The sequence below is a fragment of the Candidatus Roizmanbacteria bacterium genome, assembly GCA_016700135.1.
Lineage (GTDB): Bacteria > Patescibacteriota > Microgenomatia > UBA1406 > GWC2-37-13 > UBA1450.
The window spans coordinates 1,089,395-1,145,801 of record CP065004.1 but is presented as its reverse complement, the minus strand read 5'-3'; the positions used below and the strand labels follow the sequence as shown (position 1 = coordinate 1,145,801).

The following is a 56,407-nucleotide window of genomic DNA, read 5'->3' as shown; positions in this document are numbered from 1 at the left end:
GAGACTTGGAGCATGGGAAGCAAAAGTACAAAAAGATTCACGCGCATATGATTTTTATAAGAAATACGGCGGACCCATCAGTGAAGACGGAATCACAAGTGAACGCCATCGTCATCGTTATGAGTTCAATGACGATTACACAGACCAGTTTGAAAAGAACGGTATGAAGATTTCAGCACGATCAGTTGTGGAGCAACTGGCCGAAATCGTCGAACTTCCGGAAGATTCGCATCCTTTCTATATCGGGACACAGGGACATCCTGAGTATAAAAGCCGCCCTCTTACCCCGCATCCGTTATTCGTTGCATTCATTGAAGCAGCAAAGGAACACAACAAGTAATCTTCTTTGCAATTTCCTTTGATTTTTTCTGCAATCTCTCGTATAATACTCTATCTATGGCAAACGCAATACAATACAAAGACAATAGCCTCTCAATCGGAGACACTGTTGCTGTTGACTACAAAATCAAGGAAACAGACGATAAAGAACGTATTCAGCAGTTTTCCGGTATTGTCATCAAAATCCGCGGTGCATCTGAAGCAACACGCATGATCACGGTCCGCAAAATTTCAAAAAGCGGTATCGGTGTCGAGAGAATTTTTCCTTTGTCATCTCCTTTTATCGACGATATCAAAGTCGAGAAAAAGTCTGAATTCAAAAAAGCACGGGCATACTTCATCCGTGATCTTTCAGGCAAAAAGATGCGACAGAAACTCTACAGACAGAAATAATATTTTTTCTTCTCAATTGTATTTTCATACGGATAATAGTACTATGGTGTAATTACACATCATATGTCCTACGATAATAAGAAGACCGGTTCATACGGAGAATCAATTGCCATAGCTTTCCTGAAATCAAAAGGATACGCTATTTATGCCAAGAACAGCACATCACGATGGGGAGAGATTGATATCATCGCTGAAAAGAATAACGTAATACATTTTGTCGAAGTAAAGACCAGGAAGTCTACAAAACAGGGGTTACCGGTCGAAGCAGTTACGTATCATAAAATAACAAAACTTCTTCGTACTGTACAGTTTTATATTCACTCCAACGCACTGTACAACAAGAAATTTCAGATAGATGTCATTGGTATACGACTTTCCGAAGATAATACTATGCTTGAAATGAAGTACTATCCGAACCTCTCCACTGACTTATTTCTTTAGCGGAGTAAAGTTCGGGATTTTCGCGTTTTTGAATATATACTGAAGCCAGCTCAACAAATCGGGAAATCTTCGTCCGTCAGTCCGTCGTGAGTATTTTTTTACGAACTCTACAACCTTTGCAAACTCTTCATCCTGTTTATGCGACTGTGTCACTTCCTTTGCGAATGCGTACAGGGTATCCTCATCAACATCGAGTTCATAGTTGTTGTAGCGGAGGAATACACCGGTTGCGACAATTGATATGCGCTTATTTCCGTTGTTGAAGGGATGCAACTTGTTAATAAAATACAGATAGCAGGCAGCTTTATGAAAAAGGGTAGGGTATAGGTCTTGTTTATCAAAGGTCCTTCTGGGTATTGAAATGATGCTGTCCAGCTTCTCAAAATACGTATGACTGTAATTCGGGGGCGGATCTTTTACCTTCTTGAAAAAATCCGATAGAACCTTGCAGATTATCTGAAAATCATCATGATCAAGATAATGCATAGAAGATGACCGTTACTCATAGGAAAGACGCCGCAATGTCTTTTGATACTTTTGCGTTACTTCTTTTGCAAACTGTTTGGTTTTGGCTTCCCGTTTTGTCTCCGTTTTGTCACGGTTCCACATTTTGTCAAAAAATCGTACGACGAATTTCATATTGATATATTGTACTATATAATCACGACGTTCACATTATAATAACGATTTGTAGAAGGGAAATAAATGTTTGTGAAGAGATCTGTAATAAATCACAAAACGCATTGAGTTGGAAAAATCGGATCGGATTTGTTAAAATAAAGGTTCAGTTTTAGACGGCCCCATCGTCTAGCGGCCTAGGACACATGGTTTTCATCCATGGAATCTGGGGTTCGAATCCCCATGGGGTCACTCTGAAAAAAGACTCGGTTTATCCGGGTCTTTTTTTATGTATTTAACTGGATGAGAAGTTTATGTCCGAGGCAACATTTATACTTTGAAAACTGCATCTACTGTCCTATAATATAGAAATGCCGGAAACACAAGAAAATGAACAACGTAATCGCTTAGTTGAGATGGCTCGGTCACTGGATCGACAGGTATGGTCTAAAGGCGGCTTTCCAGCAGAAGAGCGGCCTGATTTGGATTTTCTTTTACCAAGACTTCAAATTAACTCCAATCCCTCTTTATCCCTATTATCTCATCCGGAAATACAGCAACTCAAAGGGACTCCCATATGGGCACAAATGGTTGAAGAGGGAACTGCTGAAAGCAAGGAACAACACGAACTCTCGGAAGAAAAGAAAATCGCTCAATATGATTCTCTCACAAGAACAATTTCAATAGCTGAAAGTGCCTTAATTGTTCCGGATAGGAACCTTAAGCGATATCTCGCACATGAGTTGGCAACCGATAATTATTCTCGGGCACAAACTACTTCACTTGAACAATTGCCAGAGGATAGACAAACACAAATCAATCAATTCTTGCAGCAATTTAGACAAATGGGTTTAAAGCTTGAAGGACCGGTACAAGTTTTGAAAAATGGAGCAACTGAGCATCTGTTAGTTGATGGATATCTGGTTGCCACTGTAAGCGGTCAATTGGCCGGAATTTACGATGAGATTTATCCGACAATATTTGAATTGGTGACCTCAGAAATTGATCAAAGAAACGGAAATATCGGTAGATTTGAAAGAGATATTAGACAACAAAAATTACAAATTGCCAGAAATGAACAGCATCCTCATTTTACAGAATCAGTATTCAAAGCAATGGAACTCGTAGACTGGAGAATACTTCTGAAAGCATTCAGACATACGGATTTTGATTATGTGTTAGATCTTCTACGAAAAGAGTCTGAATACGGAGAGGGGATATTTGCACGATTTGTAGCGGATATGGAAAAAGACGAACACGAAATAGAAAACGTATTACGGGCTTATATGCAGCGTGGATATAAGAACCGTTAATACTAATTAAATGAATATACCACTAGGTATTGAATAATAACCTATAGTATTGACTTTCCTTTCTTTATCCGCTATAATTCATGCTAATTATGAATAACGAAGGAAAATCATTAAACGACCAAAGAAATGAAGCGGAATTAGATCGTCTCCTAAGAGGAGACTATCCTGTCGAATATGTAAAATACCGCTGGCTTTATGCTAAATACAACTCAAGTCCTGCACCAAGTATAAAACATCTATCACCTACAGAACTGGAAGAACTAAGAGCTTTTAGAAAACAAAGAAGTGAAATTGATATACCCAAAGGATATTCTGAAGGATTTTACGAGAGATTTTGGGGAGAATATGAAGTATATAATCAACAGAATGAAACAAGAATTTCACCTAAAGCATATTGGACAATGATTGGATCTCAATGTGGATTGAATTTTATGTTTTTAGAACAAGCTATGGATACTGATATTATTGATGAAATCGCCCGTGAACTACTATTCATTCAAACATTTTCTACTAAGGAATCTTCATAAATCCACACATTTAGGGATCCGGTATTCGCAGGTACTACTGAGCTATAATATCATTATGAAGAAATTTCTCATAATTTTTGCTGTCCTTGCTGCATCAGCTTTTGTTTTATATATCTCATTACTCATCTACATCGACAGTAGGGCAGAACATGAAACAAAAGTCAAATCCGATGTAATTATAGTGTTGGGCGGAACTATCAAATCTGATAATTCATGCTACGGACCTATCTGTAATCAAAAAGGATTTGTAAAGAAGCCCCGTTATAATCCGTGTGTTATTGCCCGTGTAGATCATGCAGTTGAACTTTATAAAGAAGGTTTTGCACCAAAAATTCTCATGTCGGGAGGGAATGATGAAGGTACAAACATAAACGAAGCTGAGAATATGAAAAAATTTGCCATTGCAGCTGGCGTACCTACTGAGGATATTCTTATTGAGAACAAATCAACATCGACCTATGAAAATTTTGCATTCTCAAAGGAAATACTTACAGATGCAAAATTAGATTCAGTCATTATAGTGACTGATCCGTATCATATTGCCCGAGCAAAACTGGTTGCTTCAAAACTGCATTACGACTACTCTTTGTCACCTGCTGTTGAAAGCGTCTGCTGGGACCAGGACAAAAATAAACCCTTCACTAATCGCGATTCGCGTCGGGAAGCTTTCGCCTTGATACTCTATAAACTTCTGAATCAGATATAACAATATACAATGGACTGAATTCCAAAGTTTACATCTTCTCTATATGACCTATAGTTTGATTTTAATGATCTACTATGATATAATTTGAACGTCAAAAACTTGGCGTGTAACGTGCAGAGGGAACAGCTCCCGATGTCCAGTCATCCGAGTTGACACGGAGAGCAAAACGTGGAAGGCGGTTTGCTCTACACGCACCTTTTATTTCAGAAGTACCCTAAGAGGAGAGTATCATGCTTCAGCGCTTTATGACCTTGGTCATCGCAGCAATTATGATGACGATGGTCAGTTTTGTCAGTGCGCCAGCTGAGGCGCATGCCGCGGATTCTGATGAAATTTCTCAGCAGGGCTGTGTGACCTATTACGACCAAAACGGGAATGTGACTTCCATCTCGTGCGGCGAGCCGTATATCGGCGGCGTCGCGAGCGATGTCTACTCCCGGATCCGGGACTCCCAGGAATGGGCCGGCGTCAAGGGACACGAGATCCAGGGACAACTTTTCGGAGAACAAGCTGCAGAAGCTTCTTGCTAACGAAGAACTAACGGCTCACTGGAAGCAGTACCAGCGCGATCCGTTCATCGACGAGCGTGATCACAAATAAGCATACCTGCTTGTGCAGAAGTTACAACAGAATACACCTGCTTAACGAATAAAATCGTTGGGCAATATCACAATGCAGATAACCATCTGCACTGACATCTGCGGACAATCCGCACGAGTAAGCTACAAGCTTACGTACAAGAGAAACGCCGCCTCATGGCATGATGAAGTTTCATCAGATCATCAGGCGGTTTTTCTTTGGAATAAATAAAACAGTTAAAAGGTGTATATCTGCACCCTGCCCGAAGGCAGGATGCAGTATACGACTTGTACTATGTCTCCGCGTGGAACACACGGCCCGGCCGCCATGGTGTCCCGAGAATCGGGAGAAGGAAACGGTCAATGCCGTACCACCCTGCCACACGCCACGCAAGCACCAGCAGCACCGAGAACGCAAAGAGCATCGGATTTGAGCTGGCACTTCCAGACATCATGAACGACCAGTTCATGAACCCACCGCCGAAAGCGGCAATGCCCGTGAAAAGGCCGATGATCAACGCAATGCCGACCAATACTTCCGAGTACATGATCAACGGCCCGAACCACCTGTGCCATTCAGCATCGATCATGAACTGCAGGAACGACCGCCACCAGTCAAACGAGACGAGCGGACGGCCTTCTGCCGGAATAGACGCGGCACGTGTCCAAAAACCGAGGATCGCCTCACCGTTGTGCCAGGCGGGGTCTTCCAACTTGTGAAAACCGGCTTCAAGCCATTCGTAGCCCACCAGAATGGGGAGTGCGAGCCAAAGAGGGGCGGAACCGGTACTTTCAAAGAGAAAGCGTGAAAGGGGAGGTTCCTCAACGACCACGGGCGTGGCAGCCCGCGCAAAGAAAAAGACACCGACTGCTGCAGCGGCTCCTCCGATCAGCAGCCCGCGCATTCCCATGAGCATCCATCCGAACAAAGCTGCAAGTACCACAACTCCGAGCTTACCGAACATGTGTGTTTCTCCTTTATAGACTAAACGGTCCGATACAATCTACCAAAGTAAGGTTTTACACCTCAGGCCCCATTCTCCTTTCTTCAGGTGACCAGATTAATTTTGGCATACAAAGGTCAATAAAACCTCTCTATACCAAAGTTAATAAAGTAAGTACAAATCGTATTGTTAAAGAACAGTCCCGGTAGAATACAGCTTTTGTATTTACAGAGAAGAAATATTATATCATTCATTATGGTATTTATAGAATCTTATTATCGGTCAACCGCGTGTCTGATTTCGATTCTGAGTCCCGGAAACATGATATCTCCGAATTATGTCCGTTCCTGTGATACAATAGTTCATTATTTCATTCAGATTTGAAATACTGACACCATCTATGACTGAGCTTCCTCAACCTTCACCAATCACCGAAACTCTCGCAAGAAAAGATTACGGGATAAACACGGAAGAAATATTAAACGGAAGACTTGCCAGAATGGTATCAAACGGCCTGCAGGTTGTGACCATCTGCAATCACGGAAGCGGCAGAAGCTACAATGTTGCAAAGGAATTAACCCTTCAGGGAATCGGAGCGGTATGTCTTCAGGGAGGATTTGACGGTCTCAACGAGCGCACTGATCCATTATTACTTTCACCGATTTATTATGAACTGAACCAGGTACCGAATGTGGGAATTATACTCACGAGAGAGGAGCAGTTGTATTATCTTTCTCAAATCAATCAGTTGCGGGCGTTCCGGTACGGTTCTTCCGAATCGGCAATTCGCAGTCTTTTTGCTTTAGTAAACGGAGTGTAAAAAAATACTTCTCTTTAATCTTCTGATAACCTATAGCATAATATACATATATCATTATCTGCTTTTGAGTATGTATAAAAGCTAACATACAAAGGGTGCGGATAAATGATATGCACATTGACAGATCGGGCTAATTTGAACTGACTACTATTGGTGAGAAGCAATTCTCGTCAATACGGTCAGTTCAACCTATAACTTAAGAGAGGATTTTACAATGAAAACGCGTTTCAGTGGTTTGGTAGTATTGGTTCTGCTTGCAGCATTGCTTGCAGGCTGTATGGCAGACCGCGCGCCACAGCCGAGCAGTGACAGCCCGCAAGCTTTCCTCGCGAATCCTGATGGCATGCCCGTCGATGATGGTGTATACCTCATCGCGGGTGTCGTGATCGGAGATGTCGAGAGTCTTGTTCGCCAAACCGCACCCGCACGGGGGTCAATGGCAGGGAGTGCCTACGGCGCATACGGCAGCTATTTCGGACCGGAATTCGGCGGCAAGGGATTCGTCCGCTTGCATGTCCAGTCATCGGATTCCGAACTTGCTCCCGTTGGCAGCATTGTCATTCTCAAGGTCACGGATTCGAAGGCATCTGTGTTGCTCCCTGGTGACTCTGTGGAGTTCAAATGCCGTCACCAGTTTGAGGCTGTCGCCGCCGTGCGTGACAGCGAGACCTTCAATGCCGACAAACTGGAAACGTGGGAAATCGACTACTGTCGGTTGACCACTCCCGTTATCGGCCAATAGCCCGGTCATCTTTGTTCAAGGCTCCCGGTGCGCATGCACCGGGAGCCAAATCTCATATTTGATACAATACGACATGCAAAACACCCTCATCAATATTCTGAAAGCAGCATTTTATTTTATGCTTTTTATTGCCGTTATGGCATTCATTTCGGGTGTTGTGATGCTCACATGGAAACCTCAATTTGTCATCGATCAAATTCAGAAGTACTTGGTCAAACCTACACCCATCGAGCAAGTTCCTTTGAAAGGGATCGGTATACTGGGAGACAGCCAGTCAGACGAATACCGTGCTGATGACAAACGCGGGACGAATTATCCGACCTCTACGTATAATTGGGTTGAGATTTTGGCAAATAAAAGAAATGTCAACTTCGGAACATGGAATTATTATGAAGAACCCAGAAGACAGGGGTATGAATACAATTTTGCCCGGTCAGGTGCCACTGCTGCGTCCATGATTTCATCTGACCAGCATGCCGGACTGGCCCAGTATGTTAAAAGCGGAGAAGTAAACGTAGTAGTAATCTATATCGGAGCGAATGATTTTGCCCCGTATCTGTATGACAATGCATATAGTGCAATTTATAACGAAGAAATGAGTCGGGAAGACATTATTCAAAAGGAGAATCTCATAGTCGCGGATATTCAAACAGCAGTTGAAACGCTTCAGGCTGCAGGCGACCCCGAAATTTTTATCGTAACAATCCCTGATTGGGGAAATCACACAGCGGTTAAAATCGGTTTCCCGCTTCCTTATAAACGGTATCTCGTCACGCAAGTCATCAATGAAACTAACGCTAAAATTGCAGATGTAGCTGAAAAATATGGGGCACATATTATTGAGACAAATGACTTTTTCCAGGGCTTGCGGGGAAGTGAGACTGATTATCAGGTAAAAGTCGGAGATATCATTCTTGACCAGTATATCGGGCAGAATAATCCTCAAAATTTGTTTCTATCGGACGGAATCCACTCAGGTACCGTTCTCAACGGTTTATTTGCAAATTACCTTATAGAACACATAAATCCGTACCTTACATCCCCGATTGAGTCGCTTACGACTGATGAGTTATTAGACATTGCCGGATTACACTAATATGGAACGCATATCCAGAAGAGCGTTTTTAGGGAAAACCGTACGGGCCGTCGTAGGAGCAGGACTTATTTTTCACGGAGTACGCCTGACACAGGATGAAGGTACACCAAACTATATATGTGATGCAACTCAACAACTTTATGACACGGCTCCTGAAGAAGCGCAGCAACTATATGATCGGACAACCCAATCACTGTTAGGAAAAGATTTTGTCCCAGCATATTGTGATGTCGCGGCAAAAGCGGAAATTACGACGGGAGTGACCTTCGGTACGGGAATCGGCATCTTCCGAATGATGGGTTTTGCAGGTCATTCAATCGCCCGATATCTTAATGCACAGCAGAACTGCGCTGAACCTACTGCCGATAAATATCATCACGGGCAAAACGAACCGATGTTCCCAGATGAGGGATCGGAACGTCCAGAGGATTGAAATCGAGAGGATTTGGCTGTTTGAGTACGTCCTGCATCTCTCTGTATCTTTCAAACGGCAGGCTGAACGGAAGGACAATACCTGAAGTATAACCCATTGCCTCCATCCGCAGCGAAATGTATCCTCCACGGCAATATACCCGTACACCGTCAATGACCGCTTGTTCATCTTCTTTCAATGCCGTTTGAAGTGACTTGATACTTTTATTTTCGTTCAAATCATAGACCTCAACGCAATGTTGTCCTGAAGCTGCTCGTTCGACAGTGCAGCCAAAAAAAATATGAGCACCCCGAACGACGGTTGATAATAAACGCGGAGAAAATACCGACTCAGCTAATATCTGCTCTCTTTCCCAATCATGTGCCTGTATCGAAAAATCTGCTGCGATTTCGTCTCCTCCGTTTTCATACACTGATACACTCGCTGTTCCCGCAGGTAAATGAATGTCATACGAAGCAAGAACCTCACCTGAAGGAAGAACTCCCAGCCGGTACGAAGCCATTCGAGCAGCTTCACCGTCTGGTTTTTCGTGCTTTTGGGCCGTATGTGAAATAAATCCGCTGTCGGGATGAAACACAATTCCTGATCCCGTTGATGAATCCGCGGAAATAATAGTCGGTTTCGGAAGCTCAAATATCGGCATGGGTTTATTATAAAACACTTATGGCTGATCTCAATATGGCCTTCCGACAATATGCTTACTTTTGAGGCTAAAAGTATACTCTCTGATATGTAAATTACTGTAAAACCTACTGGACGAATACCATGAACTCTCTATAATAAAATTATTGATGCTTACACTCGAATCGCCTCGAGCACTGCAGTTTATTGAAGACTTTGAAGCAGCATACAGTGCTGGCCTTCCGTATCAGTCGTTTGATCCGCACATCCTTGAAACCGCATATGCTACAAACGGTTTTATCAACCGAAGACGCGCGGCACTAGAAGATTATATTGCATCAAACGGAACTGATGAAAGAAATGATTCTCATGCTTTTATGGCTGAATGGGCTTCATACATCAGCCTAATCTCGCCGCTTGAAAGTGCCGGATACACGGTAAGTCTCGCATCACCCCAACTCGAACATGGAAGACCCGGGAGACACGGGATTGACCTTGTAGTAGGCCGGCAAATTGACGATGCGCCTGATCCTGTCCTCGGTATAAATATTAAGCTTCAAAGACTGAGAGAGACCACTGCATCCGATAGCCATAGGTATGACCCTGCGATCCGTGGACCTTCACTGAATCTTTCGCTGGGGAACTGGGCCGTCAAAACCCGGGAACAGGAAGAAATCGATATCAGAAGGTGGATTGCGTCACTTGCGGTACCCAATGCCATTCAGACAGGAAAGATTCCATATATTCCCGCGCTCCGTCAATACATAGTAGGGGGAATATTTGCAACACTGAATATCTATACTTGGAAATGGGAGCAATACTGTGCCGGTAACTATGAATTGAATGAACACCAGCAGTGTCTGGTCCCCGACGGAGAGGAAGAAGAAGACATCTTTGAAGAAAAACTTTTTACTGCTCATCAATTATTTCAGGAGCTAAACGAGCAAAAAGATATATAATGATTTCATATGAAACAATATTTACTGTATATCCTGCTAATCGGTATCGGGGTAGTGCTCGGTCTGATGATTGCAAAACTGGATACAAATCCGGTAAAAAATATCATTCCTTTGTCATGTACCTACAAAGGCATTACTTACAAAGACGGAGAAGGCTTTCAGGATGAGTGTAATTCCTGTTCGTGTCAGAACGGAGAAGTCATGTGTACGGCAATGGCTTGTGATGTAGAGTTCCCTGAAGCTAACTGATTTTGAGGATTGTATAGATCACCGTACCCACAGGTGTTGTTATCGAAACCTTATCCCCTGTCTTTTTCCTCAGCAATGCTTGTCCAAGAGGGGACTGATAGGAAAGAAGCCCTTTTGAGGGATCCGATTCATTACCTCCGACAATACGGTATGCGCACTCTTTTGTACCGTTATGCATAATAACTGATGAACCGATTTCAATATATTCATGCTGAGTCGCTTCGACGACTTTTGCCCGGTCCAGTGTTTTTTCCAGATAACGAAGTCTGCTGTCTGTTTGTCTTAGTTTCTGTTTGGCATATTTATAGGCTGCGTTTTCGCTGCGGTCTCCGAGCTCTGCAGCTTTTGTAAGTTCCTGCACATATTCAGGTCTCTTTGATTTGAGAGTAGTAAGTTCCTTTTGCAGTGTTTCGTATCCTTCCTTTGTGAAAAGAATCGGCGTCGGTTTCGGCATAGAACAATTATACTGGATTATGGTATTTTCCCGGAGCGTTCGATTATATCAATATTGACAAATGCAAATCAGTTGCATATACTAGATTTATGAAAAAAATATTATTTCTTCTTTTTCTGGGTATCATTTTGGCATTAGTTATTGTTTTGGGATATAACAGACAGGGGAAGGAGACTGACTTAGACCGTCAAAAGGTTGCTACTACCATTTTTCCTTTATACGATATTACAAAGAACATTGCCGGAAACAATGTTGAAATAGTACTATTATTGCCGGCAGGTGCAAGCCCTCATTCATACGAACCTTCACCAGAAACAGTAAAAACCCTCCAAGGCGCTGATACTTTGTTTATGATTGGACACGGGATAGACAACTGGAGTACTTCCGTTGCAGAATCAGCTGGAGTTAAGAATCAGGTCGTGGTAGATGAAAAAATTAAATTATTACCATATACAGGAGCCAACCACTCACATGACGAGAAAACAGGAGAAGAAGTAGCAGAGAACAATTACTCAGAACAAACTGACCCGCATTACTGGCTCAGTATTGAGAACGGAAAAGCCATAGCCGCACAGATACGAGATGAACTTAGTAAGTTGTATCCTGAACACAAGGAATCCTTTGAACAAAATTACAATGAGTATGAAGCTGTATTGGCAGCACTTGATCAGGACAATCGGTCAAAGCTGCAAGCGATTGAGAACAAACGTATTGCAACATTTCACAATGCGTTCGGATACCTTGCTGAAGAGTATGATATTGAAGTTGTGACTACTTTTGAAGAATTTCCCGGGGAAGAGCCTTCGCCGGAATATGTGCAGGAATTTATCGATCATATCGAGGAGGATGATATTCGTGTAGTATTTGCTGAGCCTCAATTCTCAACAACTTCTCTGGAGCCGATTGCAGCTGATCTTGAAATTTCAATATCACAGCTTGATCCGATCGGAGGAGTTCCTGACAAAGATTCATTTGTTTCTCTTATGCGCTATAATGTTAATCAGATTACCCAAGCCCTACAATAAATGTCACCAATACTTGAAGTAAAAAATGTAACGGTCAGATATCCGCATGCATCTCACAACGCTATTGAGGATATTTCATTTGAACTGAAGCCAGAGTCCATCACGGCATTAATCGGTCCCAACGGCTCAGGGAAATCAACTCTTCTTAAGGCAATACTCGGTTTTGTACCCTTTAAAGGCAAGATTCGTCTAAACGATAGGGATGTCCGTGAACAACTGAACCGAATCGGATATGTTCCTCAGCGCTTCAGTTTTGATACTTCTTTTCCTATCACCGTGCATGAATTTTTGCATTTATCCTGCGCCCAGAAAAGTTTTGATGATGAGATCAGCACCCTCATGGAGGAAGTGAACATGAAAGGGAAAGATAGGAAACTTCTTTCTGCACTCTCCGGAGGCCAGCTTCAACGAATTCTTTTAGTACGATCTCTCCTTCAAAACCCTCAGCTTCTGATTCTAGATGAACCGGAAGCCGGAGTCGATGTCGGAGGAGAACAATCATTTTACACGCTCCTGCAGAAGCTTGTTACGGAAAAACATTTGACAGTCCTTATTGCAACGCACGAACTTGATATCGTTCATACATTTGCAGACAATGTTCTCTGCATCAATCAAAAACTTGTTTGTACCGGAACGCAAAATGTACTTACCCAGGAAATGTTTCAGAATTTGTACGGACATCATTTGAAGTTCTACGGTCACCATCACGACAAAACCTAATGGACATTTCAATACTTACACTACCTTTCATGCAGCGTGCATTTATCGGAGGCATAATTATTGCCTTGCTGCTTGCATACTTCGGGATTTTTGCCATGCTTCGCCGCTCATCATTTTTCGGTGATGCCATAGCTCATTCTTCCCTAACAGGCGTGGCTTTGGGAATACTGTTCGGGGTGAATCCGCTGCTTCTTTCTCTGCTGTATGCCGTTCTTGTCGCCTTTATCCTCCCTGTTTTGAGGAAAAAGTCCGATCTCCATACTGACAGTCTGCTCGGTATTATCCTACCTGTATCTATGGCAATCGGAGTGATCCTGCTTTCCGTAACTCCAGGCTACCAACCGGAGCTCATGAGCTTTCTATTCGGAAGCATTCTCGGGATAAGTTGGGAGTATATTATTTTCACAGGAGTTACAGCGATAGTACTCTTTTTCGTAGCCAGGGTATACCACAAAAAACTTCTGAATATTGCCTTTGATGCAGAATATTCACAACTTCTCGGAATCCGCGTCGGTATGATTGACATGATCTATCATGTAGCACTCGCAATCTCAATCGTAATCGGTATTCAGCTGGTCGGAATAGTTTTGGTAAATGCACTTCTTATCATTCCTGCAGCAACATCACGATTGTTTGCCGGATCTTTGAAAAGCATGTTTGTTCTTGCACCGATATTTTCGACGATCTCCGTCATAATCGGATTGACGGGTTCATATCTGTTTAACGTTCCGTCAGGTCCAATGATAGCCGTCGTCTCCGGACTTATCTTTTTGACTGCTCTTATTTGGAAAAATCTTTGAGATATCTTCTTCTCTTGACCTCATGACGAACAGGTCGTATAGTATAAGGACACCTATGATGAAAGTAACCTTAGTGTGCGGCGGTCCATCTTCTGAACATGAAGTATCGATAAACAGCACAAAATCTCTCTTTGAAGCGATCGATAAAACAAAATATGATGTATCTGTTTTTTATATTACGAAAGACTTAAAATGCACGTATTTCAAGCCTGAAAAAGAATTGCAGATTCCTGAGGATACTTCAACTTATCTTCCTTTTATGGAGGGAGTCGAGAAGTATCTCACCAAAACTGATCTGGCATTCCTTGCCGGGATTCACGGTGAATTCGTGGAAGACGGTAAACTGCAAACAATACTTGAATTTTTCAAAATCAGATATACGGGTTCAGGACCGACTGCAAGTGCAATCTGCATGGATAAATTCCGCACTGCACTTATAGTCAATACGCTTGAAGAAATCACGCTTCCCAATACTTCGCTTATTGATCTTTACGGCAACATTCCTGTTGAAGATTTACAGTATCCGCTTATTTTCAAACCCAATAATATGGGTTCAAGTGTCGGCCTTCATATCATTAATTCTGAGGAAGAATTGAAGAAACAGGTACAAAAATCACGAAATGAAAAACTGTATCGACATGTGCTTCTGCAGGAGTATATCAGAGATGCAATGGAAATTACCTGCGGATGTCTGGAAGACCGTGAAGGGAATATGACCTTCATACCCCCTGTAGAAATTATCCCGAATAAATCAGCATTTTTTGATTATGCTTCCAAATACGAAGACGGTGGAGCAATCGAAGTTTCCCCTCCGAAAAACCTGGACAAACGTGTCTCGGACATTGTCTCCGAGCTTGCCGCCAATATCCATACATTACTTGGCTGCAAAACGTACTCACGTTCTGATTTTCTGTATAAGGACGGAACACTTTACTATATGGAAACTAATACACTTCCGGGTATGACCAAAAATTCACTGTTTCCCAAGGAGACCAAAGCAATCGGAATGAGCTTTCCTCAACTGGTGGACTTCCTTATAGAAAATGCATAATAAAGATAAGTAATTACATATATCTCTTGTAATCTTACTGATCAGAGTATACAATGTTCAGATGGCAACTAAAGATTCAAAACTAACCAACTGTCCGAAATGCGGATCACCTTTGTCTCCAGTAGAAGAAACACCGACCGGTAAAAAACTTCAACGATGTTCTACCGGATCATGGAATCCCGAAACCAGACAGGTGGAAGGCTGTGATTATGTCAAGTGGTTTACTCCTGAACCTGAAGAACTAGATGAAAAATGTCCCAAATGCGGCGCACCTCTTGTCATGGCAACCACAAGAACAGGCAAAAAAATGAAGAAATGCAGCAAAGGAGGATGGGACCGTGAAGCCAGGAAAGCGACAGGTTGTGATTTCGTCGAATGGTTCAACGGTACAAAAGAAGAATTGGATGAAAAATGTCCGACATGCGGAGAGAATCTCGTCCTTGTGACTACAGCAAACGGGAAAAGAATGAAGAAATGCAGTACTTCAGGTTGGGATCGTGAAACAAGAAAAGCAACAGGTTGTACATACATTGAATGGCTTAACAATAATTCGAGACCTGCAGATACCGAAGCTAAATTTAACGGAGACGAAAACTTTCCTGAATACGAACAGTAATCGGACGGGGATCTGTCAGGAAAAAATAAGCGTTATTTCACCGCGGTATTCTTTGCCTTTTAATTCTGCCGCCTTCCCGCGAAAGATCTCCTCAAATTTCTTGGTAAGCTCACGCGCTATCACAATTTCAGCATCAGGAAAAACTTTTTCCATGACTGCAAGTGTCTGATTGATCCTGTGAGGAGACTCAAAAGCAATAAATGCAGTGTGATTTGCAATCTGACGGATATCTCTGATGTTGATGAGCAGTCTTTCAAACTCCAGTTCTTTTTTCGGCAAAAATCCCAGAAACATAAATCTGCTGAATTTGATACCTGAATGAAGCAGTGCCGTCGTTACTGCTGACGGGCCGGGTATGACTTCATACGGTAATCCTTTCTTAATCACGGTCGAAATAAGCAAAAATCCGGGATCGGAGATCACCGGCATTCCCGCTTCTGAAATCAGACTGACCGTTTTTCCGGCCTCAAGATCATCAATAATACCGGGAAGTTTTTCAAATTCTTTCTCTTTGTAATAGGAAATAATTTTCTGTCCTTCTTTCGGTTTCATGCCGAACAGATGCTCGATCGCATGAAGGAGTGTTTGCGCCGAACGCGTATCCTCTGCTAGAATGATATCGGAATCAGTAAGTGTCCTGGCTTGTCTGTATGAGACATCCTCAAGATTGCCGATCGGGGTTCCTACTACGGTTAGCATATATCTATTATAACTCATTATAAATTTGTATTACTTATGAAGACAACCCATTTTGACACATCACTGCTTCAGGAGAGCAATCAGGAATTAGCAGTCGACCGTACGGTTTTTGCATTTGAACGTACCGCTCTTGCATATTTCCGAACGGGAAGTACCTTTTTAATAGCAGCACTTACCCTTATCAAGCTGTTTGAGGAAGCATATATGAACATTTTCGGGCTGATACTTCTTCCCGCTGCGGCATATATGTATATTCTGGGAATCCAGAAATTTAACGAACTGAATGTGTTTGTCAGGAACAAATAATCAGTGAGATTGCCATCTCGAATAGATTCCTGTAGACAGAAGACGCTTACCGAAGCTCTCTCTGAGTGCAAGTTCTCCGTATTCGGTTTTCCCTTTGTGCTGAATCATCAAATCCTGCATTATATTTCCGAGCATGATGGCAGAAGAAGAGATTGCATAAGCATTGATCAGGAAAAAGAGAGGATGCGGTGAAAGAATTTTTGCGCAATGTTCAAGAAGAACGGGCATATGCTTGTAAAAATCCCATGCTTCTTTTTTCGGACCGTGACCGTAGACCGGGGGATCCATAATAATCCCGTCATAAAAATTCCCTCTGTGTACTTCCCGTTTCGTAAATTTGAGAGCGTCATCCAGTATCCATCGAATAGCATCGTTTGGTAATCCCGAAGCCTTCATGTTCTCATTGGCCCATGTGATCGAGGGTTTGGAAGCATCAACATGAGTGACCTGTGCACCGGCTTTTGCCGCCGCGACAGAAGCTATCCCCGTATACCCGAACAAATTTAATACTTTAATTTTGCGATGAGATTTCCGAATCAAATTGGTTGTCCAGTCCCACATTATAGCCTGTTCGGGGAAAATACCTGTATGTTTAAAAGGAGTAAGCCGTGCGTGGAAATGGAGGTCATTGTACCGGATTTGCCAGTGATCGGGAAGTTTATTTAAGACCTTCCATTGGCCCCGCTCTGTGGATTTATCAAAAAGAGCATCTACCCGTTTCCACATATGCTCAGGAGCGTGCTTTTTCCAAAGTACCTGCGGATCAGGCCGTGCAATACGATACGGACCAAAGCGTTCAAGTCTCATGCCGTCTCCGGAATCTATTAGTTCGTAATCAGGAAAGCCTTCCTGCACCAGTACTTGCATATTTGTATTATAGCTTATGGGAAGAAGAGATAGATGGCAGGAGTTAATAAAGTTCTTGATAAGAGAATATAATAGCTACGGCATGAGACATCTATTCTGATATCTCCCTCTATAAGCCATAAGCTACTATCTTTTACCTATCAGCTATAATATACCCATGGCTTTTGATTTATCCTCTGAATACAATCCGACAGGCGATCAACCTCAGGCAATCGCAAAACTGACAGCTGGTGTGAAATCCGGCATAAAAAATCAAGTGCTTCTCGGCGTGACCGGGTCCGGCAAAACCTTTACTATGGCCAATATGATCCGCGATCTGAACATGCCTGCATTGATCATATCTCACAACAAAACTTTGGCAGGACAGCTATATCAGGAATTCAGGGATTTTTTTCCGACAAATGCCGTGTCTTACTTTGTGTCATACTACGACTACTATCAGCCTGAGGCTTACATCCCGACAACTGACACTTACATTGAGAAAGAAGCGGATATCAATGAACTTATTGACAAGCTCCGCCTCCAATCAACGACAAACATCCTAACCCGAAAAGATGTCATTGTCGTCGCCTCTGTATCGTGTATTTACAATATCGGTTCTCCTACTGAGTACGGGAAATATATGGTCGATATTAAGATTGGTGATTTTGTCGACTGGAAACAGCTTTCGGTACGCCTGACTGAACTTTTGTATGAACGGTCTGAATTTGATTTTAATCGCGGCACGTTTAGAGTACGCGGCAGCCATATGGATATTTATCTGCCTTATCAGGACTATGCTATCAGAATTATCGAAGAATACGGAAGAGTGAAGGAAATTGAGTTTATCGAACCGCTATCAGGACAGAAAATCAGATCGGAAAGTACCGGTGTAACTATTTATCCTGCAAAATTGTATCTCACAGATCCCGTTGTTTTTGAAAAAGCGGAATCGCAAATCAGAGCGGATCTTGCAAAAGAACATCAAATGCTGAAAAAGCAGGGGAAAAACCTGGAAGCAGAGCGGCTGCTCAGGAAAGTAAATTACGATCTGGAGATGATCAAAGAAGTCGGATATGTGAACGGTATTGAAAATTATTCACGGTATTTTGACGGCAGAAAACCGGGTGACGCTCCTTACAGTCTTCTTGATTATTTTAAAGTGGCTTACGGCAATGACTTTCTCGTTTTTATTGATGAGTCTCACATGACCGTGCCACAAATCAGAGGGATGTACAACGGCGATCATGCCAGAAAAAGAACGCTGATAGATTTCGGTTTCCGTTTAAACTCTGCCTACGACAATAGGCCACTGAAATTTGAAGAGTTCTATCGTATACCCTCAAAAATCGTATATGTCTCCGCAACTCCCGACGAATGGGAAGTGGATCAGGCTCACGGAGAAACAAAGGCTCTCGAAAGAGAGAAAAATGAAGTACCCCACAACGGAGTTGTCGAGCAGCTTATCAGACCGACCGGTATTGTGGATCCAGAGATTGAAATCCGTCCTGCAACAACGGAGATACCTGACCTTATCAAAGAAGTAGAGGATCGGGCAAAAAAAGGCGAAAAAGTGCTGGTTACAACACTCACAAAGAAAACAGCAGAAGATTTGACCGAGTTTTTGACTGAGAAGAAAATCAGAGCTGCATATCTTCACTCAGACATTCACACTCTTGAACGGTCTGACGTGCTTGACAATCTCCGCAAAAATGAGTTTGACGTATTGATCGGAGTGAACTTACTGAGAGAGGGTCTCGATCTGCCCGAAGTCACACTTGTGGCGATACTTGATGCCGATAAGGAAGGATTCTTAAGATCCAGAACATCTCTGATTCAAACAATGGGACGCGCTGCCCGAAATGTTCAAGGCAAAGTCATATTGTATGCAGATAAAATGACTGACTCTATCAAGAAATCGACGGAAGAGATTAAACGACGCCGTGAGCAGCAGCTTGCGTACAATAAAAAGCATAATATTAATCCGAAAACTATTTATAAACCGCTTCGTGAGAAGATTGTCGAACACCTTGAAGAAGATTATATGTCATTCGACAAACTCCAGAAAGACTTTACAATGAAAGCAGTCGAGGAACTGGATATTGATTCGATGACTCCGCTGGACAAGAAGAAGACAATAAAGAAGTTTGAAAGAGAAATGAAAAAATATGCGGAAGAGATGAATTTTGAAGCTGCTATAATGCTCCGTGATAAGATCCGAGAACTGAAGGAGTAATTGCAAAGGCTCTAGACTAGCAGAGTAGTGCTAAACTAGAGGTATGGTTTGTAACAATAGGCCGATATCAAAATACAAGAGAAAAAAGATACTATGGTGTTTTGCACACGATCTGAGTGCTACACAGACCTCTGGTATTTTGGGTCTCAACCGCAATACAGTCAACAAATATTACAATAATATTCGTCAACTCATATATCATCACCAAGTGCACCAGATGCAACGATATGTTGGTGGTGAGATAGAAATTGATGAATCATACTTTGGACCTCGAAGGATGAGAGGCAAGTCAAGTAAAAGAGGTCGTGGGACGTCATTTAAGCAGGTAGTATTTGGGATATATGAGCGTCAAGGACGTGTATTTACTCGTATCATTCCAAACTGTAAAAGAAGAACGCTACATGCTGTTATGAAGGGAAAGATTGACTTGAACAGTACTGTATATTCAGATTCGTGGAGCGGATACAACGGACTTGTTGATGTCGGGTATGACAAACATTTGAGAATCAATCACAAGAAAAATGAGTTCTCAAATACAAAAGGGGTCCATATCAATGGCATAGAGTCATTCTGGTCCTTTTGTAAAAGACGTCTCGTTAAGTTCAATGGTGTAAAGAAAAACTTTCCATTACACTTGAAAGAGTGTGAATGGAGATGGAGCAAATCCCCATCGATCCTTTACAATGAACTATTACAAATTGTTAATGTGCTAGTCTAGAGCCTTGCAAATTACTGTGAATGAAGTCAAAGGAGATGATTATTGTATTTCAGAATACAGTTCAAGAGCTAATTCGCTGGGATTATTTCGAAAACGAAGATATCTATTTGGTGAAGTTGATCTGAACGCCTGTTCATACAAAATAAGTTGTGAATCATCAAGCTCAGGACGCAAAATGAACGGTTTGACAATACAGATGTCATCCCTCTCAACCTTTTCGTATTGCGGAAAATCAGTCCAGTAGATCACGATGCTGGCAATACCTTCATTTGATATTTGTGAAATCCCGAACTCTTTTCCGTATGCAAGGTATTGTCTGAACCGTTCGATATCCCCTCCAAACGTAATTACTTGATTAAGACACACAGCATATTGCTCCCCGCGTGCAAGATATGCCAGTGATCGGGATGTAATATCTTTTCGAAGGTCATTCTATCAGAAAAAGTCGGCTCAAATCGTAGGCTTTGTTGTAATTTTTCCATAGTATCGGGGTAATAGTATACTATACAATCACTTACTGAATAAGTTACGAAAGATATGGCACTCATAGGGAACTAACATCTATGAGTAAATGGGGAGGAGATCAGCTTCGAGTAATTAGGAGTTATGACTGGCAGTACAATAGAGATCTTATGAAAAAGATACGATCTCTATCAGACTACAATCAGTCAGATGTAGCACAAATCAGAAACGATGTTCTGACATTTGCAGAGAAGTACGGGATACAAGCTGCAGTTGATGCATATGGGATATCACGAAGGACATTGTTTCGATGGAGGAAGAGACGGCGAGATTCAGAAGGGCAGTTGGATAGCCTGATACCAGAGACAACCAAGCCAAAGACACCCCGACGTATGGAGACTCACCCGAAGGTCATATCCTTTATCAAAGAGATTCGAGAACAATACTTTTGTTTGGGAAAGGAGAAGATCAAGCCCTTACTTGATGAGTATTGCCTACAGGAAGGAATTTCAACTATATCTGAGTCAACCATTGGAAAAGTGATCAAAAGACACAACCTGCAGCGCAAGACCTACCGGATCTATCACAATCCAGCAAGTGGCTTTGCAAAACGGAAAGTAAAGTACCGACAGAAGGTCAAGCGGTCTCCCAAGGTGGAAGATACCGGATACATTGAGATTGATACCATCACGAAGTTTGTACACGGAATCAAGCTGTATGTCTTCAATGCAGTGGACATCAAACTCAAATTCCAGTTCTCCTACGGATACTCAAAACTCAACAGCCGAAACGGTGCTGATTTTATGAGAAGACTGGAACTAGTATACCCAATACAAGATGGTATAAAAACCATACAAACAGATAACGGCCTCGAGTATCTGGGAAACTTCCATGACTATCTGGAAGAAAACAATATCCCACACCTCTTTATCTACCCCAGATGTCCCAAGATCAATGCCTTTATTGAGCGAGCAAACAGAACACTCCAGGAAGAATTTATGAACCCCTACATCTATACCAAGTGGACCGGTATCGGATCATTCAATCGTCACCTTATTGAATACCTCGTCTGGTACAATACAAAGCGAGTTCACAAAAGCCTGAACAATATTTCACCTATGGATTACCTATTATCTATTTTACCTAAAGAGTGCCATATGTATGGAACTCATACACTTACTTGATCTTTCTGCTAAAACCGTGTAAACTAATAGGTTCTTCTATGCTAAATTCCATTGTCGTCAAAGGCGCTCGTGAGCACAATCTCAAGAACGTCGATGTCGAAATTCCGAAAAATAAGTTTGTCGTTTTTACCGGAGTATCAGGTTCCGGTAAATCTTCTTTGGCTTTTGACACCATTTATGCTGAAGGCCAGCGACGATATGTCGAATCACTTTCCGCATATGCCAGGCAGTTTCTTGGCATCATGAATAAGCCTGATGTTGATATGATCGAAGGCCTTTCACCGTCAATCTCTATTGATCAGAAAACAGCATCACACAATCCGCGATCGACGGTCGGAACAATTACCGAAATTTATGATTATCTTCGTGTCCTTTTTGCACGGGTAGGACATCCCCACTGTCCGAATTGTAATATCGAGATCCGTAAACTGTCCGTTGATGAGATTGTGACACGGATGATTGAGATGATTAAAAAAGAGCTCTCAACCGATAAAATAAAACCGCACATAATTCATATTCTTTCACCGGTTGTCAGGAACAGAAAAGGGGAATTCAAAGATCTTTTTGAAAATCTGCAGAGTAAAGGATTCCGACAGGCAAGAGTTGACGGAAAAGATTTTACGTTTGACAGTGATATTGATCTGATCAAAGCAAACAAACACACTATCGAAGCATATATTGATACCTTATCACTGCAGTATAAAGATTTGAGTAATGATGTTTTTATGTCAAATCTGCGCTCACGGCTGACAACGGCAGTCGAGCAAAGCACCAATCTCTCGGACGGTCTGGCCGTCTTGGCATTGGGAAGCGAAGAACATCTTTTTTCCGAAAAATTTTCCTGTCCGAATTGTAATTTGTCGCTTCCCGAAATCGAACCGCGCATGTTTTCATTCAACTCACCGCTTGGTGCCTGTCCTGAATGTAAGGGAATCGGCACGGTATACCGCATCGATCCTGACTTGTTACTCAACCCGAACTTAAGCATTAATGAAGGCGGTATCCAGCCGTATCCGAAATTCTTTTATCAGGGCACCTGGTACCTGAGACTTATAAAAACGGTAGCAGAACATGAAGGAGTTGATTTAAATATACCGATAAAGAAATTGTCACAGGAGTCCAAGGACATACTTTTGAAAGGTACCGGCACGACATACCTCGTCGAAGGAACGAACCGATTCGGCAGACCGACAACAATTCATGAGACATGGCACGGACTGGTCAAAGACATGGAACGACGATACTTTGACAGCGAAGGCGGAAACGGAGAAGTTGAAAAATATATGCGTGAAGAAACCTGTCCCGTCTGTGAAGGTGCACGATTGAAAAAGGAAGTCCTGTCGATCACAATCGACGGTCACAATATCTCTGATGTCACGGACTGGGCTATCAAGAAAATGATCGAATTCAGCAATGTCAGAATTAAAGAAATATTAAATGAGTACGAGATACAGATAGCTACTCCGATTTTACGGGAAATAATTACCAGACTGACTTTTTTGGACAATGTCGGACTGTCTTATCTGACGATTTCACGCGCAGCAAAAACCCTTTCGGGAGGGGAATTGCAAAGAATCAGACTGGCATCTCAAATCGGAACAGGATTAACCGGTGTTTTATATGTCCTTGATGAACCGTCTATAGGACTCCATCCCCGTGATGTCTCAGCATTGATTCAAACGCTGCACAACCTGAAAGATCTCGGCAACACGCTTGTTGTCGTGGAGCACGACCAGGAAACAATGGAATCGGCTGATTATCTGGTCGAACTCGGCCCCAAAGCCGGAAAAAACGGCGGAAAAATCACATTCACGGGAACAATTGATGAGATCAAAAAAGACGAGCAGACAGTAACGGGAAAATATCTTTCAGGACGTAAGCAAATCGCTATCTCAGAACGTGAACTTGAGGAAAAGAAAGGAAAAATTATTCTTCACAACGCATCACAATACAACCTGAAAGATGTCACGGTCCGTTTTCCGCTGCAGAATCTTATCGCCATCACCGGCGTCTCAGGATCAGGGAAGTCCACTCTAATAACAGAAACACTGTATCCCGCACTCAAACTGCAAATTAACAATCAGTGGAATGAGTCTGTCGGTGATTACAGCCGGCTCGAGGGATTTCAGGATCTGACACGGGTATACCTTGTCGATCAATCTCCTATCGGACGGACACCGAGATCCAATCCCGCGACATATGTCGGCATGTTTGACGAAGTCCGTGACATTTTTGCCGAAACGGTAGAGGCCAGAGCACGAGGATACAAAAGGGGGAGATTTTCTTTCAATGTCAAAGGCGGACGATGTGAAAAATGCCAGGGAGCCGGAGTTATTAAAATAGAAATGCAGTTTTTATCTGATGTATATGTCAAATGCGATGTATGCGAAGGACAGCGTTACAACAGAGAAACACTTGAAGTGAAATATAAAGACAAAACGATTTTCGACGTTTTGAATATGACCGTCGATGAAGCGGCTGATTTTTTCAGAAATCACATAAAGATCTTCAATAAACTTCAGTTTTTACAGAAAGTCGGACTTGGATATATATCACTCGGACAGCCGGCACCGACCTTTTCAGGAGGTGAAGCACAGAGAATTAAACTAGCTGATGAACTTTCACGTGCGAGCCGCGGTCACACTCTATACATTCTCGATGAACCGACTACAGGTCTGCACTTTGCTGATGTGGAAAAACTGTTAGCAGCACTTCAGGAACTGGTTGAACAGGGAAATACCGTAGTTGTAATTGAACACAATCTTGATGTAGTAAAGAACGCTCAGTGGATCATTGATTTGGGCCCTGAAGGCGGTGACAAAGGCGGTGAAATAGTGTACCAAGGTGCTCTTCGCGGGATTCTAGACATCAACAATTCCCATACCGGTCGGTATTTGAAAAAGTATTTATAATATACGGTATGTTCGAAACCAAGGATCTCCCCACTACTAATGGTATCTATATCTTCAAACTTAAAGGCAAACCGATCTATATCGGCAAGTCAGTCAATATCAGAGCCCGAGTTAAGTCTCATATTGAAAATGCCAAAAATGATGCAAAAGAACGGGCAATAGTGGAAGGCGCCGACAGTATAGAGCACATCGTCACGGATTCGGAATTTAAAGCGCTTCTTCTTGAGTCAAAACTGATCCAAAAGCATAAACCGAGATACAACGTCAGATGGAGAGATGACAAAAGCTATCTGTATATCAAAGTCACAAAACAGGACCAATATCCGAAATTTTTTATCACGAGAAAAGAAGACGAAAAGGGAGCAATCTATTTCGGACCGTTTTCTTCTGTCCGTGTTGCTGCCGATATTCTCCGAGAAATAAGAAAGGTTTTTCCGTTTTGTACACAAAAAAGTATTACTAACAGAAGGTGTTTTTATGCAAAGATAAAACTCTGTGACCCCTGTCCGAATGAAATAGAAAAAACGGATTCTCCCGAATTGAAGAAAGAATTGCAAAAGCAATATAAAGACAATATCCGCAATGCCGTACGGGTTCTAGACGGGAAAACGGAGATAGTCATTGAGAAGCTGTATAAAAAAATCAGTGTACTGACGAAAGAGGATAAGTATGAAGACGCAATACCGTATCGTAACCGATTGTTCAGATTGGAAGGAGTACTTCTTCGACGAAAGTTTGATACGAATAATCTTGAAGAGTACAACAAATCAGAAAAACGGGTAAAGTCTCTGCAGCAGCTTCTGCGACCATATTATGATCTGCCGAAACTTGAAAGGATCGAATGCTACGACATGAGTACTATGTCGTTTGAAAACAGCACCGCATCAATGGTGGTTTTTACTGAAGGATTGAGTGACAAAAAAGAATACAAACGATTCAAAATTAAAGGAGAGAACGTCCAGTCCGATTTTGACATGTTTAAGGAGATTATGACAAGGAGATTCAGAAATAAATGGCCTGAGCCTGAGTTGGTGATTTTAGACGGAGGAAAGCCTCAGATCCGTGCAGCGAAAGAAGTTCTGGATGCGATGCAGGTGACAATTCCTCTTATCGGAATCGCAAAACGGCCGGACAGGATTGTGATCGGAGATGACACCCTTCTCACTATCAAGCCACCTCGTCATCATCCCGGTTTCAGACTAGTACAGTCAATGAGAGACGAGTCTCACCGCTTTGCCAAAAAGTATCACGTTCATCTTCGAAGTAAAAAGATGCTATAATAAAACAACTATGAAAGATATTTTGCTTATTGTAAACATCGTTTTATCTATTGCAATTGTCGTGTTGATTCTGCTTCAGGGAAAAGGCGCAGGTCTGGGCAGTGCCTGGGGCGGTGGAGGAGAGATGTACCAATCGCGTCGAGGTGTCGAAAAATTTACTATGAACCTTACATACATCTGTATTTTCCTCTTTTTCGTACTGTCTGTCGCGAATTTTTTTGTTCATTAAAACATGCGTTTCAGCTTTGATACCAAGCGTATCCGGTATGCGTACTGGGTAACAATGGCCTTCGTAAAAAAGAATATGCAGTCTCTTCTCTTGAGTTTTTTGCTCAGTCTGTTAGGTGTTATTACCGTGGTCTCTTTTGCCCCATATGTCATTGATATGATGACAACCGAAAAACAGGTAATCGGCATTTCGGGAACGTATACCATAGATACTCTCCCTGATGATATTGTTTCGAATTTTTCAAACGGACTTCTTCATGTAAATGATAAAGGTGAACTTATCCCGCTTCTTGCGGACAGTTGGGAACCGGTAGACGGCGGCCGGGAATACCGCTTTCATATCAAAAAAGACCTTACATGGAACGACGGATCCTCCTTTACTGCGCGCGACATCCAATATCAGTTTAAAGATGTCGAAACCATAGCAGAGAGTGACTACATGCTCAGGTTTAAGCTGAAAAAACCCTTGGCCATTTTTCCCAATTTCCTGACCAAACCGATCATCAAATATCCGGTAGTGGGCGTTGCAGGATTGTACAAAGTGGGCCGCATCAGGCTTGAAGCAGGAAATGTCAAAATGCTTCAACTGACCCCGAATCAGGAAGGTCTGCCTATACTGATATACAAGTTTTACGACACTGATTCCAAACTTGTCCAGGCATATAAACTCGGAGAAATTACCCAAATGACTACCACAAAAGCGAGCGTCGCAGAAGTATTTGAAGACTGGAAAAATACGGAAATTGAAAAGAGTGTAGATTATACAAAAGTTATGACACTGTTTTTCAACTTCAATGATCCGCTTCTCAAGGAAGAGAAGGATCTGAGGCATGCTGTAGCAGAGGCAATTGATAAATCGGCATTTTCACCATACGGAGAACCGGCATTCAGTCCGCTGCCTCCAACCTCGTGGGCGTATGAAAGTAATGTTAAGCAATATCCGTACAATCCGAACGTCGCATCAAAGATAATTAAAAAATATGTCGAGGCATCAGATGCTGCCCAACTTAAAATAAGTACGTATTACGATCATCTTGCCGTGGTTGACGAGATAAAGGAAGATTTGCGGGAAATGGGGTATGATCCGAAAATTGAAGTACTCGCCGGCAGTCTGCCGCGTGATTATCAGATATTTCTGGCTCAACTAACTCTGGGAAAAGATCCTGACCAGTACTTTTTCTGGCATTCCACACAAACATCCGGCAATATCACAGCGTATAAAAATGTCCGTATTGATAAACTTCTTGAGGACGGACGAAATACGTATGCGATCGCAAAGCGAAAAGAATTTTACTCGGATTTTCAACGGATCCTGGTCGAGGATATGCCTGCTCATTTTTTGTATTATCCGTATTCATATACAATAAAAAGAAAGTAGTGAAAAGGGGAAATATTTGATATAATCTAGGTCAGTAAGGTGCGCTTCCTCGTGCACTTTACTCTTAATCGAGCCCGGGTGGCGGAACTGGCAGACGCGCAGTCTTGAGGGGGCTGTATCGCAAGATGTGGAGGTTCAAGTCCTCTCCCGGGCACTTTCTTTTTTGCGAATATCTTCAACAACTTCAAGTACCCGTCTGGCACCGTTGGTTATTTTCTCAGGTATTTCTTCCTCAATATCAATCAAGACAAACTCGTGAGCTTTATCATTGTCAACATGAGCATGTTCAATACCGGCAGCGATATTGTTGGCCATTTCATGGTACTGAGTTTCATCAAGAACTGTTTTGTATATAAGAGTGGGATTTGTCTTTCCCGCACCTGTCAGGTAAGCAAGCGGTTCGATGCTAGTCACATCCGTGTATAAGCCCATTTCTTCGACAAGCTCCTGCTGTGCCAGTAGAACCGGATCCGGCAAATGTATTCTGTCAGATTTTTGCTGATAACTACCTCCCGGCATTTGTGCTGCACCCTGAGGCGCATACTCAGTCGGTGCACTTTTTGTAAGGACAATTTTTCTGTCTCCGTTGTCAAACTGCACCTCAACAAGGATTGATACAGCCAGTCCGGCCCGAGCTGTTATACCACGCTCAGTAAGCCCTCTGTGAATTGCTTCCGAGTCACGTAAAGCAACATGCCGAAAATATCCTTCTGATGAGTAATTCGATCCCTCAATAAGAAATTGTCCTGTCTCGTCTTTTCGAATAACATGCGGAAAAAAAGCAGGTCCGTTATAAAATGCGGTGCCTTCAGGCAAGCTTCTTTTTTTTGCAGCGATAATCTTTTCCATTTCCTCAGATATGAGCTGCTCCGTCTCTTCATCAAATTGAGCTGATATATTATTCAGAATCTGTATAGGATGCCCTTCAAGAAGAACATAGTTGCTTTCTTCAGAGCTTACAGCTTCCAGAGTAGCTGATTTCAGTGACTCCCGAATATGAAGATCAGCATTTTTGGCCCGCTCAGTACGTTGTCTGATTACCTCATAAGGATCTTTATCTTCATGTCGTATGCGCTCAGCCACTTCTATTCCAAGCGTCTGTAATCCCCCTGCCCGCTGTGCGTAAAAATGAGGATTTACGGCAAGGCATAAAACACCGTCTGCGTTCTTAACTGCACCTACGGAGTATGTCGGACTACGAAAGATTTTCAAATCAGAAGATAAAGCATCACTATCCGATTTTACAACTCTTCCGGATGCTTTGATAAGAAAATTTGCCAGATTGCCGTCTGTGATAAATTGACTGTTTTCTATTGCACGGACGATATCCGCCTGTTCACGGGGATCGTACGGGAGGGACCATTTGCTGTCACGAACCGCATCATAATTTGAGAAAAATATTCGCATAACCTCATCATGAAAGCCATAATAAGTAGTATGTATCAATGACATGGCATCAGCAAAATGAGCCGTTCGCAACGGCCCTGGTTGAGTATCGGTACTTGAGTATACAATCCCGCCTACGTTTACATATGGATCAAGTACACTGTTTTTCTCACGAGACTCAACGGTTCTGAAGCCCTCAAGAGTTACGCCATTTTGATCAAGAAATTGCTTGAAAGCTGAAGCTATAAACTGCGGAAAAGGTTCTCTGATTGATCGGTATATTCCTTTGGACTTAGGCAGTTGCAGATCTTTTCTGACGTCAATGTAGTTATGTAGATGGAAAGCCTGAATGCTTGTACCGAGTGCTTTTCGTGTCTGCCCGGTAATACCTCTCGGATCTTCACTTATGCCGTAAGTCACGGCAGAGTCCGGATACACATCAAGGATTCCTAAAGCATACTCTGACAGCGACCACATATCATCATGTGATACGTCTTCAAGTCCGATCGGATTTTCAGGATCCATTTCTTTCGGCCATACAAGAATATTTGTGGATGAACCCTCTTCCGGAGTTGTGGGATAGAGAGATGCAGCGGCGTAGAAATGCGGCCCGACATCACCGAGGATGAGCGGTTTATTATTTTCCGCTAATTGTTCGGGATTTAGATATCGCCCTACGTCTGATGAAGGAACAAGATGCGTATGTTTTTTTATGCCGTACATTCCTTCTCGGTCCATATTGGTGAGTTAACTGGTATATGTTAGGCTCTAGACTAGCAGAGTAGTGCTAAACTAGAGGTATGGTTTGTAACAATAGGCCGATATCAAAATACAAGAGAAAAAAGATACTATGGTGTTTTGCACACGATCTGAGTGCTACACAGACCTCTGGTATTTTGGGTCTCAACCGCAATACAGTCAACAAATATTACAATAATATTCGTCAACTCATATATCATCACCAAGTGCACCAGATGCAACGATATGTTGGTGGTGAGATAGAAATTGATGAATCATACTTTGGACCTCGAAGGATGAGAGGCAAGTCAAGTAAAAGAGGTCGTGGGACGTCATTTAAGCAGGTAGTATTTGGGATATATGAGCGTCAAGGACGTGTATTTACTCGTATCATTCCAAACTGTAAAAGAAGAACGCTACATGCTGTTATGAAGGGAAAGATTGACTTGAACAGTACTGTATATTCAGATTCGTGGAGCGGATACAACGGACTTGTTGATGTCGGGTATGACAAACATTTGAGAATCAATCACAAGAAAAATGAGTTCTCAAATACAAAAGGGGTCCATATCAATGGCATAGAGTCATTCTGGTCCTTTTGTAAAAGACGTCTCGTTAAGTTCAATGGTGTAAAGAAAAACTTTCCATTACACTTGAAAGAGTGTGAATGGAGATGGAGCAAATCCCCATCGATCCTTTACAATGAACTATTACAAATTGTTAATGTGCTAGTCTAGAGCCTATGTTATTGTACATGCGATACAGTTATGGAACAATCATGATAGATCTGTGTTGTTTACACTAGTTTTTGGACTATCTCGACACATCCCTCGAAGATGGGGAATTGGGAGTAGTCAATCTCAGATTTCTCAAACCAGCGATACTCTGAAGCCTCTTCATTCAGATAAATCTCCGCGTCCGGGTTTTCAAGGTGACAGTGAAATGAGATAAATACTCCCTGCCAGTCATTTCTGACGCGGGTATCTACAAACGGAATTATCTTCACATCAGTAACTTCAACTCCAAGCTCTTCTCTGAGTTCCCGACGAAGACCTTCAACAGGATTTTCTCCGAATTCAAGGCCGCCGCCCGAAAGCTGCCATTTGCCGTGGTAATCAGGAAAATCATCAATTCGTTTAGTAAAGAGATATTTACCGTCCTGTTCAATAACAGCAAGTATGACCGGTTGGAATGTATGTGGCATATGCGACCCTGGCGAGAATCGAACTCACAACCTACTCCTTAGAAGGGAGTTGCTCTATCCAATTGAGCTACAGGGTCTGAATTGCTCGTAGGCGATAGGTCGTAGGTTGTAATTATAGTGTAGAAAGATATTCACCTATATTGAAATTTCTATTCTACTATCTACAGCCTACAGCCTTATGCTTTCTTGAGCCGACTGTCGGATTTGAACCGACGACCCCCAATTTACAAAATTGGTGCTACTACCACTGAGCTAAGTCGGCTAAGTAAGTATTATAACAATTGTGTGAAGAAGATTCTACTGCTGTGCCGCGGGAGAGGGTCGAACTCTCACGCCTTATTCAGGCACTGGATTTTAAGTCCAGCGTGTATGCCATTTCACCACCGCGGCAAAAATATTCCAAAAGTAACAGGTTCTATTATAACAAAAGTTGATAGACTAATCCCGCTGCTTATCGCTTATGAGTTCCTGCATTGTCTCATAGGTTATTACTCCTTCAGGGATTGAAGATTGACCATTCGTGATTATTACATTACCTGTTGATCCTTGTGCTCCAAGGTGTACCGTAAACATGCGAGTAAGAACAGATCCGGGCTGTTTCTTTGTACTCTCAATGATGTCTTTCACTGATGCAACAACTTTATATGAACCTTCTATTGTCTCTGCTTCAGTATCCCTGTTCAAAGCAAAGCTGACAATCGTATCTCCATCTTCTGTTATTGCGACAGTCATCCAAGTAACATCGATCGGTTGAGTGAGATCATCAGCGAGACTTTTTTGAAGAGTATCTAATGCATGCTTTTTTTCTTCTTCGGACGAGTACATTGCATCATTGATTAGTTCCAGTTCTTCATCTGAGTATTCAAAGGTATAAGCAATCTGCGTGACAGTGCCATCGTACGGGGGATTTTCTAGTATATCCGTAAGTTGCGCTCCTTTCAAAATTCTGGCAGTACCATTTCCTATATACAAAAACTGTGGAGGATAATCCGCACTATCAAGGTGCCCGACATATTCGTGATGAATCGTGACAGAGCCATTTTGAATCGAATAAATACCCGTTGCAGCTTGTGCATCATTGTTGGGATCAATTCTTCCGTAATATTGCGTGGTTTTCTCTGCTTCAACCTTGTCTGCATAACGATAGAGTGGGCTGACCTCATGCCAACCTGCACCAAAAACGACGGTTTGATTACTCGGAAATGTAAGCTCAATAGTAGCACCGTTAGAGTGTGCTAAGTACGGATTTGATCCTAGAGTATATGTATTGTCACTCCGAGAAAGGGGATTCGGATCGGCCAGGTAGATATTCGGTGCTGTTAGCGTGCCGGTTCGCTGCCAGGGTATCAAATGGTGAGGTTTAGCATCTTTTAAGTTAAATGTTAGGGTATCAATGTGATCGCCGTTTGCAGCTTCATATGACTGGATATCAAACCTTTCGGTATCAAGCCACTTAGGCAACACTGGGCTTTCTGATTCTTGTACCGCTTCAGAAAACTCCGCTGAACTAGGCAAACCCGATGTATATCTATCGCCCAAAAACTCTTTTAAATAATGCGGAATGTTCCCGCTGTGCCACAAGCGGGGGGCAAGGTGTACAAGGTCATAGATACCGCCTTTTGGATTTCCGGTTTTCTCCGTATGATCTTGTTGAAGTTCAGCTGTTTTTTCCAGTAATTTTGTACCGATTGCTGACTCTGATCTATTCGGTCCTCCCAAAATAGGATTATATGGTGCAGTGACATGATCGACGGTCAATCCGACAGTGGCTGAAAGCGCCAAAGCAGCAAGTCCTAGCGCAGATCTTTTCAGAAGCGGCTTCTTTAAGTCAGGTTTGAATTGCGGTTCTCCATCCATACTCCAATATAACATTATTCAATTATTGTTTGCTGCTCAGATGAATCAATCACAATATTGAGATGTTTACATCCTTTCGGTGTCACCACCCGACCGCGCGGAGTTTTTTTAATAAACCCGATTCTCAATAAGTACGGTTCAATAAACTCTTCAATCGTTCTTCTGTCTTCCGCAAGGGAAGAGGCTATTGTTTCAATCCCTACCGGGCTGTTTTGGAAACGCTCTGCAATGACGCGGAGATACTGGATATCAATATCCGACAAACCCATTTCATCAATTTCCAAAAGTGAAAACAACTTTAAAGCTACATCTTCGTCGATCATCTCATGTCCGTCGACTTCTACAATATCTCGGGCACGTTTTAATATGCGATTAGCTACACGAGGGGTTTTTCGTGAACGCTTGGCAATCTGAGAGGCTGCGCCTTTGGTAATTTTGATATGCATAAGTTCAGCCGATCTCATAATGATATCAACCATATCCTGATCGGTATAATAATCAAGGCGAAGCAACAATCCGAAACGGTCACGCATCGGGGCTGAGATGAGAGCAAGTTTTGTCGTTGCCCCTACCACCGTAATCTTCGGAACAGGCAAACGCACCGTTCGCGCAGACGGTCCTTTCCCGATCACAATATCGAGAAAATAATCTTCAATCACCGGATACAGCATTTCCTCAACAGGTTTCGGAAGTCTGTGGATTTCATCTACAAACAAAACATCATTATCTTTCAGATTGGTCAAAATTGCAGCCAAATCACCGGTTTTTGTGATTGCAGCCCCTGAAGTGACACGGATTGTGCCTTTGAGTTCACGAGCAATAATATGAGAGAGTGTTGTTTTTCCGATACCCGGTGGCCCATAAAAAAGGATATGCTCTGCAGGGGTACCACGGTTTTTTACCGCATCCAGAAATAATCGGAGTGTTTTGACAACATTTTGCTGACCAACATAGTCTCTTAGACTTTCAGGTCGCAAACTCACTAAATCATTCAATTTCGCCATAGTAGTATCATTATACAGGATGTATCCACTAGCTTAAGGTCGCCAGGATTAGTTCGGATTGCTAAGTAATCGTATTGCTTCTTTAATTTGTTCTTCAACAGACAGTTCATCAGACAGTTTTGGAAGAATTTCTTTCGCTTCAGTCGCACCGAAACCGAGAGAAGTCAGAGCATCTACAATCGTCTGATCCTCTTTTGAAACGTAATTATTCTCCAAAACAAACTCAGACTTAAATTTCTGCGATAGTTCCAACATGATTTTCAAGGCTGTTTTTTTTCCAAGTCCCGGAATGCGGGTAAAGTACTTCGCATCATTTGATCGGACCGCTGCTACTATCTCGTCCACTTTACTGTTTGAGATGATGGAATATGCTGATTTAGGGCCTACTCCGGAGACATTTATCAGAAGAAGAAACAACTTGTATTCCTGTTTATTTTGAAATCCAAAAAGAGACTGGACATCTTCACGAATATGGTGATACGTATAAACTTCCATCTTATCACCGGACATGCATTCAGAAAGAAGAGCATTTGTCAAAAATACATTGTAGAAAAGTCCAGAAGCAGTCTCTACCAATGCAATATTACCATCAATTTCAGAGACGATACCTTTTATCTTTCCGATCATGATGTAAGTATACCTCAACCCCTGCGGTTGTTAAAGATTAAGAGTATGTCTATCACTTACCATGAATTTTCTTTTCGATGTCATGTATCAATACTCTCGTACGATGAACAGCGTCAGGATTAACTGAGACTGATGTGATACCTTTTCTTACAAGAGACTCAACAATCTCAGGATAGTCAGATGCGGCCTGCCCGCAGATTGAACAGGTAATCCCGGCATCAACACAGGTCTCAACAATGTGTTCAAGAATTGAAATGACAGCCGGATGACGTTCATCATAAATGTTTGAGACTTCCGCACTGTCGCGATCTACACCAAGAAGCATCATTGTCAGATCATTTGTACCGATCGATACTCCGTCTATCCCGAGATCAATAAATTCCTGAAGCATGATTGCCGCGGCAGGAACCTCGACCATCATCCAAAGTTTGAATCCTTTATAATTCAAAAGTCCGTGATCACGAATAATTTCACGGATGCGAACCATCTCCCACGGCACACGCACAAACGGTATCATAAGGTGAATATTGGTATATCCTTTGTCCCAAATTGCCTGGAGCGCATCAAGTTCCATTGAGAAGACTTCAGGATCGGCAATATATCTGGAAGCGCCGCGGTATCCAATCATAGGATTTTCTTCATGCGGTTCATACAACGATCCTCCTTTCAGATGACGGTACTCGTTTGTTTTGAAATCAGTCGCACGATAGACAATCGGTCGGGGACTGAATGCTTTTGCAAATTTCTCAAGTCCTGAGGTCAGTTTGCGTACAAAAAGCTTTTGCTGTTTTTGCTTGATAAATTCTCTCGGATGAGTCCCGATCTCAGCAATCATAAACTCTGCCCGCAAAAGTCCCACACCATCCACGTCAAGTTTCGCCGTTTCATCTGCAATCTCAGGCTCTGCAAGATTGGTATACACTTTTGTAATCGTTTTTATTTTCTTTTCATCAGCATGCTTTTTTGCTTCGAGCTTCTCAAGCTGTGATTTGGTCACGATACTTCCTTTGAAGATATCTCCCGTCGTCCCGTTTACAGAAATGACCATATCATCCTTAATCTTTTTAGTAGCTCCTTCCGCCCCAACAACAGCCGGAATTCCTAATTCGCGTGAAACGATTGCGGCATGGGATGTTCTGCCGCCCTTTTCGGTGACAATTGCCGCAGCTTTTTTCATTGCCGGAACATAATCAGGATTTGTTTGCGGCGCGACCAGAATGTCTCCGCTTTTGATTTTTGATATCTCTTTCGGTGACATGATTATATTCGCATGTCCGACACCGATACCTGGAGAAGCGGGTGCTCCTGAAAGCAATACGTCCTTTCCTGCTCCCGATAGGGCATCATTCGAGTTAATTTTGGTCTCCACGGTGGTAATCGGACGTGACTGGACGATGAAGACTCTTCCTTTTTCTATTGCCCATTCAATATCCTGCGGAAAGAAATAGTGCTCTTCAATATCTTTCACAAGCAATGCAACTTCACGTATCTCATTGTCACTGAGCTTCTGAACGGTTCCGTCCTTCTTATTCAGCTTTATCTCACGATTACCGCGTCCTGATCTGACGAATTTAAGATTTTGATATGCCTGCTGTTTTTTGACAATAACAAGAGTATTTTTGTCCACTTCGTAATGATCAGGAGTTACTTTTCCCTGCACAATATATTCTCCCAATCCGAAAACGGCTTCAATGACGATTTTCTTTTTGTCATTGGTCACCGGATCAATGCTGAACGCAATACCAGACTTATCTGACTGGACCATACGCTGTACGACTGCCGCAAGACCGACCTTGAAATGATCAAATCCTTTGGTCTGTCGATAATAAATTGCACGGGCAGTAAAAAGAGACGCCCAGCATTCCTTTACCTTGTGGAGCAGTGATGTGTCTCCCTTAACATTCAAATACGTCTCCTGCTGACCGGCAAACGATGCATCAGGCAAATCCTCAGCTGTAGCAGATGAACGAACCGCAACCAACGGCTCTTCATATAATCCTTTAATTTTTGCCAATGTGTGATCGAGAACGCTTGATTTCTTTTCCAAATATTCCTTTTCTTTTTCATTCAAATCTTCATAATGCTCGATGATCTCATTTGCCAGCGCTTTCGGCATCTCCGATTTCATAATTAAATCACCGATATGATCCGATGCCTGTTCTATTTCGGTAGGATTGTCGTAGTTTACGATAGAGAGTATCTGCTTTATCTTGCCAGCAAGATTTGCTCCCTTAATAAATTCAAAATAGGCGTTCGAAGTAACTATAAATCCGTACGGGATGGGTAGGTCAGCGTTTGTCATCTCGCCGAGGTTGGCACCCTTGCCGCCGACTAGGCCGACATCATCTTTGCCCACCTCCTCGAACCAGACGATAGATTTTCGTTTTGTCATATGTTAAATATACACAACTTTTACAAGTAACATCAAGAGCAAAAGAAGACGGAAATAATGTAATGAAAACCTGCTTGACCTGTGCCTCCATTATTGATACGATGATGGTATCTCATATGAAACGCTTCTTAGGCACCAAAGGATTCACACTTATCGAAATGATTATTGTCATTTCAATCATTTCTCTTCTTTCTACTGTAGGAACGAGTTCCTATACCAATGTCCTGAGAAATGCCCGCGATACAAAACGTAGAGCTGATTTGAACGAGTTTGTCAAAGCGGTGAAACTATATCAAGTTCATCATCATCAGGGACCAACTGAAGTAGGATATTGTCAATCAAGCATCGGAAATGATCCGGGACCGTGTCCGCCGACAGCACCGACATATCAATGGGACAGAAATCAGACCTGGACTGACCTTGTTACGGGAGGATATCTTGAGGAACTTCCGATTGATCCTGTAAATAGTCTTGAATATTATTATTACTATGAACCCAACAATCCGCCTCCGAATACCGGCGGATGGATCCGCGCCCGTCTGGAAGGTACAGACTCATTTTATTTTGTCTTTTGGGACGCCCCCTAACTAACAGTTAAATTTATTATGAAACGTATATATATACTTATATTGCTTCTCATTGTTTCCATCATTATTACGGTTGTGTATTTCGTAAATCAGTCTGCAAAAGCAAAAAAGCAAACCGAAATTATCCAGGAAGGAAATACGCTGCAGGTACCTGCAGACATGGTAGGCGAGAACGGTGAACCCCCCGGTTCGGAAGGCGGACCCTAATTTTTTTATAATTGTCTCCAAAATGTTGAATAAGTTACGAAAGATATGGCACTCATAGGGAACTAACATCTATGAGTAAATGGGGAGGAGATCAGCTTCGAGTAATTAGGAGTTATGACTGGCAGTACAATAGAGATCTTATGAAAAAGATACGATCTCTATCAGACTACAATCAGTCAGATGTAGCACAAATCAGAAACGATGTTCTGACATTTGCAGAGAAGTACGGGATACAAGCTGCAGTTGATGCATATGGGATATCACGAAGGACATTGTTTCGATGGAGGAAGAGACGGCGAGATTCAGAAGGGCAGTTGGATAGCCTGATACCAGAGACAACCAAGCCAAAGACACCCCGACGTATGGAGACTCACCCGAAGGTCATATCCTTTATCAAAGAGATTCGAGAACAATACTTTTGTTTGGGAAAGGAGAAGATCAAGCCCTTACTTGATGAGTATTGCCTACAGGAAGGAATTTCAACTATATCTGAGTCAACCATTGGAAAAGTGATCAAAAGACACAACCTGCAGCGCAAGACCTACCGGATCTATCACAATCCAGCAAGTGGCTTTGCAAAACGGAAAGTAAAGTACCGACAGAAGGTCAAGCGGTCTCCCAAGGTGGAAGATACCGGATACATTGAGATTGATACCATCACGAAGTTTGTACACGGAATCAAGCTGTATGTCTTCAATGCAGTGGACATCAAACTCAAATTCCAGTTCTCCTACGGATACTCAAAACTCAACAGCCGAAACGGTGCTGATTTTATGAGAAGACTGGAACTAGTATACCCAATACAAGATGGTATAAAAACCATACAAACAGATAACGGCCTCGAGTATCTGGGAAACTTCCATGACTATCTGGAAGAAAACAATATCCCACACCTCTTTATCTACCCCAGATGTCCCAAGATCAATGCCTTTATTGAGCGAGCAAACAGAACACTCCAGGAAGAATTTATGAACCCCTACATCTATACCAAGTGGACCGGTATCGGATCATTCAATCGTCACCTTATTGAATACCTCGTCTGGTACAATACAAAGCGAGTTCACAAAAGCCTGAACAATATTTCACCTATGGATTACCTATTATCTATTTTACCTAAAGAGTGCCATATGTATGGAACTCATACAAACCCTTGACAGCGATATAAGGGTTTGATATCATACAAATACATGATTTTCAGTAATCATCCGTAGGGCACTATCGGAAGCACAGCCTGCTCTCCCAACAGCTCCAAAAGATACAAACTGGTTACGTGCAAATTGCCCTTGACATTTAAAACAAGCATAGGTTAAAATTGGCCTTAAGCTTGAATTTCATTCGAGTGTTTTTTTTACCCAAAAAAACAGTGTCAAGACCGGATACGACTGGGCCTGTAGTTCAGTTGGCTAGAACATCGCATTTGCAATGCGAAGGTCACCGGTTCGAGCCCGGTCAGGTCCACAATTTCGGTGTTGGTCATAGAAAGTTAATAATAACTATCTATAACAAGCAGCGAAAAAGAAGACGAACTTTAACAAATCGTTCAGATTTAAGGTCTTTTTTAGAATACACAACACATTTTGTGTTGTTGTAAGAAACATGAAAAGACGTAGGCCATCTTTCGTTGAATGAATTCCTTTCATTCAACACCGTTTAAATTTCCGAAAGGAAAATTTTGACAAACCGAGAGAGATGGGAGAAATCACGCCAATGGCGGATGCCTTGGCAGTTTGAGCCGAAGAAGGACGCGTGTATGAGCGCGAAAACATCGATGAGTCCTCAAACAGACATTATCAATCGATGATTTCCGAATGGGGAAACCCTCCGTGTAGCAATACATGGAATTTTCGCAGTTTACTGCGTTAATGGGAACCCGGGGAACTGAAACATCTAAGTACCCGGAGGAAAAGACATCATAACGAGATTCCGTTAGTAGCGGCGAGCGAACGCGGAACAGCCTAAACCGAGGCTTCGGCTTCGGGGTTGCGGGACTGCAATGTCCGATGAAGTATTTATAGAAGAATGATCTGGAAAGATCAGCCACAGAGGGTGATAGCCCCGTATTTGACATGAATGCTTCCGGTAGCAGTATCCCAAGTACCACGGGACACGGCAAATCCTGTGGGAAGCTGGGTCGGTCACGATCCAAGGCTAAACACTCAAACTGACCGATAGTGAACTAGTACCGCGAGGGAAAGGTGAAAAGATCCCCGGGAGGGGAGTGAAATAGTACCTGAAACCATTGGCTAACAAACAGACAAAGTCTTGATTTATCAGGATGATGTCGTGCCTATTGAAGAATGAGTCAGCGAGTTTTCCGATTCAGTGCTCTTAGTTTAACCAAGCTTATCTTGGGAAGGCGAAGCGAAAGCGAGTCCTAATAGGGCGATTTTGCACTGTCGGAAAGACCCGAAACCAGGTGATCTAACCATGAGCAGGATGAAGCGTATCGAGAGGTACGTGGAGGTCCGCACCCGTTGCCGGTGAAATGGCTTGGGACGACTTGTGGTTAGCGGTAATATGCCAATCGAACTTGGAAATAGCTGGTTCTCCCCGAGATATATTTAGGTATAGCCTCTTGCGTTTAAACCATGGGGTAGAGCTACTGGATGGTTTTGGCGGCAGCAATGCTGTCATGACTAACCAAACTCCGAATACATGGTGTACAGCAAGGGAGTCAGATCTGCCCGTATAATCGGGTATGGTCCAAAGGGAAACAACCCAGACTCTCGTCTAAGGTTCCAAAATATCTGTTAAGTGGAAAAGGCCGTTTTGTTTCCAACACAGCAGGGAGGTTGGCTCAGAAGCAGCCATCCTTTAAAGAGTGCGTAACAGCTCACCTGAATAGTCCCCGGCTTGCCGGGGTTGGAGACATTGCGCCGAAAATGATCGGAGCTCAAACAGATTACCGAAGACAGAGATTTACCCCGCCTTTGGCGGGGTGAGTGGTAGGGGAGCGTTCTTATTGCGCTGAAGCAGTACTGTAAGGTATTGTGGAGCGGTGAGAAGTGAGAATGCTGACATGAGTAGTGATTCTCCCGATGAAAACTCGGGATGCCGAAAGTTCAAGGTTTCCTCAGCAACGTCAGTCGACTGAGGGTTAGTCGGATCTAACCGGATGCCCGAGCGGGTATTCGGGATGTACAAGCAGTTAATATTCTGCTACTACTGTTAACGCGTTATAACGCACATACTGACGAAGTTTGCTAATCAGAGCTTCCTATATGGGAGTCTAAGCAGTGAGTCCTCGGACGAGCTGTGAATGCAATTCTGCCTCTGGCAGGAGAGTTTGACGACGTAAGCTTCCGGGAAAAGGTATTGTGCGGAGTTTTAGCAGTATCCGTACCGCAAACCGACACAGGTGAACAGGTCGAGTAGACCTAGGCATACGGGTGATGGTGGTTCAAGGAACTCGGCAAAAAAGCTGAGCGTAAGCTTTGCAATATGCTCTGCCCTCTTTTGAGGGCCGCAGCGAAAGTTTTTCAACCGACTGTTTAGCAAAAACACAGGCTCCTGCAAACCAGAAATGGGACGTATAGGAGCTGAGGCCTGTCCGGTGCTGGTAAGTTAACCGTTGGGATTGACCATTTCCATTTGGTAATGTGAGGTTCTGGCGTAAGCTCCAGTGAACGACAGCTCTAACCCTGAGAGTTCTAAGGTAGCGTAGCCCCTTGCCGGGTAAGTTCCGGCCTGCATGAAAGGCTTAACGAGTTGAAAACTGTCTTGAACCATTGCCCGACGAAATTGAAATGGCTGTGAAGATGCGGCCTACCTACACATGGACAAAAAGACCCCGAGAGCTTTACTGAAACTTGACATTGGTGCGAAGATAAGAACTGTCGAGAATAGGAGGGAGACTTCGGTCAACAGTGGAATACCTCTCTTTCTTATTTTCTCACCTCATCTTTTTAAACATGGAAACAGTGTTAGGTGGTCAGTTTACCTGGGGCGGGTCCCTCCAAAAAGGTAACGGAGGGGCACAAAGGTTGGCTTATTCCGGATGGAAATCGGAATATAAGTGCATACGCATAAGCCAGCTTGACTGCGAGGATGACAGTCCGAGCAGGTGCGAAAGCAGGTGTAAGTGATCCCCCAAACGCTTGTGATTGGCGTTGGGGCTTAACGGATAAAAGCTACCTCGGGGATAACAGGCTGGTCTCGCCCGAGAGTTCATATCGACGGCGAGGTTCGGCACCTCGATGTCGGCTCATCGCATCCTGGAGCTGTAGTCGGTTCCAAGGGTTGGGCTGTTCGCCCATTAAAGCGGTACGCGAGCTGGGTTCAGAACGTCGTGAGACAGTTCGGACTCTATCCTGTGTAGGCGTTTAGATTCTTGAGGAGATTCTTCCCTAGTACGAGAGGACCGGGAAGAAGGAATCCCTGGTGTACCGGTTGTACCACAAGTGCATCGCCGGGTAGCTATATTCCTACGGGATAAGCACTGAAAGCATCTCAAGTGCGAAGCCTACTCCAAGATTAGGAATCCTTATAGTCCGCCAGTAGACCACTGGTTTGATAGGCTTCAGATGTAAGCGTAGCAATACATTTAGTCAAGAAGTACTAACGGACGATCTCCCATCTCTCTTGTTTGTCAAACAGAGAAGGAGAAGGTTTACGTCAAAAAGACATAGGTTTGAATGACAATAAAAAAGCACAGCTTCGGCTGTGCTTTTTTTTGGGAAAAATGGTTAAAAAATTATTCAGCTAACTGCACCAGAGGTTGGTTATGCTGCTTCCTGACTATACCGTATTTTATATCCTTGGCTCTAGACTAGCACATTAACAATTTGTAATAGTTCATTGTAAAGGATCGATGGGGATTTGCTCCATCTCCATTCACACTCTTTCAAGTGTAATGGAAAGTTTTTCTTTACACCATTGAACTTAACGAGACGTCTTTTACAAAAGGACCAGAATGACTCTATGCCATTGATATGGACCCCTTTTGTATTTGAGAACTCATTTTTCTTGTGATTGATTCTCAAATGTTTGTCATACCCGACATCAACAAGTCCGTTGTATCCGCTCCACGAATCTGAATATACAGTACTGTTCAAGTCAATCTTTCCCTTCATAACAGCATGTAGCGTTCTTCTTTTACAGTTTGGAATGATACGAGTAAATACACGTCCTTGACGCTCATATATCCCAAATACTACCTGCTTAAATGACGTCCCACGACCTCTTTTACTTGACTTGCCTCTCATCCTTCGAGGTCCAAAGTATGATTCATCAATTTCTATCTCACCACCAACATATCGTTGCATCTGGTGCACTTGGTGATGATATATGAGTTGACGAATATTATTGTAATATTTGTTGACTGTATTGCGGTTGAGACCCAAAATACCAGAGGTCTGTGTAGCACTCAGATCGTGTGCAAAACACCATAGTATCTTTTTTCTCTTGTATTTTGATATCGGCCTATTGTTACAAACCATACCTCTAGTTTAGCACTACTCTGCTAGTCTAGAGCCTATCCTTTTCCATCAGCAGACCCATATATGGTATTCCGCGTATGGACTTTTCCGCCCATATGTTCATTCCGTGTGTTTCCTGTTCAAAACGCTCAGGAAACGTTTCCGCTCTCCACGCATTGGAAATAATCATACTTAATCTCTCCCTCAAGCGGGGATCCAGTGACTTATCCGTGTTTCTTTCGACCAGCATCTGAATGATTTCACTTGATACTACCTGTACTCCTGACATGCTGCCGAGCACTGTTCCGATCGATTGATTCAAAGACAAATCCGCACCACTTAGCATTTCGACCGCAGTCGGCGATAATGCTCCGGTAACTGCTGAACCATAAAACTAGCACTATTTTTAGCGGAGTTTGACTGCATACCGAAAGTTCGGGTGTCTGACCATTCATGGCTTTGTATCCGTTGTATTCCCTGCCAAAGAGCATTGTTAAATCCTTCGATAAATAATGCATCTTCTTCTTCCGGGGTAAGGGTATATCCTGATCGTGCAATATCGCGTTCGATTTTTCGTGCACGTACACCGAGCCTCCATCCCAACGGTACCGGAATCATACCGAGGTCAGAGCCTGCCTGTAAACCCACTACGGCAATTTCAGGCATAGACATCACGTCAAACAAAGCATTAGGGTCATTGTTTGATCTCGGCCTTCCGAAAGCGGCTTTTTTCCAAGCTGCGAGTCCGCGGCTCACCATTTCAGGATACTCTTCAGCAGGAGGAGTATAAGGTATAGAAGTGATTTCCACGGGAGGAAGATTCAGTTGCCGGCAAATGCTTTCAAAACGGGGGACATTCAGCTGAAGCCTGTTACGGTACATATCATTGTAATCAGCACCTACCCAATAGTCCCTATGAGGCATATCTGATAAAAGCTGCCATTCCTGGTATTCGGTTTCCTGAACTTCTTGTTGAGATAATCGTTCTGTCATACTATATTATAACCTATAGTGTATTCAGGTTCAATAATATTTTGTTTTTGTATAATAAAGGTATGGCTCATCTGGGAAGAAGGACTCTTTTATTCATCATTGTCCTTATCGCTACATTTCTCATTCTGTTTTCCTACATCTTTTCCAATTCCCGAGCCGGTCGAATTACTTCTGACGAAGAATATGTACAATCATTACAGGAAGCTTCCAGAGGAAAGCAGCTGGCGGGACAGAAGCCTTTTCCTTCACAGTCAACAGATTCGGAACGGATTCAACAAGATCAGCCATCGAACCTGATAGAAGAGATTATTTTTCAGCTGAGAGCATTGTTTACAGCACGGTAAGCTCTTTAGGGAACTTAGTCAACGTTTCAGCCTGTCCGTCAATAAATGCCACAGTATCTTCGATTCTCATACCCCATTTACTTTCATAATAAATACCGGGTTCTATTGTTAATACCATATTGTTTTGTAATGTCTCGGTTACGGTACGTGCTGCCCGAATACCCTCGTGAACTTCCAAACCGACTCCGTGACCTGTGGAGTGAGGGATAGTGGGATACCCTTTATTCAATAACCATTGTCTCGCAACGGCGTCTATGTCTTCCATTTTTATATTCAGATAAATGGAATCAATAGTTTTCTTCTGAATACTCAGAAGTTCGTCATATGCTTTTTTCTGGTCTTCTGAAGGCTCTCTTACGAAAAACATCCGTGTAATATCCGAGCAATAATCCTTATACCTGATCCCAATATCAATAAGAACGATTGAATTCTCACTTAAAACACCGTCGCTCATTTTATTGTTATAGTGGGGTAGAGCAGTATGATCGTCAAATGCTACAATAGGCTCAAATGAAAACTCAAGCGATTTTTCTCTCAGCCAATCTTCCATTTTATGAATAATTTCAGTTTCATGTACTCCCTGTTTCAGATAGGGAACAATAGACTTCAAACATTCATCTGTATACTCAGCAGCCCGTCTCATACGTTCTAATTCATGCTCATCTTTCTGATTCCGAAGCTGCATGATGATATTGGTGCACGGAACAACTTTGAGTTTCGGCAATGCTTTCTGCAGGTATTCAAACCATGCATATGAAAGATCATATTTCTCAAAGCCGAGTTTATAAATCGTGCGCTCAGCAATAATATCGGCAAAGATCTGAAGAAATGTCCGGTGCGGTCCTTGTATCATTACTTTTATATCCTCATTATTCCGGAAATGCTGCATTGCTTCTGTTTGGTAGCGTGTATCGGTAATAAAGTACACTGTATCTTGCGTTACAACCAACTTTGCTTCCTTCTCATGAGGGGATAGTGTCTTAAATCCTGTCAAATACAGAATATTGTAGAAGTCGGTAACAAGATAGGCATCTATATTATGCGTCTCAAGAAGCGATTGTATCTGCTGTCTTCTTTTTTGATAATCCATGGAGATATTGTATCATTAGGACATGAAACTTATTTCAATCGATCCCGGATTTGACAAAGTCGGATATGCCATTTTTGACAAAACCGGAAACGGAAACTCAGATTTTACCTATATAACATCCGACCTGATAAAAACTTCCCCAAAATCAAAACATGAGCAAAGATTAAAAAAAGTATATGAAGAACTTGAAGAGGTGATTGAGAAGCACCAACCGAAAGTTATGGTCATCGAACAACTCTTTATGTTTAGAAATCAGAAAACAGTGATAAAAGTAGCTCAGGCAATCGGTGTAATCGAGCTTGTTGCATCAGTTCATGATTTGCAGATTGAACGACTGACACCTCTTCAAATCAAGCAAATGGTCACCGGTTACGGAAATGTTGATAAAAAATCAGTACAAAAAATGATAGAGCTTACGCTTTCGGACAAAATCGAAATGAAGGATGACGACCAGGCAGATGCAATAGCCTGCGGACTGGCATACTGCTTTCAAAGCAATTTTTCCTGATCACTCCCAATCGCTCCAGTGCTGACCAGCATCAAAAAGGTCCTGCTGGCTCGGCACATTTCGATATGCACTGTGATGAGAAAAAATATCGGCCTGTAAAAGCTCCTGAAGATCAGTACCGCTTGCTTTATGCAGAGAGATATCAGCTTCGTTCAATCCTCTTTCTTTCAGTAGCTCCTCGATAGGAACAAATAAACGGTTTTCCATATAATATATGTATTGAATATGTATTTTGTATATTATATCAAAATACCTCCGTATTCCAATTATCAATAGATATGTCGGAGAAGAATCAGTTTGCTCCGATTTTGGTGAGGATAGTCACTGCATATTCAGCACCGGCTTTCATGGAGAGTTTTATATCTTTGGTCTTTATGTACGAAGCAATAAATGCGGCAGTATATGCATCACCTGCTCCTGTCGTATCGACAACATCTTTTGTTTGCACGGCAGGCTGTTTATATACTTTCCCTTCATAGTAGGCATAACTGCCCTTTTTCCCGTCAGTGATGACCAGAAGATCATCATCATTGAAAGGAGCGTATTTTTTCACTATATTTTCGTCAAAATCAATGCTTTCATAGGGCTTTTTTATGAGATCAGCATATTCGTAGCCGTTTATGATCATGACATCAACATACCTCACAAAGTGCATAATCTGTTCAATCGGACGCCGGCAGTCGGTCACATTCAGATTTGCAAACACCTGAACATCATTCTTTTTAGCAAAACGGAGCATATCAATGCGCTCAGTAAGAGCAACCTTCGACAGGTTTGCCATATACATATTTTTGGCTTTCAGCAGCTTCCCGTAGTCAGATTCCTTCTCAATTATGTGCTGATGCGGAGTACGGTAGTTGATCACTGTTTTCTCACCCTTTTTATTGAGAAGAATGGAGGAGATATTGATATATTCCTTTTCGATATCGCACAAATCTTTGTACTCAATGTTTGCATCTTCAAGCTCCTGGAGGATGATTTTTTTAAAAACATTTTCTCCGATTTTTGCAATCACTCCGGCCTTCAGACCTGCCTTTACAACACCGATCGCGACGTTTGCTCCGCCGCCCCCCAGTCCCTCATAAAAATGATCGGCAAAATATTTTCCTCCGACAGCAAGTTCCAGACGGCCGTCGCTCTCCGTAATGGATTCACCTTTGTAGTACAAATCAATGGTCACGGTTCCGATAGTCAATAAATCAAGCATACTTTTCAGTATATCGTATATCGCGTGTCGTGCAACGAGGTGAATCGAAAGATTATCGTTTATGCTTTAAGTACACGTTTTGAGATATACGATATAATGTCCTCATGCTTACGATTATTGCAGGTGAGGATACCATCAGGTCAAGAGAAAAGCTGCAGGAGCTCAAAGAGCAGTACAAACAAAAGGGATACAGCATAGATCTTGTGGCGATAGCAGATATTCCCGATCTTTTGAAAAATGCGGACGGTGTCACTAATTTATTCGGGCAGGAATCCGTTTACATCACCGAGAATGCTTCATCAAAATACAAAGGCCGTGCAAAAACCCCTTACAAAGATGCCGTACAGCAAATCGCTAAAAGTTCTGTCATCCATCTTATTGACTGGGAAGAGGGAAAATCCTCATATGATCTTGCCACCATAAAAAAAATTGCTACAACTTTTTATGAAGCAAAACCAGAAAAAACTATTTTTGAACTGCTTGATGCCTGTTATCCGGGAAATCTTGAAGATTTTCTCAGATCCCTGGAGATAGTGAATGCTTCCCAGGATATGGGCTTCATATACGCGCTTCTCTGCCGTCATGTCCGTAAGCTGTATCTTGCGTCGGAAGGGATAATCGATACTAAAACTCCTCCCTGGCAGCGCGGCAGAATTTCGTTTCAGGCAAAAAAATGGGACACTCAAAAACTGATGAAATTTTATGAAGGACTGGCAAGGATTGATACTTCGATGAAAACAAATACTACTCCCTATGATCTGAAGAAATCCGTTGAACTTTTGGTCTGCTATTATCTGAAGTAACGAAAAAAGTAGTACAATATAGCAACTTACAAAGAATTCATTACTAATTAATTTTTATTATGATCGATACCAAAATTTTTAAAGCATATGACATCCGGGGCATTTATCCGGCTCAAATCAATGAAGAAGTAATGGAGGATATCATGCGCGCCATCTACACATTTCTGGCAGAAGAAATCGGCAAGAAGGATTTTTCTATAGTTCTCGGCCGGGATATGAGGCTTTCATCACCCGCACTTCATGAAATTGCAAAAGAAACATTGAAAAAATCAGGTGCTCATGTCATTGATGTCGGTCTGGTATCGACTCCGACAGTATATTTTACCGTCAAACAATATGATTACGATGCCGGTATCCAGATCAGTGCATCTCACAATCCCAAAGACTACAACGGTATCAAAATCGTGAGACGTGACGGTGACAGTATCGTCAAAATCGGCAAGGAAACAGGAATGCCGAAAATTACAGAACTTGCGACGAACAAACAATTCAGTGAATACACGTATGACGGTACCACTGAAGAGAAACCGAACATCATTCAGGAAGAAGTAAACAAAGCGATGGATGCGATTGATGTAGGCGATATCTCTGAACTCAAAATAGTAGCCGATCCCGCCAACGCGATGGGAATAATTCCTCTAAAGGAGATGTTTGACAGACTTGATACCGAGTTCATCACAATCAATTTCGAACTTGACGGGACCTTTCCGGCACATCAGGCAGATCCTTTGCAGCACAAAACATTGAGACAACTTCAGGATAAGGTAAAGGAAACTGGAGCAGATCTGGGGATCTGTACCGACGGTGATGCAGACCGCGCGATGTTTATAAACGAAAAAGGAGAGATCATTCCCGCAACTCTGATAACGACCCTAATTGCCGGAGAAATCCTACGGGATGAACCGGGTTCCCGGGTTCTCGTTGATATCCGATACATCAGAAATGTTGAAGACATTGTGAAACAGATGGGAGGAGAAGTAGGATATACGCCTGTCGGTCATGCATTGATCACCAAACAGGTAAATGCCGAAGATGCGGTATTTGCAGGTGAATCATCAGGTCACTATTATTTCCGTTCCATGGGCGGCTGTGAGAGTACCATTCGGGTAATCCTGTACGTGCTTCGTGTTCTTGCAAGGGAAAAGAAACCGATCTCGGAAATTCTGCTTGACCTTGAGACATCTGTCGAATCGGGAGAAACGAATTTTGAGCTCGAAGGGGATACTACTTCTTCTCAAGTGACTGAAAAACTAAAGGAAACATTTGCCGACGGAGAGTTAAGCACGCTTGACGGTATCGCAATCACATATCCAGAATGGCGTTTCAGTGTCCGAAGTTCAAATACGGAACCCGTTATCAGACTGAACGTCGAAGGTAAGACTTCTGATGTAGTCAACGAGAAAGAAACACAGATTAAAAAGATGATCCTCGACATGGGTGCAAAGATCGTGGAGTGAGTCCAATAAACTGCCCATATGGAGTATAATGGGACATTTCACAAGGAATTATGCCAGAACAAGAAGAAAATCAGGGAACCAGACAGAATCCGCAAATTGAGCTTTCACAGGTCACGGCAAAACTGCTTGATGCTCTAAGCAAAATAAAAGGACGTCCGCCGACAGACGAATTCTCAAAACTGACTGTTTCACAAACGGTATCATTTTTAGCGCTTGCATATGAAAAAGTCAGAAATGCCATTGAGTACCGTGAAGATCACCTTATCAGAAGAGCAGCTATTGAGCGCATATTGAAGCGACGTCTTTCACTGAATCCCCAGGGGAAGAACGAAGCGGAAAATGTCCTCAGAGAACTTATGTGGGCACGCTATTTCCCGAACGGATCACTCGGTGAACAGGACATCCGGGACATTCAGGCTATTATCAATAAGTATATTTATATCCGCAGCCGGCTTCTTCACGGCCGGAAAAGCAGCTCCAAAAACTTTATTGCCGATTTTTTAGTTGAACTCATTACCGCCGAAATTGAAGAGTTTTTGACTCCGGCAGAATCACAAAAGGAAGCTGATTTCGGATACTATATTTTCCAGACACTTAAGGAAAAGGTAAAAATCGAGGATGTAAAAGATTCGCAGAAGGATACCTTTCTTTTTATTGCGATAGAAAAAGCTTACCGAAAAAGTGATCAGGCATATCAGAGGTATCATTTGTTCCAGCTCTTCTACAAGCCGCTTTCCGCATATTCGGAAAAAGAGCTTGAAAGCCTTCTTACGAAGCTTCCTGATATTTTTAAAAAGATTGATCAGCTGATTGCCAATCCTACCGTTGACAAGCTGGTTCGGTTTGTCAGGAAACAGCTTCCTCCGTTTCTTATCATCTTTTCAATCATTCGCGAAACCAAAGGTGACCTGAAGGAACTGTTTACGGACAAAAATAAACTCTGGGCAAAAGTGGAACAGGTTGCCAGAGACAAGTATGCACAGGTCAGATCCCGTCTCAATGTTCTTGCCTTCCGGAGTTTGATTTACATTTTCATTACGAAAATGGTTTTTGCACTCATTCTGGAAGTCCCGGTATCTCAGATTCTTTACAATCACGTCAATTATCTTGCCATAGGGATCAACAGTTTGGCGCCGCCGATATTTATGCTACTAATCATTTTGAGTGTCTCAGTTCCGGGAGATGGCAATACGAAGCGTTTGTTTTTCCGGATTGTCGACATCATAGACAGGGATTCATCTTTTGAGAAAACGACGGCTTTTATCACGAAAAAGGTAAAGAACAAACGACCGATCCTGCTTTTCGGATTCAGTTTATTGTACATTTCCACGTTTGTCGTGACGCTCTATCTTATTCATCTTATGCTGAAACTCGTCCATTTCAATTTGCTGAGTGAGGCGCTGTTTATCTTTTTTATCAGTGTTGTAGCGTTCTTTGCCTATCGTATCAAGCAGATTGCCAATATGTACCGTCTGACTGAAAAGGGGAGTTTCTTTTCGCCGGTTGTCGATTTCTTTTTTATGCCGATCCTCTCACTCGGAAAACTGTTCAGCGAAGGCGTATCGAAGATTAATTTTTTTATTGTGCTTTTCGATTTTATTATTGAGGCTCCGTTCAAACTCATTATTGAAGTAATAGAGGAGTGGATCACATTTGTCAGGCAGAAAAAAGAGGAGATCGTCTAACTCTTATCTTGTGAGGGAACGGATGCTTTACCGATTTCTTCTATCTCACCCGCGGCTCCGCGCATATTTACCTTTCTGAAATCGATTCCTTGTTTATAAGCAGACACCAGACCGTTAATAATACGACGTGCTTTAATCGCGTCATGTCTCCAAAGATAGTGGATCGGATCAGGCTGCTGAACATAGATTTCCATTTCGATTTGAAGCGTAGCAAAAAACAGTCCGGTTATTGATGATGCCTTCACGATATTTTTATACGGAATGGATGTCGTCTGGGTGCTGGCAAAAAAAAGTCCGTGCCGTACATCGATTTTATTTTCGTCAATAATGACTTCATCGGGAAAAAAATCAAACGGGAATACTGATTTACAGCGGAACAGAATGTTGTGTGAACCTTCCAGGGTTTCTTCCAGTTTTTCTACTTCTGTTTTCTTTCCCGTAATTCCCGTTTTTTCTTTCGGAGCTTCATCGTCTGAATTGCTGTATAGGGTACCTGCAGATTTCATGATGTTATTATCGCTGAAGTATATAAACGAAATGCCAACAATGTGTAAATGTTTTATAATAAACACCTTATGAATACCGTTTGGGACAAGAAATCTATAATCGGTCAATCACCTATGGACGGGGTGACTGATGCCGCATTCCGATATATCACGGACATCCACGGCCGGCCGGATCTGCTCTTCACTGAGTTTGTCCCTGTCGAGGGTATCGCGCGATCTGCCGTGCAAATACTTCATAGTTTTGTGCATCACCCGACTGACACTCCGACCTTGGCACAGATCTACGGTCGGGAACTGGATGCCTTTTATTCTTCTGCTTTTGTAGCGGCTGAACTTGGGTTTGACGGCATTGATATTAATATGGGCTGTCCCGACCGGGCAGTCACCAAAAGGGGCGCTGGTGCCGGACTGATAAAATCTCCGAAACATGCCGTAAAGATTATTACTACCGTCAAGCAGGCCATACTGGACTGGAGCCGGGGAAAAACGATGGAAGAGGCAGGAGTCACCGGCGAAGTCATCAGTCATGTCAGATATCTTCAGGAGAGGCATCAGACAAAAGGTGACAGATCACTGATACCAGTATCCGTGAAGACCAGAATCGGATATGAAAAAATAGTAACAACGGAATGGATCAAGAACCTGACCCAGGCTCAGCCCGTGACAATCACAGTTCATGGCCGCACGCTTGAGCAGATGTATACAGGCAAAGCAAACTGGGAAGAAATCGGGAAAGCGGCGGAAATAGCACACACCGTCGGGATAAAGTTGATGGGGAACGGCGATGTCCTCTCCGTGCCGTATGCCAGAGAAAAAATTCAGACGTACGGACTAGACGGAGTACTTATCGGAAGAGCTACATTCGGCAACCCCTGGATTTTCAGAGAAATGGAAGCGGATACGCAACTTCGGATAAGAACTGCGCTTGAACATGCAGAGGTTTTTGAGAAGCTCCTTCCGGATGGCCATTTCGTTTCTTTAAGAAAACATATGGCCTGGTATATCAAAGGATTTGACCATTCCGCCGCGTTGCGGGACAAGTTGATGCGTATGAAGACAATTACGGATGCGCGTGAAATTCTTGCTCCTTATGTACGTGAGGAATGATTCCGAAGATATTGCTGCAGTTTTTCAAACTGTTCAGGATTGTAGATAGAGACTGGAATGACTTCTTTCTGAAACTTTGTTAGCATTTTCATTAAATCCTTCTGTTTGTCCGGAGATACAAGATCCGTTTTGGTCAGTATGATCGTTTGATCTTTTGCCGCAACGGCAGGGTTGTAATTTTCAAGCTCATGCATCACGGTTTTGTAGTCTTTCTCAATATCGGCGGAATCGGCAGCAATACAATGCAGGATGACCGGTACCTTCTCGACATGCTTCAAAAACTTGAATCCTAAACCCTTTCCCTGCGATGCGCCTTCGATTAGTCCCGGAATATCCGCGATAACGCTTGTTTCAAACACTCCGAGATTCGGTTCAAGTGTCGTAAAAGCATACATTGCGGTCCGCACTTTTGCAGCAGTCAATTCATTGAGCAAACTGCTCTTCCCTGCATTCGGCAAACCCACCAATCCGAAATCAGCAATAAGCCGAAGTACCGTACGATATTCTTTTTCCTGACCGGGAGTGCCGGGTTCGTACTCGCGCGGAACCTGATGAGACGGTGTTGCAAATGAGCTGTTACCCCGTCCGCCGTTTCCGCCCCGTGCCAATAAATACTGTCTTCCCGTTTCATTTACTTCAATTTCGTATCCCGTTTCAAGATCAGTAAACAATGTCCCTACTGGAACTTTCAGAATTTTATCCTCACCGTCACTACCGTTTTTTCGAAAATTTTGGCCAGGTCGGCCATTTTCGGCTTTGTGCATTTTTGCCCCCACATACTTATGAAGGTCTGCCATTTGGGGATCAGCTTCGACAAAAACACTACCGCCGTTTCCTCCGGGACCCCCGCTCGGACCTTTCCTCATCGGAAAAAATGTGACAGCTCCGCGGCCACCGTTTCCCGCTTTTACTTTTATTGTTACTTCATCGACAAACATATGCTGATATTATAGATTGGATCTATACAAATATCCACACAAGAAAGATAGTCATGACCAGTTATTCATCTATCTTTGATATAATGAACAGCATTACTATGGAATTGCTTTTTATCTTTGCGCTTATTTTACTTAACGGTTTCCTCTCTATGGCAGAAGTGGCCTTGATTTCAGTGAAAAAATCAAAACTGAAACATCTGGCTTCTGAAGGAAATCTGAGCGCTGAAATCGCACTACAGATGGCGGAAAACCCGAACCGTTTTTTCTCAACCGTACAGGTGGGAATCACGCTTATCGGAATTCTGACCGGTGCCCTCAGCGGCGTGACACTTTCGGATCCGTTATCTAATCTTTTTTTCAGGATGGGACTTTCGCAGGGGATTGCCGATTCTCTCGGTTTCGGAATTATTGTCGTATTTGTGACTTATTTGTCGCTGGTTATCAGTGAACTTGTTCCGAAACGTTTGGGGATGAATTTTGCCGAAAAGATCACGCTGATGGTAGCCGGTCCGATGTACAACATCGCACGTATTTTCAATCCGTTTATTAACATTCTGTCAGAATCAACTGATTTCGTGATGGATACCTTTCACCTGAAAGCCAAAAAGAAGCTACCGGTAAGTGAAGAAGAAATACGTCTTCTGATCCAGGAAGGTGCACAGATGGGCGTTTTTGAAGCGGTGGAAAAAAATATTGTCGAAAAGGTACTGAATATCGGCGACGCCAAGGTGACTTCTCTTATGAAAGCGCGTAACAAAGTTGTCTGGCTGGATATCAAAGATTCAGATAAAGTATTAACGGATACGATTCTGGAAAATCAGTATTCATACTTTCCCGTCTCCGACGGAGAACTGGACAACATAATCGGAGTACTGAGGACGGATTCCTTTTTAGCGGAAACAATTGAAAAACGGGGAAGGAAACTGGATCTGAAAAGTCTTCTCCACAAGCCGCTTCTGATTCCTGAGAATAAGAAAGTACTTGACGCTTTAGAACTTTTCAAACGGATGAGGATTCATTTGGGCATTATTATCGATGAGTATGGCAATGTACAAGGAATTCTGACCCTGACAGATATTCTTGAATCAATAGTCGGAGATATACCCGATATCAATGAGCAGGAAGACTCAATGATCCTCCGAAGAAACAAAAACACTTGGTTTGTGGACGGATTAGTATCTACCGTAGACTTCAAAGAATATTTTCAGCTGCAGGAACTGCCCGAAGAAGAAGAGGAACTTTATAACACGATAGGGGGATTCGTGATGAATGAACTGGGAAGAGTACCCGTGACGGGAGATAAGGTAGAAGTGGACGGTTACAGTCTTGAAGTTGCGGATATGGACGGCAATCGTGTCGACAAACTTCTGATACACAAGAACGAGTGATTTCTTTACTCCGTTTCTTCATCGCCACTCATCGTCAATAGATTCTGGTCGTCAACAATCGGAGTTGCATCCAAAACTGTGTATTCCGCATCAATATACAAACGTGAGGGTTCTCCGAGTGAAGTGAGGTGACTATCCACTGCTTGGCAAAAAGTAGCATATCCGTCAACCCCTCCCAACATCACATACTCTGTGTTTCCCTGTTCATCCGTATGTTCACTCATAGCTCCGGGATGATAACATTCATTTGTTGCTCCGAAGAGTGACCATCCTGTCGGTTTTCTGTGAGGACATTCATGGGTCATCCGACGTATCTCATCATCTTCATAATCAGAAGGACTCATACTTCCGCGTATCCAGCAAGCCGGTCTTTTTTCTACCATAGGATTATTCCCATTTCATGGGTCCGAATCCGAAGAAAGTAGCTGAGATGTCATCATCACTACTGCCTGACATATGTTCAACCATCATTCTCGGATAGCCACTTGTAATATGATAAATCAATGTACCTGTACCCGGAAGAATGCCGTTTTCACCCCACGGAGTATCTTCCGGACCGGAAAAATCTGACTCTCGCAGCATCGGGTCTGTTTCTGAAAGATCCAGAACTGCAAGTTTTTCTAGTATTCGAGGATCAAGTGAGCCGGCCTGTACGCCTGCCTGAAGATCAGCTAATAAATGTCTTATCGTATATCCTTGCTGACGCTCCATAATCTGCCACATATCTCCGAAAAAGGCAGGACCGAACATTCTTGAATCCATGTTTCTCGTTGCTTCCTGGATAGCTCTTTCCTGTGCGTTTTTGGGTTCAGAACGGGTTTGAAATAGCTGGAACCAGTTTTCACCGAAGGTCACAATGTCAAGGGGAGCATTCGGATCTTTGAGTTGAACTGAATGAAGAACGGATCCTGAGAACTGTCCGTACATTGTTTGTAAGACTTCCCGTGAATCTTCGCGGCTAAGTAAGGAGCGGGGAATACCGCCTTCAAATTCAGGTCTTTTCATAATGCCCAGTATTATAGGACCGGCAATGGAGATTGTCAAAGCAACTGTGTCTTTCGAAATGCCAATGCCGACAGTTCACCCTGGATTGCACTTACTCAAAAGGAAATAAATAAGATATTGGAGGAACTTAATCAGTAAGAAATTTTATTCCTGCACAAATTGAAATGAGTTCCATCCTGCCGCATCTGCCCCTTGGATATTCTCGCTCCGATCATCAATAAGGAGAATTTGCTGAGCTCGGTATCCGCTTGTTTCAGCTGCAT

The 56,407-nt window shown here is 42.7% G+C and carries 62 protein-coding genes, 6 tRNA genes and 1 rRNA gene (2 of these 69 cut by a window edge); 41 read left to right on the top strand and 28 right to left on the bottom strand.

Annotated features, from left to right (window positions below; genetic code table 11):
- From IPM65_06075 to IPM65_06065, 3 genes are all read left to right on the top strand, one after another.
- Positions 1-340: the 3' end of a CTP synthase gene (locus IPM65_06075; protein QQS43678.1), read on the top strand. 1,349 nt of this gene lie to the left of the window's left edge; 340 of the gene's 1,689 nt are visible here — the last part of the coding sequence; its start codon lies off the left edge, out of view; it ends in the stop codon at positions 338-340.
- 56 nt (positions 341-396) lie between these two features.
- Positions 397-732: a 50S ribosomal protein L19 gene (gene rplS / locus IPM65_06070; protein ID QQS43677.1), complete on the top strand. Its 336-nt coding sequence runs from the start codon at positions 397-399 to the stop codon at positions 730-732.
- A gap of 63 nt (positions 733-795) precedes the next feature.
- Entirely contained in the window at positions 796-1,173 is a 378-nt protein-coding gene (locus IPM65_06065) for a YraN family protein (protein ID QQS43676.1), read from the top strand.
- Here the strand turns inward: IPM65_06065 and IPM65_06060 are convergent.
- The gene (locus IPM65_06060) at positions 1,162-1,659 is read right to left on the bottom strand and encodes a type II toxin-antitoxin system death-on-curing family toxin (GenBank protein ID QQS43675.1); all 498 of its coding nucleotides are present in this window, start codon (positions 1,657-1,659) and stop codon (positions 1,162-1,164) included. The two genes, IPM65_06065 and IPM65_06060, sit on opposite strands and share 12 nt — an antisense overlap.
- A 12-nt stretch (positions 1,660-1,671) precedes the next feature.
- Positions 1,672-1,812 carry a hypothetical protein gene (locus IPM65_06055; protein ID QQS43674.1) on the bottom strand — a complete coding sequence of 47 codons (141 nt, stop codon included), beginning with the start codon at positions 1,810-1,812 and terminating at the stop codon, positions 1,672-1,674.
- Positions 1,813-1,969: 157 nt separating this feature from the next.
- Here IPM65_06055 and IPM65_06050 point away from each other — a divergent pair.
- The 5 genes from IPM65_06050 (at position 1,970) to IPM65_06030 (ending at position 4,867) form a co-directional block, all read left to right on the top strand.
- Positions 1,970-2,043, top strand: a tRNA-Glu gene (locus tag IPM65_06050).
- A 119-nt stretch (positions 2,044-2,162) separates the two neighbouring features.
- A complete protein-coding gene (locus tag IPM65_06045) occupies positions 2,163-3,104 on the top strand; it encodes a hypothetical protein (protein ID QQS43673.1) in 942 nt (313 codons plus the stop codon).
- A gap of 89 nt (positions 3,105-3,193) precedes the next feature.
- Positions 3,194-3,631 carry a hypothetical protein gene (locus tag IPM65_06040; protein QQS43672.1) on the top strand — a complete coding sequence of 146 codons (438 nt, stop codon included), beginning with the start codon at positions 3,194-3,196 and terminating at the stop codon, positions 3,629-3,631.
- Positions 3,632-3,686: 55 nt separating this feature from the next.
- Positions 3,687-4,337: a YdcF family protein gene (locus tag IPM65_06035; GenBank protein ID QQS43671.1), complete on the top strand. Its 651-nt coding sequence runs from the start codon at positions 3,687-3,689 to the stop codon at positions 4,335-4,337.
- Between the two features lie 230 nt (positions 4,338-4,567).
- Entirely contained in the window at positions 4,568-4,867 is a 300-nt protein-coding gene (locus IPM65_06030; GenBank protein QQS43670.1) for a hypothetical protein, read from the top strand.
- 341 nt (positions 4,868-5,208) lie between these two features.
- Here the strand turns inward: IPM65_06030 and IPM65_06025 are convergent, their stop codons facing one another.
- Positions 5,209-5,748 (bottom strand): DoxX family membrane protein, encoded by a 540-nt coding sequence (locus IPM65_06025; GenBank protein ID QQS44726.1) that lies wholly within the window; start codon positions 5,746-5,748, stop codon positions 5,209-5,211.
- Positions 5,749-6,259: 511 nt separating this feature from the next.
- Here IPM65_06025 and IPM65_06020 point away from each other — a divergent pair.
- The 4 genes from IPM65_06020 (at position 6,260) to IPM65_06005 (ending at position 8,950) form a co-directional block, all read left to right on the top strand.
- Positions 6,260-6,679, top strand: coding sequence for a hypothetical protein (locus tag IPM65_06020; protein ID QQS43669.1), 420 nt, complete (start codon positions 6,260-6,262; stop codon positions 6,677-6,679).
- A gap of 214 nt (positions 6,680-6,893) precedes the next feature.
- The gene (locus IPM65_06015) at positions 6,894-7,421 is read left to right on the top strand and encodes a hypothetical protein (GenBank protein QQS43668.1); all 528 of its coding nucleotides are present in this window, start codon (positions 6,894-6,896) and stop codon (positions 7,419-7,421) included.
- Positions 7,422-7,494: 73 nt separating this feature from the next.
- Complete coding sequence (locus IPM65_06010; protein QQS43667.1) at positions 7,495-8,517, top strand: hypothetical protein; 1,023 nt, start codon at positions 7,495-7,497, stop codon at positions 8,515-8,517.
- A 1-nt stretch (position 8,518) separates the two neighbouring features.
- A complete protein-coding gene (locus IPM65_06005; GenBank protein QQS43666.1) occupies positions 8,519-8,950 on the top strand; it encodes a hypothetical protein in 432 nt (143 codons plus the stop codon).
- Here IPM65_06005 and IPM65_06000 read toward each other — a convergent pair.
- Positions 8,874-9,593: a hypothetical protein gene (locus tag IPM65_06000; protein ID QQS43665.1), complete on the bottom strand. Its 720-nt coding sequence runs from the start codon at positions 9,591-9,593 to the stop codon at positions 8,874-8,876. The genes IPM65_06005 and IPM65_06000 overlap by 77 nt on opposite strands.
- 148 nt (positions 9,594-9,741) lie before the next feature.
- On the opposite strand from IPM65_06000, the gene IPM65_05995 reads away from it, so the two are divergent.
- Both IPM65_05995 and IPM65_05990 read left to right on the top strand, forming a co-directional pair.
- A complete protein-coding gene (locus IPM65_05995; protein QQS43664.1) occupies positions 9,742-10,530 on the top strand; it encodes a hypothetical protein in 789 nt (262 codons plus the stop codon).
- Positions 10,531-10,539: 9 nt separating this feature from the next.
- Positions 10,540-10,779: a hypothetical protein gene (locus tag IPM65_05990; protein ID QQS43663.1), complete on the top strand. Its 240-nt coding sequence runs from the start codon at positions 10,540-10,542 to the stop codon at positions 10,777-10,779.
- Here IPM65_05990 and greA read toward each other — a convergent pair.
- Positions 10,772-11,233 carry a transcription elongation factor GreA gene (gene greA / locus IPM65_05985; GenBank protein QQS43662.1) on the bottom strand — a complete coding sequence of 154 codons (462 nt, stop codon included), beginning with the start codon at positions 11,231-11,233 and terminating at the stop codon, positions 10,772-10,774. The two genes, IPM65_05990 and greA, sit on opposite strands and share 8 nt — an antisense overlap.
- An 89-nt stretch (positions 11,234-11,322) precedes the next feature.
- Between greA and IPM65_05980 the strand changes: the two genes are divergently transcribed.
- From IPM65_05980 to IPM65_05960, 5 genes are all read left to right on the top strand, one after another.
- Positions 11,323-12,258, top strand: a complete 936-nt coding sequence (locus tag IPM65_05980; GenBank protein QQS43661.1) for a zinc ABC transporter substrate-binding protein — start codon at positions 11,323-11,325, stop codon at positions 12,256-12,258.
- Positions 12,259-12,978 carry a metal ABC transporter ATP-binding protein gene (locus IPM65_05975; GenBank protein ID QQS43660.1) on the top strand — a complete coding sequence of 240 codons (720 nt, stop codon included), beginning with the start codon at positions 12,259-12,261 and terminating at the stop codon, positions 12,976-12,978. It abuts the gene before it with no gap.
- A gap of 29 nt (positions 12,979-13,007) precedes the next feature.
- Positions 13,008-13,778, top strand: coding sequence for a metal ABC transporter permease (locus IPM65_05970; GenBank protein QQS43659.1), 771 nt, complete (start codon positions 13,008-13,010; stop codon positions 13,776-13,778).
- A 55-nt stretch (positions 13,779-13,833) separates the two neighbouring features.
- The gene (locus IPM65_05965) at positions 13,834-14,829 is read left to right on the top strand and encodes an ATP-grasp domain-containing protein (GenBank protein QQS43658.1); all 996 of its coding nucleotides are present in this window, start codon (positions 13,834-13,836) and stop codon (positions 14,827-14,829) included.
- Positions 14,830-14,890: 61 nt separating this feature from the next.
- Positions 14,891-15,445, top strand: coding sequence for a topoisomerase DNA-binding C4 zinc finger domain-containing protein (locus IPM65_05960; protein QQS43657.1), 555 nt, complete (start codon positions 14,891-14,893; stop codon positions 15,443-15,445).
- 15 nt (positions 15,446-15,460) lie between these two features.
- On the opposite strand, the gene rsmI is transcribed toward IPM65_05960, so the two are convergent.
- Positions 15,461-16,144 carry a 16S rRNA (cytidine(1402)-2'-O)-methyltransferase gene (gene rsmI, locus IPM65_05955; protein ID QQS43656.1) on the bottom strand — a complete coding sequence of 228 codons (684 nt, stop codon included), beginning with the start codon at positions 16,142-16,144 and terminating at the stop codon, positions 15,461-15,463.
- Positions 16,145-16,180: 36 nt separating this feature from the next.
- On the opposite strand from rsmI, the gene IPM65_05950 reads away from it, so the two are divergent.
- Positions 16,181-16,450, top strand: a complete 270-nt coding sequence (locus IPM65_05950; protein ID QQS43655.1) for a DUF202 domain-containing protein — start codon at positions 16,181-16,183, stop codon at positions 16,448-16,450.
- On the opposite strand, the gene IPM65_05945 is transcribed toward IPM65_05950, so the two are convergent.
- Complete coding sequence (locus IPM65_05945; protein QQS43654.1) at positions 16,451-17,317, bottom strand: class I SAM-dependent methyltransferase; 867 nt, start codon at positions 17,315-17,317, stop codon at positions 16,451-16,453. It lies immediately after the preceding gene.
- A 151-nt stretch (positions 17,318-17,468) separates the two neighbouring features.
- Here IPM65_05945 and uvrB point away from each other — a divergent pair, with 151 nt between their 5' ends.
- The gene (gene uvrB / locus IPM65_05940; GenBank protein QQS44725.1) at positions 17,469-19,532 is read left to right on the top strand and encodes an excinuclease ABC subunit UvrB; all 2,064 of its coding nucleotides are present in this window, start codon (positions 17,469-17,471) and stop codon (positions 19,530-19,532) included.
- Positions 19,533-19,575: 43 nt separating this feature from the next.
- A complete protein-coding gene (locus IPM65_05935) occupies positions 19,576-20,250 on the top strand; it encodes an IS1595 family transposase (protein ID QQS43653.1) in 675 nt (224 codons plus the stop codon).
- Positions 20,251-20,289: 39 nt separating this feature from the next.
- Here the strand turns inward: IPM65_05935 and IPM65_05930 are convergent, their stop codons facing one another.
- Positions 20,290-20,616 (bottom strand): hypothetical protein, encoded by a 327-nt coding sequence (locus tag IPM65_05930; protein ID QQS43652.1) that lies wholly within the window; start codon positions 20,614-20,616, stop codon positions 20,290-20,292.
- A gap of 197 nt (positions 20,617-20,813) precedes the next feature.
- Here IPM65_05930 and IPM65_05925 point away from each other — a divergent pair, with 197 nt between their 5' ends.
- The 6 genes from IPM65_05925 (at position 20,814) to IPM65_05900 (ending at position 27,848) form a co-directional block, all read left to right on the top strand.
- On the top strand, positions 20,814-21,896 hold the full coding sequence (locus IPM65_05925; GenBank protein ID QQS43651.1) for a transposase: 1,083 nt from the start codon (positions 20,814-20,816) through the stop codon (positions 21,894-21,896).
- A gap of 38 nt (positions 21,897-21,934) precedes the next feature.
- Positions 21,935-24,808 carry an excinuclease ABC subunit UvrA gene (uvrA, locus tag IPM65_05920; GenBank protein ID QQS43650.1) on the top strand — a complete coding sequence of 958 codons (2,874 nt, stop codon included), beginning with the start codon at positions 21,935-21,937 and terminating at the stop codon, positions 24,806-24,808.
- A gap of 8 nt (positions 24,809-24,816) precedes the next feature.
- Positions 24,817-26,088: a GIY-YIG nuclease family protein gene (locus IPM65_05915; GenBank protein QQS43649.1), complete on the top strand. Its 1,272-nt coding sequence runs from the start codon at positions 24,817-24,819 to the stop codon at positions 26,086-26,088.
- Positions 26,089-26,098: 10 nt separating this feature from the next.
- Positions 26,099-26,317, top strand: coding sequence for a preprotein translocase subunit SecG (gene secG, locus IPM65_05910; GenBank protein QQS43648.1), 219 nt, complete (start codon positions 26,099-26,101; stop codon positions 26,315-26,317).
- 3 nt (positions 26,318-26,320) lie between these two features.
- The gene (locus tag IPM65_05905) at positions 26,321-27,694 is read left to right on the top strand and encodes a hypothetical protein (protein QQS43647.1); all 1,374 of its coding nucleotides are present in this window, start codon (positions 26,321-26,323) and stop codon (positions 27,692-27,694) included.
- Between the two features lie 72 nt (positions 27,695-27,766).
- Positions 27,767-27,848, top strand: a tRNA-Leu gene (locus tag IPM65_05900).
- Here IPM65_05900 and IPM65_05895 read toward each other — a convergent pair.
- Positions 27,830-29,818 carry a hypothetical protein gene (locus IPM65_05895; protein QQS43646.1) on the bottom strand — a complete coding sequence of 663 codons (1,989 nt, stop codon included), beginning with the start codon at positions 29,816-29,818 and terminating at the stop codon, positions 27,830-27,832. The two genes, IPM65_05900 and IPM65_05895, sit on opposite strands and share 19 nt — an antisense overlap.
- A 62-nt stretch (positions 29,819-29,880) precedes the next feature.
- On the opposite strand from IPM65_05895, the gene IPM65_05890 reads away from it, so the two are divergent.
- The gene (locus tag IPM65_05890) at positions 29,881-30,555 is read left to right on the top strand and encodes an IS1595 family transposase (protein ID QQS43645.1); all 675 of its coding nucleotides are present in this window, start codon (positions 29,881-29,883) and stop codon (positions 30,553-30,555) included.
- A 59-nt stretch (positions 30,556-30,614) separates the two neighbouring features.
- Here IPM65_05890 and IPM65_05885 read toward each other — a convergent pair whose 3' ends face one another.
- From IPM65_05885 to ppsA, 8 genes are all read right to left on the bottom strand, one after another.
- Complete coding sequence (locus IPM65_05885) at positions 30,615-31,022, bottom strand: NUDIX hydrolase (GenBank protein QQS43644.1); 408 nt, start codon at positions 31,020-31,022, stop codon at positions 30,615-30,617.
- Between the two features lie 3 nt (positions 31,023-31,025).
- Positions 31,026-31,099, bottom strand: a tRNA-Arg gene (locus IPM65_05880).
- 112 nt (positions 31,100-31,211) lie between these two features.
- Positions 31,212-31,284 (bottom strand) — tRNA-Thr (locus tag IPM65_05875).
- Positions 31,285-31,328: 44 nt separating this feature from the next.
- Positions 31,329-31,412, bottom strand: a tRNA-Leu gene (locus IPM65_05870).
- Between the two features lie 48 nt (positions 31,413-31,460).
- On the bottom strand, positions 31,461-32,879 hold the full coding sequence (locus IPM65_05865; protein ID QQS43643.1) for a hypothetical protein: 1,419 nt from the start codon (positions 32,877-32,879) through the stop codon (positions 31,461-31,463).
- Between the two features lie 14 nt (positions 32,880-32,893).
- Entirely contained in the window at positions 32,894-33,883 is a 990-nt protein-coding gene (ruvB, locus tag IPM65_05860) for a Holliday junction branch migration DNA helicase RuvB (protein ID QQS43642.1), read from the bottom strand.
- 48 nt (positions 33,884-33,931) lie between these two features.
- Positions 33,932-34,510, bottom strand: coding sequence for a Holliday junction branch migration protein RuvA (ruvA, locus tag IPM65_05855; GenBank protein QQS43641.1), 579 nt, complete (start codon positions 34,508-34,510; stop codon positions 33,932-33,934).
- A 52-nt stretch (positions 34,511-34,562) separates the two neighbouring features.
- Positions 34,563-36,902 (bottom strand): phosphoenolpyruvate synthase, encoded by a 2,340-nt coding sequence (gene ppsA / locus IPM65_05850; GenBank protein ID QQS43640.1) that lies wholly within the window; start codon positions 36,900-36,902, stop codon positions 34,563-34,565.
- A 116-nt stretch (positions 36,903-37,018) separates the two neighbouring features.
- Between ppsA and IPM65_05845 the strand changes: the two genes are divergently transcribed.
- From IPM65_05845 to IPM65_05825, 5 genes are all read left to right on the top strand, one after another.
- Entirely contained in the window at positions 37,019-37,489 is a 471-nt protein-coding gene (locus tag IPM65_05845) for a prepilin-type N-terminal cleavage/methylation domain-containing protein (protein QQS43639.1), read from the top strand.
- 18 nt (positions 37,490-37,507) lie between these two features.
- Positions 37,508-37,696, top strand: a complete 189-nt coding sequence (locus IPM65_05840) for a hypothetical protein (GenBank protein ID QQS43638.1) — start codon at positions 37,508-37,510, stop codon at positions 37,694-37,696.
- A gap of 71 nt (positions 37,697-37,767) precedes the next feature.
- Entirely contained in the window at positions 37,768-38,850 is a 1,083-nt protein-coding gene (locus IPM65_05835; GenBank protein QQS43637.1) for a transposase, read from the top strand.
- Between the two features lie 230 nt (positions 38,851-39,080).
- A tRNA-Ala gene (locus tag IPM65_05830) sits at positions 39,081-39,154 on the top strand.
- Between the two features lie 229 nt (positions 39,155-39,383).
- Positions 39,384-42,276, top strand: a 23S ribosomal RNA gene (locus IPM65_05825).
- A gap of 183 nt (positions 42,277-42,459) precedes the next feature.
- On the opposite strand, the gene IPM65_05820 is transcribed toward IPM65_05825, so the two are convergent.
- Genes IPM65_05820 through IPM65_05810 form a run of 3 tightly spaced genes read right to left on the bottom strand, consistent with a single transcriptional unit; the run spans position 42,460 to position 44,106 of the window.
- A complete protein-coding gene (locus IPM65_05820; protein QQS43636.1) occupies positions 42,460-43,134 on the bottom strand; it encodes an IS1595 family transposase in 675 nt (224 codons plus the stop codon).
- A gap of 28 nt (positions 43,135-43,162) precedes the next feature.
- Positions 43,163-43,441: a hypothetical protein gene (locus IPM65_05815; protein QQS43635.1), complete on the bottom strand. Its 279-nt coding sequence runs from the start codon at positions 43,439-43,441 to the stop codon at positions 43,163-43,165.
- 11 nt (positions 43,442-43,452) lie between these two features.
- Entirely contained in the window at positions 43,453-44,106 is a 654-nt protein-coding gene (locus IPM65_05810) for a hypothetical protein (protein ID QQS43634.1), read from the bottom strand.
- Between the two features lie 62 nt (positions 44,107-44,168).
- On the opposite strand from IPM65_05810, the gene IPM65_05805 reads away from it, so the two are divergent.
- Positions 44,169-44,450 (top strand): hypothetical protein, encoded by a 282-nt coding sequence (locus tag IPM65_05805; GenBank protein QQS43633.1) that lies wholly within the window; start codon positions 44,169-44,171, stop codon positions 44,448-44,450.
- Here the strand turns inward: IPM65_05805 and IPM65_05800 are convergent.
- Positions 44,437-45,540: an aminopeptidase P family protein gene (locus IPM65_05800; GenBank protein ID QQS43632.1), complete on the bottom strand. Its 1,104-nt coding sequence runs from the start codon at positions 45,538-45,540 to the stop codon at positions 44,437-44,439. The genes IPM65_05805 and IPM65_05800 overlap by 14 nt on opposite strands.
- Before the next feature lie 22 nt (positions 45,541-45,562).
- Here IPM65_05800 and ruvC point away from each other — a divergent pair, with 22 nt between their 5' ends.
- Positions 45,563-46,048, top strand: coding sequence for a crossover junction endodeoxyribonuclease RuvC (gene ruvC, locus IPM65_05795; GenBank protein QQS43631.1), 486 nt, complete (start codon positions 45,563-45,565; stop codon positions 46,046-46,048).
- On the opposite strand, the gene IPM65_05790 is transcribed toward ruvC, so the two are convergent.
- Together IPM65_05790 and IPM65_05785 are read right to left on the bottom strand one after the other, a co-directional pair.
- Positions 46,049-46,255, bottom strand: a complete 207-nt coding sequence (locus IPM65_05790; GenBank protein ID QQS43630.1) for a hypothetical protein — start codon at positions 46,253-46,255, stop codon at positions 46,049-46,051.
- An 85-nt stretch (positions 46,256-46,340) separates the two neighbouring features.
- Positions 46,341-47,255 (bottom strand): carbohydrate kinase family protein, encoded by a 915-nt coding sequence (locus IPM65_05785; GenBank protein ID QQS43629.1) that lies wholly within the window; start codon positions 47,253-47,255, stop codon positions 46,341-46,343.
- A 104-nt stretch (positions 47,256-47,359) separates the two neighbouring features.
- On the opposite strand from IPM65_05785, the gene IPM65_05780 reads away from it, so the two are divergent.
- Genes IPM65_05780 through IPM65_05770 form a run of 3 tightly spaced genes read left to right on the top strand, consistent with a single transcriptional unit; the run spans position 47,360 to position 51,200 of the window.
- Positions 47,360-48,058 carry a hypothetical protein gene (locus IPM65_05780; protein QQS43628.1) on the top strand — a complete coding sequence of 233 codons (699 nt, stop codon included), beginning with the start codon at positions 47,360-47,362 and terminating at the stop codon, positions 48,056-48,058.
- Between the two features lie 59 nt (positions 48,059-48,117).
- Positions 48,118-49,515, top strand: coding sequence for a phosphomannomutase/phosphoglucomutase (locus IPM65_05775; protein ID QQS43627.1), 1,398 nt, complete (start codon positions 48,118-48,120; stop codon positions 49,513-49,515).
- 50 nt (positions 49,516-49,565) lie between these two features.
- The gene (locus tag IPM65_05770) at positions 49,566-51,200 is read left to right on the top strand and encodes a hypothetical protein (protein QQS43626.1); all 1,635 of its coding nucleotides are present in this window, start codon (positions 49,566-49,568) and stop codon (positions 51,198-51,200) included.
- On the opposite strand, the gene IPM65_05765 is transcribed toward IPM65_05770, so the two are convergent.
- Positions 51,197-51,706, bottom strand: coding sequence for a hypothetical protein (locus IPM65_05765; protein ID QQS43625.1), 510 nt, complete (start codon positions 51,704-51,706; stop codon positions 51,197-51,199). The two genes, IPM65_05770 and IPM65_05765, sit on opposite strands and share 4 nt — an antisense overlap.
- Positions 51,707-51,775: 69 nt before the next feature.
- Between IPM65_05765 and IPM65_05760 the strand changes: the two genes are divergently transcribed.
- Positions 51,776-52,813, top strand: a complete 1,038-nt coding sequence (locus tag IPM65_05760; protein ID QQS43624.1) for a tRNA-dihydrouridine synthase — start codon at positions 51,776-51,778, stop codon at positions 52,811-52,813.
- Here the strand turns inward: IPM65_05760 and obgE are convergent.
- Positions 52,795-53,751, bottom strand: coding sequence for a GTPase ObgE (gene obgE / locus IPM65_05755; GenBank protein QQS43623.1), 957 nt, complete (start codon positions 53,749-53,751; stop codon positions 52,795-52,797). The two genes, IPM65_05760 and obgE, sit on opposite strands and share 19 nt — an antisense overlap.
- 83 nt (positions 53,752-53,834) lie before the next feature.
- On the opposite strand from obgE, the gene IPM65_05750 reads away from it, so the two are divergent.
- The gene (locus IPM65_05750; protein QQS43622.1) at positions 53,835-55,139 is read left to right on the top strand and encodes an HlyC/CorC family transporter; all 1,305 of its coding nucleotides are present in this window, start codon (positions 53,835-53,837) and stop codon (positions 55,137-55,139) included.
- A gap of 5 nt (positions 55,140-55,144) precedes the next feature.
- On the opposite strand, the gene IPM65_05745 is transcribed toward IPM65_05750, so the two are convergent.
- The 3 genes from IPM65_05745 to IPM65_05735 form a co-directional block, all read right to left on the bottom strand.
- Entirely contained in the window at positions 55,145-55,522 is a 378-nt protein-coding gene (locus IPM65_05745) for a hypothetical protein (protein ID QQS43621.1), read from the bottom strand.
- Positions 55,523-55,526: 4 nt separating this feature from the next.
- The gene (locus tag IPM65_05740) at positions 55,527-56,144 is read right to left on the bottom strand and encodes a hypothetical protein (protein QQS43620.1); all 618 of its coding nucleotides are present in this window, start codon (positions 56,142-56,144) and stop codon (positions 55,527-55,529) included.
- Between the two features lie 144 nt (positions 56,145-56,288).
- Positions 56,289-56,407, bottom strand: partial view of an HAD-IA family hydrolase gene (locus IPM65_05735; GenBank protein ID QQS43619.1) — the 3' portion only. 472 nt of this gene lie beyond the right edge of the window; the window shows 119 of its 591 coding nt (coding positions 473-591); the start codon falls outside the window, past its right edge — the gene reads right to left on this strand; it ends in the stop codon at positions 56,289-56,291.

What these genes read in the sequence shown, in the direction of transcription:
- rplS (QQS43677.1), top strand. Translation starts at nt 397, where the DNA reads ATGGCAAACGCAATACAATACAAAGACAATAGCCTCTCAATCGGAGAC.
- IPM65_06065 (QQS43676.1), top strand. Translation starts at nt 796, where the DNA reads ATGTCCTACGATAATAAGAAGACCGGTTCATACGGAGAATCAATTGCC.
- IPM65_06060 (QQS43675.1), bottom strand. Translation starts at nt 1,659, where the DNA reads ATGCATTATCTTGATCATGATGATTTTCAGATAATCTGCAAGGTTCTA.
- IPM65_06055 (QQS43674.1), bottom strand. Translation starts at nt 1,812, where the DNA reads ATGAAATTCGTCGTACGATTTTTTGACAAAATGTGGAACCGTGACAAA.
- IPM65_06045 (QQS43673.1), top strand. Translation starts at nt 2,163, where the DNA reads ATGCCGGAAACACAAGAAAATGAACAACGTAATCGCTTAGTTGAGATG.
- IPM65_06040 (QQS43672.1), top strand. Translation starts at nt 3,194, where the DNA reads ATGAATAACGAAGGAAAATCATTAAACGACCAAAGAAATGAAGCGGAA.
- IPM65_06035 (QQS43671.1), top strand. Translation starts at nt 3,687, where the DNA reads ATGAAGAAATTTCTCATAATTTTTGCTGTCCTTGCTGCATCAGCTTTT.
- IPM65_06030 (QQS43670.1), top strand. Translation starts at nt 4,568, where the DNA reads ATGCTTCAGCGCTTTATGACCTTGGTCATCGCAGCAATTATGATGACG.
- IPM65_06020 (QQS43669.1), top strand. Translation starts at nt 6,260, where the DNA reads ATGACTGAGCTTCCTCAACCTTCACCAATCACCGAAACTCTCGCAAGA.
- IPM65_06015 (QQS43668.1), top strand. Translation starts at nt 6,894, where the DNA reads ATGAAAACGCGTTTCAGTGGTTTGGTAGTATTGGTTCTGCTTGCAGCA.
- IPM65_06010 (QQS43667.1), top strand. Translation starts at nt 7,495, where the DNA reads ATGCAAAACACCCTCATCAATATTCTGAAAGCAGCATTTTATTTTATG.
- IPM65_06005 (QQS43666.1), top strand. Translation starts at nt 8,519, where the DNA reads ATGGAACGCATATCCAGAAGAGCGTTTTTAGGGAAAACCGTACGGGCC.
- IPM65_06000 (QQS43665.1), bottom strand. Translation starts at nt 9,593, where the DNA reads ATGCCGATATTTGAGCTTCCGAAACCGACTATTATTTCCGCGGATTCA.
- IPM65_05995 (QQS43664.1), top strand. Translation starts at nt 9,742, where the DNA reads ATGCTTACACTCGAATCGCCTCGAGCACTGCAGTTTATTGAAGACTTT.
- IPM65_05990 (QQS43663.1), top strand. Translation starts at nt 10,540, where the DNA reads ATGAAACAATATTTACTGTATATCCTGCTAATCGGTATCGGGGTAGTG.
- greA (QQS43662.1), bottom strand. Translation starts at nt 11,233, where the DNA reads ATGCCGAAACCGACGCCGATTCTTTTCACAAAGGAAGGATACGAAACA.
- IPM65_05980 (QQS43661.1), top strand. Translation starts at nt 11,323, where the DNA reads ATGAAAAAAATATTATTTCTTCTTTTTCTGGGTATCATTTTGGCATTA.
- IPM65_05975 (QQS43660.1), top strand. Translation starts at nt 12,259, where the DNA reads ATGTCACCAATACTTGAAGTAAAAAATGTAACGGTCAGATATCCGCAT.
- IPM65_05970 (QQS43659.1), top strand. Translation starts at nt 13,008, where the DNA reads ATGCAGCGTGCATTTATCGGAGGCATAATTATTGCCTTGCTGCTTGCA.
- IPM65_05965 (QQS43658.1), top strand. Translation starts at nt 13,834, where the DNA reads ATGATGAAAGTAACCTTAGTGTGCGGCGGTCCATCTTCTGAACATGAA.
- IPM65_05960 (QQS43657.1), top strand. Translation starts at nt 14,891, where the DNA reads ATGGCAACTAAAGATTCAAAACTAACCAACTGTCCGAAATGCGGATCA.
- rsmI (QQS43656.1), bottom strand. Translation starts at nt 16,144, where the DNA reads ATGCTAACCGTAGTAGGAACCCCGATCGGCAATCTTGAGGATGTCTCA.
- IPM65_05950 (QQS43655.1), top strand. Translation starts at nt 16,181, where the DNA reads ATGAAGACAACCCATTTTGACACATCACTGCTTCAGGAGAGCAATCAG.
- IPM65_05945 (QQS43654.1), bottom strand. Translation starts at nt 17,317, where the DNA reads ATGCAAGTACTGGTGCAGGAAGGCTTTCCTGATTACGAACTAATAGAT.
- IPM65_05935 (QQS43653.1), top strand. Translation starts at nt 19,576, where the DNA reads ATGGTTTGTAACAATAGGCCGATATCAAAATACAAGAGAAAAAAGATA.
- IPM65_05925 (QQS43651.1), top strand. Translation starts at nt 20,814, where the DNA reads ATGAGTAAATGGGGAGGAGATCAGCTTCGAGTAATTAGGAGTTATGAC.
- uvrA (QQS43650.1), top strand. Translation starts at nt 21,935, where the DNA reads ATGCTAAATTCCATTGTCGTCAAAGGCGCTCGTGAGCACAATCTCAAG.
- IPM65_05915 (QQS43649.1), top strand. Translation starts at nt 24,817, where the DNA reads ATGTTCGAAACCAAGGATCTCCCCACTACTAATGGTATCTATATCTTC.
- secG (QQS43648.1), top strand. Translation starts at nt 26,099, where the DNA reads ATGAAAGATATTTTGCTTATTGTAAACATCGTTTTATCTATTGCAATT.
- IPM65_05905 (QQS43647.1), top strand. Translation starts at nt 26,321, where the DNA reads ATGCGTTTCAGCTTTGATACCAAGCGTATCCGGTATGCGTACTGGGTA.
- IPM65_05895 (QQS43646.1), bottom strand. Translation starts at nt 29,818, where the DNA reads ATGGACCGAGAAGGAATGTACGGCATAAAAAAACATACGCATCTTGTT.
- IPM65_05890 (QQS43645.1), top strand. Translation starts at nt 29,881, where the DNA reads ATGGTTTGTAACAATAGGCCGATATCAAAATACAAGAGAAAAAAGATA.
- IPM65_05885 (QQS43644.1), bottom strand. Translation starts at nt 31,022, where the DNA reads ATGCCACATACATTCCAACCGGTCATACTTGCTGTTATTGAACAGGAC.
- IPM65_05865 (QQS43643.1), bottom strand. Translation starts at nt 32,879, where the DNA reads ATGGATGGAGAACCGCAATTCAAACCTGACTTAAAGAAGCCGCTTCTG.
- ruvB (QQS43642.1), bottom strand. Translation starts at nt 33,883, where the DNA reads ATGGCGAAATTGAATGATTTAGTGAGTTTGCGACCTGAAAGTCTAAGA.
- ruvA (QQS43641.1), bottom strand. Translation starts at nt 34,510, where the DNA reads ATGATCGGAAAGATAAAAGGTATCGTCTCTGAAATTGATGGTAATATT.
- ppsA (QQS43640.1), bottom strand. Translation starts at nt 36,902, where the DNA reads ATGACAAAACGAAAATCTATCGTCTGGTTCGAGGAGGTGGGCAAAGAT.
- IPM65_05845 (QQS43639.1), top strand. Translation starts at nt 37,019, where the DNA reads ATGAAACGCTTCTTAGGCACCAAAGGATTCACACTTATCGAAATGATT.
- IPM65_05840 (QQS43638.1), top strand. Translation starts at nt 37,508, where the DNA reads ATGAAACGTATATATATACTTATATTGCTTCTCATTGTTTCCATCATT.
- IPM65_05835 (QQS43637.1), top strand. Translation starts at nt 37,768, where the DNA reads ATGAGTAAATGGGGAGGAGATCAGCTTCGAGTAATTAGGAGTTATGAC.
- IPM65_05820 (QQS43636.1), bottom strand. Translation starts at nt 43,134, where the DNA reads ATGGTTTGTAACAATAGGCCGATATCAAAATACAAGAGAAAAAAGATA.
- IPM65_05810 (QQS43634.1), bottom strand. Translation starts at nt 44,106, where the DNA reads ATGACAGAACGATTATCTCAACAAGAAGTTCAGGAAACCGAATACCAG.
- IPM65_05805 (QQS43633.1), top strand. Translation starts at nt 44,169, where the DNA reads ATGGCTCATCTGGGAAGAAGGACTCTTTTATTCATCATTGTCCTTATC.
- IPM65_05800 (QQS43632.1), bottom strand. Translation starts at nt 45,540, where the DNA reads ATGGATTATCAAAAAAGAAGACAGCAGATACAATCGCTTCTTGAGACG.
- ruvC (QQS43631.1), top strand. Translation starts at nt 45,563, where the DNA reads ATGAAACTTATTTCAATCGATCCCGGATTTGACAAAGTCGGATATGCC.
- IPM65_05790 (QQS43630.1), bottom strand. Translation starts at nt 46,255, where the DNA reads ATGGAAAACCGTTTATTTGTTCCTATCGAGGAGCTACTGAAAGAAAGA.
- IPM65_05785 (QQS43629.1), bottom strand. Translation starts at nt 47,255, where the DNA reads ATGCTTGATTTATTGACTATCGGAACCGTGACCATTGATTTGTACTAC.
- IPM65_05780 (QQS43628.1), top strand. Translation starts at nt 47,360, where the DNA reads ATGCTTACGATTATTGCAGGTGAGGATACCATCAGGTCAAGAGAAAAG.
- IPM65_05775 (QQS43627.1), top strand. Translation starts at nt 48,118, where the DNA reads ATGATCGATACCAAAATTTTTAAAGCATATGACATCCGGGGCATTTAT.
- IPM65_05770 (QQS43626.1), top strand. Translation starts at nt 49,566, where the DNA reads ATGCCAGAACAAGAAGAAAATCAGGGAACCAGACAGAATCCGCAAATT.
- IPM65_05765 (QQS43625.1), bottom strand. Translation starts at nt 51,706, where the DNA reads ATGAAATCTGCAGGTACCCTATACAGCAATTCAGACGATGAAGCTCCG.
- IPM65_05760 (QQS43624.1), top strand. Translation starts at nt 51,776, where the DNA reads ATGAATACCGTTTGGGACAAGAAATCTATAATCGGTCAATCACCTATG.
- obgE (QQS43623.1), bottom strand. Translation starts at nt 53,751, where the DNA reads ATGTTTGTCGATGAAGTAACAATAAAAGTAAAAGCGGGAAACGGTGGC.
- IPM65_05750 (QQS43622.1), top strand. Translation starts at nt 53,835, where the DNA reads ATGAACAGCATTACTATGGAATTGCTTTTTATCTTTGCGCTTATTTTA.
- IPM65_05745 (QQS43621.1), bottom strand. Translation starts at nt 55,522, where the DNA reads ATGGTAGAAAAAAGACCGGCTTGCTGGATACGCGGAAGTATGAGTCCT.
- IPM65_05740 (QQS43620.1), bottom strand. Translation starts at nt 56,144, where the DNA reads ATGAAAAGACCTGAATTTGAAGGCGGTATTCCCCGCTCCTTACTTAGC.